This is a genomic window from Collimonas sp. GW821-FHT07E08 (genome assembly GCF_059418905.1).
This window is the reverse complement of record NZ_JBWKQR010000016.1, coordinates 1-56,464: the sequence shown is the minus strand read 5'-3', so window position 1 is coordinate 56,464 and position 56,464 is coordinate 1. Positions and strand designations below refer to the sequence as shown.

The window sequence follows — 56,464 nt, the reverse complement described above, 5'->3', positions numbered from 1 at the left end:
GTCACCCCCATCAGGGCTTCCGCGGTCGTCATCCTGAACAAGGTGCAAGACATGTTCAGCATGAGCAGCAAGGAAGTGCTGGGTGAAGTACCCGGATTGCTGTCGGTGGAAACCGCCACCGGAATCCGGTAGCGCCGCAGCAGTTCCAGCGGCGGCTGTTTTGTTTCGCGGATGAAGTAATAGGCGCCGGGCAGCAGCACGGCGACCGTTCCGCTTTCCTGCATCGCCGCCACATCCGCTTCGCTCAGGTGCTCCAGATGGTCAACCGACAGCGCCTTGTAACGTGTCGCCAGCTGGGTGGCGCCGATATTCGACAGCTGGTCGGCGTGCATCTTCACCGGCAGGCCAAGCTTGCCGGCTGCGATAAACACCTGTTCGCTCTGCGCTACGGAAAAGCCGATGTTCTCGCAAAACACATCGACCGCGTCGACCAGTCCTTCCGCATGCAAGGCCGGCAGCATCTGGTCGCAGACCAGCCTGATGTACGCGTCGGCGCGGTCCTTGTATTCGGGCGGCAAGGCGTGGGCGCCAAGAAACGTGGTGTAGACGGTGACCGGATAAGACTCGCCCAGGCGCCGCGCCACCCGCAGCATCTTGCGTTCGGTCTGCAGGTCGAGGCCGTAGCCGGATTTGATTTCAATCGTGGTCACGCCTTCCGCCAGCAAGGCTTCCAGGCGCCGCGCCGATTGCCGGAACAGGCTGTCTTCACTGGCTGCGCGGGTCGCGCGCACGGTCGATACAATGCCGCCGCCGCTCCTGGCGATTTCTTCATAACTGGCGCCGGCCAGGCGCATGGCGAATTCGTCGGCGCGGTTGCCGCCGTATACCAGGTGGGTGTGGCAGTCGATCAGGCCGGGCGTGATCCAGCGCTTGCCCACATCGTGCTGCGCCAGGCCCGCTTGCCTGAATTCTGCAGGCAGTTCAGCCTCGCTGCCGATCCAGGCGACCAGGCCGTCGCGCACCACCATGGCGCCATCCAGGATGACTTGGCCGGGGTTGCCGGACGGCGCAATCCTGGCCTGGCGCCAGACGCCGTCGGCCAACCGGGCTGCTTCAACTTGACTCTGCGGCATGCTGGTTTTCCTATAGCAGGTTGATGCTGACACTGATAACGATACTGCCGGCCTGCAGCGAACGCAACGCCAGCCGTCCTGGCTGTTCGTCAAAGACCAGGGCCTGGCGCGGCTCCAGCGTTGCCTGTTCGCCATTATCGGTCAGCACGTCCCAGCGGCCTTGCACGCAAAACAGCAGGCTGGCGTCCTGCGCCAGGTCCTGGTCGGCATGCCAGACATCGACTGTGCCGCTAGCCGCCCCGCGCCGCAGCATCAGGTTGAAATCCTGGCAGGCACCGCCTGCCAGCTGTGCGTCGACCTGCTCTTCGCCGCGGAAACGGTGCGGTTGCAAAGGCGTCAACAAGGCCGCCCCACCGCCGGCCGAGCGCAGCTGCATGCCGTCCCCCTCCAGCAACATGATCACCCGGTCGACTCCCGGGAAACTGGAAAAGGCGTCGGACTGGCTGACATCGGCAATGCTCACCCGCCACAAAAATGCATCGAACGAGGCTCCTGCCGGATAACCGTACAGCTCGCGCGTGACGCCGCCGCCGTTTTTCCAGGGCGTAGCCTGCAGCTCTTCGAACTTGAGCAAACGCATGTTACTGGCCGTACAGGCCGGCAAACAAGGCATGGCAGCTGCCGCTGACCGCGCCTTGCAGCACCAGCTGCTTGGCGGCTTCGATATCCGGCGCGAAGAAACGGTCCTTATCGTAGAACGCCACCTGCTTGCGCAAACGCTGCTGCACTTCATCCAGCAGCGGCGAGGTGGTCAGGGGCAGGTGGCAATCGACGCCCTGCGCCGCCGCCAGCAATTCGATCGCGACGATGGTGGCGGTGTTGTGCGCCATCTCGTGCAGGCGGCGGCCGGCGAAAGTCGCCATGCTGACGTGGTCTTCCTGGTTGGCCGAAGTCGGCAGGCTGTCGACGCTGGCCGGATGCGCCAGCGACTTGTTCTCGGACGCCAGCGCTGCAGCGGTGACGTGGGCGATCATGAAACCGGAATTGAGGCCGGACGACTGCACCAGGAACGGCGGCAAACCGGACAGGGAAGAATCGATCAGCAGCGCGATGCGGCGCTCCGACAAGGCGCCTATTTCGGCAATCGCCAGGGCCAGCGTGTCGGCTGCGAAAGCCACCGGCTCGGCGTGGAAATTGCCGCCGGATATCACCTCGTCATGCTCGGCGTAAATCAGCGGATTGTCGGTCACGGCATTGGCTTCGATCAGCAAGGTGCGCGCCGCATTGCCGATCAGGTCGACGCAGGCGCCCATCACCTGCGGCTGGCAACGCAAGCTGTAGGGATCCTGCACCCGTTCGTCGTTGACCAGGTGCGATTGGCGGATCGCGCTGCCGTTCAGCAGTTGGCGGTAAATCTTGGCGGTGGCGATCTGCCCCGGCTGGCCGCGCACTTCATGCACGCGCGGGTCGAACGGCGCATCGCTGCCGCGGGCGGCGTCGACCGCCAATGCTCCGGTTACCGTGGCGGCTTCCAGCACGCGTTCCGCCAGGAACAGGCCGTTCAAGGTCAAGGCGGTAGACACCTGGGTGCCGTTGATCAGCGCCAGTCCTTCCTTGGCCGCCAGCACGATAGGCGCGATGCCGGCCCGCGCCAGCGCTTCCTTGGCCTCGACCAGCTTGCCGTCGACCCGCACCTGGCCTTCACCGAGTATCGCCAGGGTCATGTGCGACAAGGGCGCCAGGTCGCCCGAGGCGCCGACCGAACCTTTGACCGGGATACAAGGCATGATGCCGGCGTTGTAGATCGCCAGCAGGGTATCGATCACCTGCGCCCGGATGCCGGAATAGCCGCGCGCCAGGCTGCCGATCTTCATGGCCAGGATCAGGCGCACCGCGGCATCGTCGATCAGGTCGCCGGTGCCGACCGAGTGCGACAGGATCAGGTTGCGCTGCAGCAGTTCCAGCTGTTCGTCCGGGATGCGGGTCTTGGCCAGCTTGCCGAAGCCGGTATTGATGCCGTAGGCGGCATCGCCGCGTTCGACGATCCTGGCGACGGTGGCGGCGGAAGCATTGATGGCGTCATAAGCGGCAGGCGGCAATGCCAGCGGCACGGCTTCGGCCCAGATGCGGCGGATCTCTGCCAAAGACATTTTTCCTGGTTGCAGAGTCAACGGTGTTTTCATGGTCATTTCTTTCAAATTAGCCTAGGGCCTGTTAACGGTTGATCATCGGCAGGTTCAGGTTATGGCGCTTGGCGCACTCGATCGCCGCTTCGTAGCCGGCGTCGGCATGGCGCATCACGCCGGAGGCGCAATCGTTGACCAGCACCCGCGCCAGGCGCTTGGCGGCGGCTTCGGTGCCGTCGGCGACGATCACCATGCCGGCATGCTGCGAGTAGCCCATGCCTACCCCGCCGCCGTGATGCAGCGAAACCCAGGTAGCGCCGCCGGACGTGTTCAGCAAGGCGTTCAGCAAGGGCCAGTCGGAAACCGCATCGGTGCCGTCTTTCATGCTTTCGGTTTCACGGTTCGGGCTGGCGACCGAACCGGTATCGAGGTGGTCGCGGCCGATCACGATCGGCGCCTTCAGTTCGCCGGTGCGCACCATTTCGTTGAAGGCAAGGCCTGCGATATGGCGCTCTCCCAAGCCGAGCCAGCAGATCCGCGCCGGCAAGCCCTGGAACGCAATGCGCTCGCGCGCCATGTCCAGCCAGCGGTGCACATGCTTGTTTTGCGGGAACAGCTCCTTGATCTTGGCGTCGGTCTTGTAGATATCTTCCGGGTCGCCGGACAGGGCGACCCAGCGGAACGGCCCCTTGCCTTCGCAAAACAGCGGCCGGATATAGGCCGGCACGAAGCCGGGAAAATCGAAGGCGTTCTTGACGCCCTGGTCGAACGCTACCTGGCGGATGTTGTTGCCGTAGTCGACGGTCTTGATGCCCATCCCATGGAAATCCAGCATGGCTTGCACGTGCTGCGCGCATGACTTTGCGGCATCGGCGGTCAGCCGCGCTTGCTGCGACGGATCGTGCTGCGCTGCCACCCACTGCTCGACGCTCCAGCCTGTCGGCAGGTAACCGTTGATCAGGTCATGCGCGGAAGTCTGGTCGGTCACCAGGTCAGGCTTGATGCCGCCGGCCTTGGCGCGCCTGACCAGCTCAGGCAGGACTTCCGCGGCGTTGCCGAGCAGCCCGATGGAAATCGCTTCCTTGCGTCCGGTATGGTATTTGATCAGTTCCAGCGCATCGTCCAGGTCCTTGGCCTGCTTGTCGAGATAACGCGTGCGCAGGCGGAAATCGATGCTGGACTGCTTGCATTCGATGGTCAGCGAGGCGGCGCCGGCCAGGGTTGCCGCCAGCGGCTGCGCGCCGCCCATGCCGCCCAGGCCGGCGGTCAGGATCCAGCGCCCGGACAGGTCGCCGCCGAAATGCTGGCGCCCTGCTTCGGCAAAGGTTTCAAACGTGCCTTGCACGATGCCCTGGCTGCCGATGTAGATCCAGCTGCCGGCGGTCATCTGGCCGTACATGAACAGGCCCTTGCGGTCGAGTTCGTTGAAGTGTTCCCAGTTGGCCCATTTCGGCACCAGGTTGGAATTGGCCAGCAGCACCCGCGGCGCATCGGCATGGGTCTGGAATACGCCGACCGGCTTGCCGGACTGGATCAGCAGGGTCTGGTCGTCTTCCAGCTTGGTGAGCGCCTCGACGATCTTGTCGAAACAGGCCCAGTCGCGCGCGGCGCGGCCGATGCCGCCGTAGACCACCAGGTCGTTCGGCCGTTCGGCCACTTCCGGGTCGAGATTGTTCATCAGCATGCGCAGCGGCGCTTCGGTCAGCCAGCTCTTGGCGGTCAGGGTTGTGCCGCGCGGGGCGCGGATGGTGCGGCTGGGGTCGCGCCGTGGGTCGGCGTTTGTGCTCATTGTGCTCATGTTGACTCATCTCCTTAAAGTGGCGGCGCCGATCTTTATCATTAAGATCGCTGAAAAACAAAACAGCAAGTTGTATAGTCCAGTAAAATATAATGCCTATACAACTTAGTCAACCGAATTTATGCAAGCGAGTAAAAATTTTTGTTGACTTCAAGGCCACTTGAACTTGCATACTTGGCAAAGAACTCACTTTCCCCCATATCCGTGAGTGCGAACGCGGCTATTTGGGAAGTAGTGCAAGGCGCGTCGCGCAGCCAAGGGTGGTTCCCTTGGCAAGCGGCGCAACGCAGCAATACGCCCAAATAGTCCGTTCGCACTCACGGATATGGGGGAAATGAGTTCTGTTAGCAACTGATGTAGTATCCGTGATGAATTTCTTGAGTAGGAGCCTGCACATGCATGGCGCATCAAACAACAAAGCAGTCCCCGCATTTCAACAGGTCAAGGACCACGTCTTGCAGCAGATCCGCAGCGGCGAATGGAAGCCGGGCGACCTGATCCCTTCCGAGCGCGAACTGATGCTGCAATTCAGCCTGTCGCGCATGACGGTCAACCGCGCCCTGCGTGAACTGACCGACAACCAGCTGCTGGTGCGGATCCAGGGTTCGGGCACTTACGTCGCGCCTGACAAATACCAGTCGACCCTGGTGGAGATACACAGCATCGACGATGAACTGGTGGCACGCGGCCACCGCTACCGCAGCCAGGTGCTGACGCTGGAAGCCAGCAATGCGCCGGTGGCATTGAAGGCGCTGGGACTGGAAAGCGGCCCGGCGTTTCATTCGGTGATCGTGCATTTTGCCGACGACATCCCGATCCAGCTGGAGGACCGCTACACCAATCCGCTGCTGTTCCCTGACTACCTGCAGCAGGATTTCCACCGCATCACGCCGAACCACTACATGGTGCAGATCGCGCCGCTCGACAAAGCCGAATACAGCATCGAATCCAAGATACCGGAAACCGCGGTGCGCAAGCTGCTGCAGATGGAAGCCGGCGAACCATGCCTGCTGCTGTCGCGCCGTACCTGGGTGCGGCAAGCGGTAGCGACTTCCGTTACCTTGTGGCACCCAGGCTCACGATATCAATTTACCGGCGGATTCTGATCCCCGCAGTAAAATTCCCATTAGCACGCAGCACACAGGACATACCGATTCATGTCAGTTACCTCTACTTTGCCTGACGCCCCCTCTGCCAGCTGGGCAGACCTGCTGTCAGGGCGCAACGCCTTACGCTCCGTCACGCTGGCCGGCGGCATCGGCATGCATGCCACCAATGTCTATATCGTCACCACCATCCTGCCGTCGGTAGTCAAGGATATCGGCGGCCTGGAATACTATGCCTGGGCCACTTCTTTGTTCGTGGTAGCGTCGATCATCGCCGCCGGCCTGGCTTCGCGGCTGGTCGAATGGATCGGCTACCGTCCCGCCTGCCTGCTGGCGCTGCTGGTGTTTTCGCTGGGTTCCGCCGGCTGCGCGCTGGCGCCGCACATGGTGTGGCTGCTGCTGGCGCGCACCGTGCAGGGATTCGGCGGCGGCGTGCTGGTGGCGCTGTCTTACGCCATGATCCGGGTGGTGTTTGCGCCGCCCTTGTGGTCGCGCGCCATGGCATTGATGTCAGGCATGTGGGGCATTTCGACCCTGTCGGGCCCCGCCATCGGCGGCATGTTTGCACAGGCCGGCAGCTGGCGCGGCGCGTTCTGGTCGCTGTTGCCAGCAGCGGCCATACTCGCGCTGCTGGTGCAGTTCACGCTGACAGTCCCGGCGCAAACGGCGCCGGAAGAAAAAACGAACAGCACCCCGCTCGCCAAGATATTGCTGCTGGCGGCGGCGGTGCTGTCGGTGTCGGCGGCCAGCCTGTTCAGCAGCGCCGTATTGAATATCGGCGGCATCCTGCTCGGCATTGCCCTGGTCGGACTGATCGCCTGGCTGGAACGGCGCGGCGGCACACGTTTGCTGCCGACCGGCGCATTTTCCTTGCGCAGCCGCATCGGCGCCCTGTACGCCACCATGATCCTGATGATCCTGGGACTGACCACTGAAATCTACGTGCCGTATTTCCTGCAGGTGATACAGGGCCATTCGCCGCTGCTGGCCGGCTACCTGACCGGCATCATGTCTTGCGGCTGGACCCTGGCGGCCTTGCTGTTCTCCAGCTATAGCGGCGCGCGCGCGAAATTTGTCATGAAAGCCGGACCGCTGGTGGTGATCGCGGCATTGCTGGCGCTGTCGTTCATGCTGCCGTCGGCCGCCGCGCTGGACGACTATGGCCTGCTGCCCTTGTGCATCGCGCTGGTGCTGGTCGGTTTCGGCATAGGCATGGGCATGCCGCACCTGATGGCAAAGATATTGAGCAGCGCGCCATCGGATGAAGGCAACCTGGCGGCCTATTCGCTGACCACCGTGCAGCTGTTTGCCACCGCCATCGGCGCCGCCCTGGCCGGCATGGTGACCTCGCTGGCGGGACTGGCCGACCCGGGCGGTTTGCCCGGCGCCGCAAATGCGGCACAATGGCTGTTCATCTGTTTCGCAGCGGCGCCGCTGCTGGCCTTCTTCACCGTGCGCCAGGCCTTGCGCCTGAACCCGCCCGCCGCCTCTGGCGCGGTGCGCGGCGGCGGACAACTACAGGAACCCCTGCCATGAGCAGCACGCCACCGAAAACCCCGGTTTCCCAGCTCAAAGCCAGCACCGAGACCGTCACCAGCGTGCATTACTGGACCGAAAAGCTGCTGTCGTTCCGCACCACGCGCCCGGCCGGCTACCGGTTCACGCCGGGACAGTTTGCCCGGCTGGGCGTGACCGCCGGCGCAGAAACGCTGTGGCGCGCCTACTCGGTGACTTCGGCGGCCACCGAAGACGAACTGGAATATTTCCTGGTGCAAGTCCCCGGCGGCTTGTTTACCGAACAGTTGAAAGGGCTGAAGCCGGGTTATCCGATCCTGGTGGAAAAATTCAGCTATGGCTTCATGACCGTGGACCGTTTTGTGGATGGCGAGGATTTATGGATGCTGGCCACCGGCACCGGCCTCGGCCCATTCATCTCGATCCTGCAGGATCCCGCGGTATGGAAGAAATTCCGCAACCTGGTCCTGGTGCATTGCGTAAGAAACACCGAGGAACTGGCGTACCAGGAACTGCTGTCGGCCCTGCCGCAACGGCCGGAACTGGCTGCCGGCGGCGCCAGGCTGCAACTGCTACGCTCGACCACGCGCGACCAGCAAACAGCCACTCCCGGCAACCTCCAGGGCCGCATTACCGCCCTGCTCACCAGCGGCGAGCTGGAAGCGGCGGCCGGCCTGGACATCACGGTAGAAAAATCGCGCATCATGATGTGCGGCAATCCGGAAATGATCACGGCAACCCGCGACATGCTCTACCAGCGCGGTTTGCGTCCGTGCAGGCGCGCGGTGCCGGGACAATTCGTGACCGAAGACTACTGGTAACTTAAACTTCCAGCCATTTCTGCCGCACCTCAGGATTGGCGCGCAATTCATCCGGCGTGCCGGCAAATACAATCCGTCCATGCCCCATCACCAGCACACGGTCGGATATGTCCAGTGCGATGCCAAGCTTCTGCTCGACCAGCAACACACCCAGCCCTTGCGCCCGCAACGCCAGCAGATGCTGCGCCACCGATTGCACCATGTGCGGCGCCAGGCCCTCGGTCGGCTCGTCCACCATGACCAGCCGCGGCTTGCCCATCAGGCTGCGGCACAGGCTGAGCATCTGCTGTTCGCCGCCGGACAGCAAACCCGCGGCGACATGCTTGCGCGCCACCAGCTGCGGCATCAGCCGCCACATGTCGTCCATCGCTACCCGCTCGCGCTGCTGGCCCAGGAGCAGGTTCTGCGCCACCGTCAGCGTCGGAAACACGGCACGTTCTTCCGGCACGTAAGCCAGGCCCTGGCGGGCAATCTGGAAAGTTTTCAAGCCGTTCAGCTCGATCCCGTTGAAGCGCACCGAGCCGCTGCTGCGCAGCATGCCCATGACCGCTTTCAGGGTTGAAGAACGGCCGGCGCCGTTGCGGCCCAGCAGGCTGACGATCTCGCCTGGCCCGACATCCAGGTCGACGCCGTGCAAGACATGGCTTTGACCGTAGAAAGCGTGCAAGCCGCGCACTTCAAGCCGGGCCGTCATGGCGCCGCCTCCGCATGCCCCAGGTAAGCGGCCTGCACCGCGCGGTTGCCGCGGATGGCCGCCGGCGTATCGCAGGCGATAATCCGCCCCTCGACCAGCACCGCGATCCGGTCCACCAGCCCGAACACCACATCCATGTCGTGCTCGATCATCAGCAAGGTCTTGCCGGCGCTGACGCTGCGGATCAGCTCGGCGGCGGCGGCCGATTCGTCTCGGCTCATGCCGGCGGTGGGTTCGTCCAGCAGGATCAGGCCGGCATCGCCGGCAATCGTGATGCCGATTTCCAGCGCGCGCTGGGCGGCATAGCTGAGGTCGCCGCCGAGGGTGTCGCACTCGGCTTGCAAGCCGCATTGCCGCAGCACTTCTTCGGTACGCCGGCTGACCGCGCGCAGGGCCGACAAGCGGCGCCAGAAGACATGACGGTAGCCATGCGCCGACAGCACCGCGGCGCGCAGGTTTTCACGGACGCTCAGCCGCGGAAATATATTGGTGATCTGGAAACTGCGCGCCAGGCCAAGCCGGTTGACCTGGAACGGACTGAGGCCGCTTATGTCCCGTCCGTGCAGCAGGATCTCGCCGCTGCTGGCGGCGGTACGGCCCGAGACCAGGTTGAACAGGGTCGATTTTCCGGCGCCGTTGGGGCCGATCAGCGCCAGCCGTTCACCCTGCCTCAGCTGCAGGTCCGCGCCGCGGATGATCTGCGCATTGCCAAATTGTTTGTGCAGCTTGCGCAGCTCCAGGATGACCGGCATCTCATTCACTCTCATAGGCCGCCCGCCCGTCGGTACAGCATTTCAATCAAGAGCACTGAGCCGGCTGCCAGCAGCAGCCAGCCGGCCGAACGCAGCAGGAACGGCAGCGCCGGCCGCCGCCGCAGCGACAGCGTTTTCGCCAGGACGCCGGCGATGCCGCCGGGCGCAAACAGCACGACGATCACAAACAGCAGGCCAAGATACAGCTGCCAGCCTCGCGTGTAGGCCGACAAGGCAGAGAACAGCACGCCGGCCAGCGCGCCTAACATCGGCCCGAAGAAATAGCCGATGCCGCCGATAAAGGTAAACAACAGGATTTGCGCCGAACGCAGCAAACCCAGGTTTTCGGCGCTGGCGATTTCAAAATTGATGGCCGTCAGCGCACCGCCGATGCCGGCGAAAAACGCCGACAGCATGAACATCAGGTAACGCACGCGGCGCGGATCGTGGCCGATGAATGCCGCCCGTTCGGGATTGTCGCGCACGGCGTTGGCGATGCGGCCCAGCGGCGTGCGCGTCAGCCCGTACATGGCGGCGGCGGATACGAACAGCCAGAAAGCGATCAGGTAATACACCTGCAGCTGCGAAGCAAAGTCGATGCCCAGCAGCGGCGCGCCGAGCACGCGATCGGTGCTGATCCCGCTCTCGCCGCCGAACCATCCCGGCAGCATCAAGGCGCCGGCCGCTACCAGTTCAGCCAGCGCCAGGCTGATCATGGACAAGGCCGTGCCTGCCTTACGGGTAGTGACAAAACCGAAGACAGCGCCGCACAGCAAACCGGCGCAGCCGCCGGCCAGCGGCACCAGCACCAGCGCGGCAGGACTGCCGCCAGCCCATCGGTTCATCACGTGCACGGCGGCAAAAGCGGCCAGGCCTGAATACATGGCGTGTCCGAACGACAGCATGCCGGCCTGCCCGAGCAGCATGTTGTAGGAAAGCGCCAGGATCATCATGCTGCCGCATTGCGACAGCAGCGACAGCGCGGCGCTTTGCCGGAACACCCAGGGCGCGGCCAGCAGCGCCAGTGCAAACGCCATCCAGGCCCATTTTCGTGCCAAGCGCGTGTCCATCAGTCGCGCACCCCGGACAAGCCGCGCGGGCGCAGCAGCATGACCAGCACCAGCAGCAGGTACGGCAACACCGGCGCCAGCTGGGCCAGCGTCAGTTGCAGCAGCGGATAGGCCGCGGCGCCGGGATCGAGCGCCAGGCCCCAATGCACCAGGGCGCTGGCCAGGGACACATCCAGCGCCACCGCGTACGTCTGCAGGATCCCGATCAGCAGCGAGGCCATGAACGCCCCGCGCAGCGAACCGAGGCCGCCGACCACCACCACCACGAAAATGATGCTGCCGACCCCGGCCGCCATGCCCGGCTCGGTGACAAAGGCATTGCCGCCGACCACGCCCGCCAATCCAGCCAGGCCGCAGCCGGCTGCAAACACCAGCGTGAAAATGCGCGGCACGTTATGCCCGAGCGCTTCCACCATCTGCGGATGCGTCAGCGCCGCCTGGACCAGCAGGCCGATGCGCGAACGCTTCAGCAGCCAGGCCGCTGCCAGCAGCACCAGCAACGCCAGCAGCATCATGAAGCCGCGGTAGATGGGAAACGTGGTGGAATAAAACGTAAACAACGGACCATCCAGCTGCGCCGGAATCGCATACGGCAGCGCCGCTTTACCCCAGGCCAGCTGCACCAGTTCGACGACCAGGTAGGACAGGCCGAAAGTAAATAGCAGCTCCGCCACCTGTCCATGGCGCCGCACATGGCGCAGTCCGAAGCGCTCGACCAGCGCCCCCAGCAGGCCGGTCAGCAGCGGCGCCAGCAGCAGCGCCGGCCAGAAGCCCAGCTTGACGCTGATCCCATAGGCGAAATACGCGCCCAGCATGTAAAAACTCGCATGGGCGAAATTCAGCACGCCCAGCATGCTGAAAATCAGCGTCAGCCCCGACGACAGCAGGAACAGCAGCAAGCCGTAGCTGAGGCCGTTGAGCAAAGTAATGAGGGTAAATTCCATTGCGCAGGATGGTGAGAGACGGTAATGACAGGCAGTCCGGCATTCTACCGGTTTGCCAGCCATGGTTAATGTCGGCTGAATATTTTTACCAAGGTAATATTGACCTCCCAATTAAACCTGGGTAATATTCGCTCACCTAAACAGATCACGAGAATCCGATGAACCAGATTACCCCGCACCAGGTTATCGCCTTTGCCGGCGCCAACCGCATCGCTTCCGGCCAGCTGGAGCTGGTGGCGCTGAAAGTAAAAGAACTGATCGACCGGAACGACTCGGCAAGTGTCTTGATCTTCGACGGCGTCACCAGCGAACAGGTCGAAATCGATTTCCGCGGCAGCGCCGAGCAGGTATTGCAGCGCCTGTCCGCGACGGAAGCCGTCGCCGCGGCAGCAGAAACAAGCGCCGACGCGCAGGAAACGGCGCGCGGCCCGGGACGTCCGAAACTGGGCGTCGTCGGCCGCGAGGTCACCCTGCTGCCGCGTCACTGGGCCTGGCTCAACCAGCAGCCGGGCGGCGCTTCGGTGGCGCTGCGCAAGCTGGTCGAGGACGCGAAACGCCGCGGCGAAGAACGCGACCAAGTACGCAAGGCGCAAGAATCCGCCTACCGTTTCATGTCAGCCATGGCCGGCAACCAGGCCAATTTTGAAGAAGCGACGCGCGCCTTTTTTGCCGGCGACCAGCTGCGTTTCGAGGAATTGAGCGAGCCGTGGCAAATCGACATCCGCGATCATGCCAGGACCTTGGCAGCCAAAGCCTTCACTTCGGCCGAATAAAAACGACAGGCGGCCGCCGTGAGATACTTGGAGTTTCCCTTCTTGCCATCAGGATCAATGCAGTCATGAACAACCGCCTGGCTTTCCCCGAAGCGACCGGATTCGAGCATCTACGCTTCGCCAACGCATTTGCCAGCCTGCCCGCTGCCTTTTACACACGGCTTGCGCCGACGCCGCTGCCCGCGCCCTACCTGGTCGCCGCCAGCGAACAAGCCGCGCAGCTGATCGGACTGGCGCCGCCGGAATGCGCCAGCGAGGACTTCATCCAGACGTTCTCCGGCAACCGTGCCGCCGCCGATTCGCAGTCGTTGGCGGCGGTGTATTCCGGCCACCAGTTCGGCGTCTGGGCCGGGCAATTGGGAGACGGCCGCGCCATCCTGCTGGGCGACGTCGCCGCCAGCGACGGCGGGCGGCTGGAGCTGCAGCTCAAAGGATCCGGCGCAACGCCCTATTCGCGCATGGGCGACGGCCGCGCCGTGCTGCGCTCGTCGATCCGCGAATACCTGTGCTCGGAAGCCATGGCGGCGCTGGGCATCCCTACTTCGCGCGCCTTGTCGGTGATCGGTTCCGACCAGCTGGCGATGCGGGAACGGCCCGAAACCACCGCCGTCGTGACGCGCATGGCGCCCAGCTTCGTGCGCTTCGGTTCGTTCGAGCACTGGTATTACAACAACCGCCGCGAGGAACTGAAAACCCTGGCCGACTATGTGATCGCCGGTTTTTACCCGGAATTGCAGGCGGCAAGCAATCCATACCAGGCGTTGCTGGCCGAAGTGACACGCCGCACCGCGCAGCTGATGGCGCAATGGCAGGCAGTCGGCTTCATGCACGGCGTGATGAATACCGACAACATGTCGATCCTCGGCCTGACCCTGGATTACGGCCCGTTCGGCTTCATGGAAGCCTACGACCCTCGCCATATCTGCAACCATACCGACCAGCAAGGCCGCTACGCCTATGACAAGCAGCCGCAGATCGGCCACTGGAACTGCTTTGCGCTGGGCCAGGCGCTGTTGCCGCTGATCGGCAGCGTCGAGGAAACCGAAGCTGCGCTGGGCGACTACCAGGCGATATACGGCGCCAAGCTGGATGAATTGCTGCATGCCAAGCTGGGCCTGGCGTCGCGCCAGCCTGACGACGATAAATTGCTGGACGCCATGTTTGCCCTGATGCAGGGCAGCCACGTCGATTTCACCCTGTTTTTCCGCCGGCTCGGCAATCTGCGCCTGGACGGCAGCGACGGCGATGCAGCCCTGCGCGACCTGTTTATCGACCGTGCGGCATTTGACGCCTGGGCGTTACAATACCGGGCGCGCCTGAAACTGGAAAACAGCCAGGACCGGAGCCGCAAGCTTGCCATGGATGCAAGCAACCCCAAATATGTATTACGAAACTATTTGGCGCAAACCGCTATCGAACGAGCGCAGGAGAAAGACTTCTCGGAAGTCAGGAAACTGCAGCAGATTCTTGAAAACCCGTTTGACGAACAGCCGCAACATGCCCGGTACGCCGAATTGCCTCCTGACTGGGCGCGCGGGCTGGAAGTCAGTTGTTCGTCCTAGATTGGATTAAAACGCTATGAGCAGCAAAGTCATCAAAACCGACGCCGAATGGCGCGCCGCGCTGGAACCGATGGAATACGAGGTAACCCGCCACGCCGCCACCGAACGGGCGTTCACCGGCAAGTTCTGGGATCATCACGAGCATGGCGTCTATACCTGCGTGTGCTGCAATACGCCCCTGTTCGAATCGGACGCCAAGTTCGATTCCGGCTGCGGCTGGCCGAGCTATTTCAAGGCGATCGATCCCGACAACGTCGAAGAGCGCATCGACCGCAGCCATGGCATGATGCGCACTGAAATTTTATGCAAGGTGTGCGACGCCCATCTCGGCCACGTATTTCCCGACGGCCCGCCGCCAACCGGCCTGCGCTACTGCATCAATTCGGCGTCGCTGCGTTTTGATCCCGCCGGCTGATGCGCGCGCTGACCACCATTTATCCTGACTGAAAGCAAAAACACACATGAAGTTCCTGTTCGACCTGTTCCCGGTAATTCTTTTTTTCGGCATCTTCAAATGGAGCGAAGGCAACGCCGATGCTGCCCAGGCGCTGGCCAGCCAGTACCTGTCGGGTTTTGTGTCCGGCGGCGTGGTCACCGCCACGCAAGCGCCGGTGCTGCTGGCTACCGCGGTGGCGATCGTCGCCACGATTGCGCAAATCGGCTACCTGCTGCTGCGCCGGAAAAAAGTCGATGCGATGCTGTGGGTATCCCTGGTCATCATCTGCGTCTTCGGCGGCGCCACCATCTACTTCCATAACGAAACCTTCATCAAATGGAAGCCGACCGTCCTGTACTGGGCATTCGCGGCGGCATTGCTGATCAGCCAAGTGCTGCTCAAGAAGAACCTGATCCGCACCATGATGGAAAAGCAGATCGCCCTGCCCGACCCGATCTGGCCGCGGGTCGGCTTTGCCTGGATCGCCTTCTTCATCGCCATGGGCTGCCTGAACCTGTACATCGCCTTCAATTTCCCGACCGCCACCTGGGTCAACTTCAAGCTGTTCGGCGGCATGGGACTGATGTTTGCCTTCGTGATCGGCCAAAGCATCCTGCTCTCCAAATACATCAAGGACCCAGATGAACCCAAGACTTGATACCATTCGTAACAAATTGACAGCGGCACTTGCACCGTCGGAATGTATAGTGGAGGACGAATCGGCGCTGCATGTGGGACACGCCGGTGCTGCATCAGGCGGCGGACACTATAAAGTACGGATAGTTTGCGCAGTTTTTGAAGGACAAAACCGCTTAAATCGGCATAGGCTGGTGTATGATTGCTTGGCTGATATGATGCAAACTGAAATCCATGCATTGGCTATCACTGCACTAGCTCCATCTGAAACCAAAGCTGCGTAAAACATAAGTGATCTTAAAGAATAATTGCCCTTCAAACACACTTCAGTTATTCTGCCCTTGCCTCGCATTGATTTATTAACAACCTCCCCAATTTAGGATTTGATAATGACATTTAAACCTTCACGTTTACTGGTGGTACTTTTTGCAGCAGCGACTTTGCCTGTTATGGCCCAAAACCTTGCAGTCGTGAATGGTAAGGCAATCCCTTCGTCGCGCGCCGACATGATGGTCAAGCAATTGTCCGCGCAAGGCGGCCAGGCCGACACCCCGGAACTGCGCAGCATGGTCAAGGACGAACTGATCAACCGCGAAGTGCTGATCCAGGAAGCCGACAAGCTGGGCTTGGGCAATAACGCCGACGTCAAGGCGCAAGCCGACATCGCCCGCCAATCGATCCTGATCCGCGCCCTGGTTGCCGACTTCGTCAAGAAGAACCCGATCAAGGATGCCGACATCCAGGCTGAATACGACAAGTTCAAGGCGCAAGCCGGCGACAAGGAATATCACGCTCGCCATATCCTGGTTGAAAACGAAGCCGATGCAAAATCCATCATCACCAAGCTGAAAGCCGGCGGCAAGTTTGAAGACCTGGCCAAGCAATCGAAAGATCCAGGTTCGGCAGCCAACGGCGGCGACCTGGGCTGGGCCACTCCAGCTTCTTTCGTGAAGCCTTTCTCCGATGCGCTGGTGGCCTTGAAGCCTGGCCAATTGACCGAAACGCCGATCAAGACCCAGTTCGGCTACCACGTGATCAAGCTGGAAGAAGTACGCGCAGCCAAGATCCCTACCCTGGCTGAAGTCAAACCGCAAATCACTGAAGCGCTGCAACAGAAAAAGCTGCAAGCTTACCAAGCTGATCTGCGCGCCAAAGCCAAGGTGCAATAAGACCCCGGCAACAGCAAAACCGCAGTAAATGAAAAAGCGCTCCTCGGAGCGCTTTTTTTATGCCCCGGCCATGCCGGCAACGGCATGGCCGGGTGGCCAGGCGATTATCCCACCCACTTGCGCGCATTGCGGAACATGCGCATCCATGGCGAATCCTCGCCCCACGAATCAGGGTGCCACGATTGCTGCACCGTGCGGAACACCCGCTCGGCGTGCGGCATGCAAACCGTGAAGCGGCCGTCCGGCGTAGTCACCGCGGTGATGCCTTGCGGCGAACCGTTCGGGTTGTACGGATAAGCTTCGCTCACCTGCCCCTTGTTGTCGACAAAGCGCATGGCGACCAGCGCTTCCTTGATATCGCCGGTTTGCGAGAAATCGGCAAAACCTTCGCCGTGCGCGATGGCGATGGCGCTTTGGGTGCCGGCCATGTCTTGCAGGAAAATCGATGGCGACGATTCCACTTGCACCATCGAGAAGCGCGCCTCGAATTTTTCCGACTTGTTGCGGGTGAACTTCGGCCATGCCTGGGCGCCGGGGATGATCGCCTTCAGGTTGCTCATCATCTGGCAGCCGTTGCAGACGCCCAGCGCAAAGGTGTCGCCGCGCTGGAAGAACAGCGAGAACTGCTCCGCCAGCTTGGCGTTGAACAGGATCGTCTTGGCCCAGCCCTCGCCGGCGCCCAGCACGTCGCCGTACGAAAAACCGCCGACCGCGATGAAACCCTTGAAATCGTCCAGCCGCGCACGGCCGGCGATCAGGTCGCTCATGTGGACGTCAACCGCCGAGAAACCGGCCTGGTGCATGACATAAGCAGTCTCTACATGCGAGTTGACGCCCTGCTCGCGCAAGATCGCCACGCGCGGCTTGGCTGCCAGGTTGAGGAAAGGCGCGGCGATATTGTCTTGCAGGTCGAACGGCACGACCGGCGTGATGCCAGGATCGGCGGCATCCAGGATGCGGTCGTATTCGGCATCGGCGCTGGCTGGATTGTCGCGCAGGCGGGCGATGCGCCAGCTGGTTTCGCTCCACAGGCGCTGCAGCGCTATGCGAGTCTGGCTGTAGATGGTCTTGGCGTCGCGGCTGAACTCGATGACGTCGCGCGTGTTCGGCTTGCCGATGATGTGGCTGCACGCGCCGAGGTTGAAGCTGCGCAGCACGTTCATGACTTCCGACTTCTGTTCGGCGCGCACTTGCAGCACCGCGCCCAGCTCTTCGCTGAACAGCGTGCGCAGGGTCAGTTCATTGCGGCGCTCGGCCACCTGGCCGGTCCAGTTCTTGGAATCGCCCCAGTCGGCCGCGTGCTCGCTTTCCATGGTCAGGATATCGAGATTGATCGACAAGCCGCTGTGGCCGGCGAACGCCATCTCGCACAAGGAAGTGAACAGGCCGCCGTCGGAACGGTCATGGTAAGCCAGCAGTTTCTGTTCGCTGTTCAATTGCTGGATCGCGGCGAAGAAAGCCTTGAGGTCTTCCGCGCTGTCGACGTCCGGCGTTTCATTGCCGATCTGCTGCATCACCTGGGTCAGCGCCGAAGCGCCCATGCGGTTCTTGCCGCGGCCGAGGTCGACCAGGATGATGGCGGTATCGCCGAGATCGGTGCGCAGCTGCGGCGTCAACGAACGGCGCACATCGGTCACCGGCGCGAATGCGGAAACGATCAGCGACACCGGCGAAGTCACCGCCTTGGCCTGGCCGTCGTCATTCCAGGTAGTGCGCATCGACAGCGAATCCTTGCCGACCGGGATGCTGATGCCCAGCGCCGGGCACAGCTCCATGCCGATCGCCTTGACGGTATCGAACAAGGCTGCGTCCTGGCCTGGCTGGCCGCAGGCAGCCATCCAGTTGGCGGACAGCTTGACGTCGGAAATATCGGCAATCGCCGCGGCAGCGATGTTGGTCAAGGCTTCGCCGACCGCCATGCGGCCCGATGCGGCGGCGTTGATGACCGCCAGCGGCGTACGTTCGCCCATCGCCATCGCTTCGCCCAGGCAGCCCTCGAAACTCATGCTGGTGACCGCACAGTCGGCGACCGGGACCTGCCACGGGCCGACCATCTGGTCGCGCACCGAAGTCGCGCCGACGGTGCGGTCGCCGATGGTGATCAGGAAGGATTTGTCGGCCACCGCCGGCAGCTTCAGCACGCGCTGCGACACTTCCAGCAGGTCCATGCCGGTCAGGTCGACCGCCGGCAGCACCGGATTGAGATGCTTCACATCGCGCTGCATCTTCGGCGGCTTGCCGAGCAGGACATCCATCGGCATGTCGACCGGATTGTTGTCGTGTTGCGGATCGACCACCTTCAGCTGGCGCTCTTCGGTAGCCGTGCCGACCACCGCGAACAGGCAGCGCTCGCGCTGGCAGAAATATTCGAACAGCGGCAGGCTTTCCGGCGCGATCGCCAGCACATAGCGTTCCTGCGATTCATTGCTCCAGATTTCCTTGGGCGCCATGCCGCTTTCTTCCAGCGGCACTTTGCGCAAATCGAAGATCGCGCCGCGCTTGGCGTCGTTGGTGATCTCCGGGAAAGCGTTGGACAGGCCGCCGGCGCCGACGTCATGGATCGACAGGATAGGATTCTTGTCGTCCATGGCCCAGCAGGCGTTGATCACTTCCTGCGCGCGCCGTTCCATTTCAGGATTGCCGCGCTGGACCGAATCGAAATCGAGGTCGGCGGTATTCGAACCGGTCGCCATCGACGATGCCGCGCTGCCGCCCATGCCGATGCGCATGCCGGGGCCGCCCAGCTGGATCAGCAGGCTGCCGACCGGCAGTTCGTTCTTCTTGGTGTGCTTGTCCGAAATGCTGCCGATGCCGCCGGCGATCATGATCGGCTTGTGGTAACCCTGCACATTGCCGCCGACGTTCTGTTCGTAGGTGCGGAAATAACCGCCCAGGTTAGGACGGCCGAATTCATTGTTGAACGCAGCGCCGCCGAGCGGACCGTCGATCATGATCTGCAAGGCCGAAGCGATGCGCTCCGGCTTGCCATACTGGCTTGCATCCGCCTGGCCGGCAGCGGTGACGTCAGCCGCATTCTCCCAGGCTTGACGTGCATCCGGCAGCTGCAGGTTGGATACGGTGAAACCGGTCAGGCCAGCCTTCGGCTTGGCGCCGCGGCCGGTTGCGCCCTCGTCGCGGATCTCGCCGCCGGCGCCGGTGGAGGCGCCGGGAAACGGCGAAATCGCGGTCGGATGGTTATGCGTCTCGACCTTCATCAGGATGTGCGTCAGCTCATCCGAAGCACGGTAGGTATTGCCTTCCGCCGCGCCGCGCGCGTAGAAGCGCGACACGGTGGCGCCTTCGATGATCGAGGAATTGTCGCTATAGGCGACGATCGTGCCTTTCGGCTGCAGCAGGTGGGTATTCTTGATCATCGCGAACAATGACTTGTCTTGCGCTTCGCCGTCGATAACCCAGTCGGCGTTGAAAATCTTGTGGCGGCAATGTTCGCTGTTGGCTTGCGCGAACATCATCAGTTCGACGTCGGTCGGATTGCGCTTGGCGCTGGTGAACGCAGCCAGCAGGTAGTCGATTTCATCGTCCGACAGCGCCAGGCCCAGCTCGCTGTTGGCTTGCTCCAGGGCGCCTTTGCCGCCCGCCAGCAAGTCCACGAACGCCAGAGGCTTGGCATCCAGTTCGCTGAACAGGCCGGCCGCCTGCTCGGCGCTGCGCAAGACGGTTTCCGTCATGCGGTCATGCAGCACGTCTGCGATGGCGCGCACGCTGTCATCGCCGAGTTTCTTGGCGCCGCCCAGCAAGCCGCTCTTCAGTTTCACCTGGTAGGCGATGCCACGTTCAATGCGCTTGATATGCGCCATGCCGCAGTTATGGGCGATGTCGGTGGCCTTGCTGGCCCATGGCGAGATGGTGCCGAAGCGCGGAATCACGATGAATTCTTCGCCGCCTTCGCCGGCAGTGAACGGATCGCCATAGGTCAGCAAGGCGTTCAGGCGGCCGATATCGTCCTGGCTGAGCGCGGTCGAGGCATCGACAAAATGGTCGAAACGCCCGGTCACTTCGACGACATTGCTGTCGATCGCTTGTAACTGGGCTAGAAGACGTTGGGAACGGAAGGCAGGCAGAGCGTTGGAACCGGGCAAAATCAACATGGCGAGGAGGGAGTTGATGCAGCGTTGCTGCGGGTTAAATCAGAAGCCGCCATTATACAGTGCTGCCTCGTCCGCCGCCCCTTGAACTGATGACAAAATCGCCTTGCCGCACCGTGCAAAAGGCAAGGCGGCCCGAGGGAAGGAAGTCAGGCCCGAAGGCGACAAAACCTGCACCAAACCCATAACCCTTTGTTTTAATTGAAAATTACTTCATAAACACCGAAAGAAAATCATCGAACAAGCGCAATAAGCGGAAACGCTAAAAATCAGGCATGAGGAAAGCAGGTTTCCCATCCACATTAATTTTCTGATAATCTTTTGCTAATGACAATAGAATCACATGGGATTCCGGACGATGCATCACCGCTCACCTGCTTACGTTCCTGCAATCGACGGCTTGCGCGCCATCGCCGTCCTTTCCGTCATCGTCTTCCACGTCGACATCCTCGGCATTCTTCCTGGCGGATTCACCGGGGTCGACATGTTTTTCGTGATATCCGGTTACGTGATCAGCCAATCGCTTTCTGAACGTTTCCAGCGGGGCGACTTGGGTTTTGTCGATTATCTGAAGGATTTTTATCGCAGGCGCTTCCTGCGCATCCTGCCTGCCCTCCTGGTTGTCCTGTTTATCAGCTTCCTGGCATCGGCGATGTTCATGCCGCAATTCTGGCTTAGCGAATTAATGAATCGCACGGGGCTTGCGGCCTTCTTTGGATTCAGCAATTTCGTGCTGGCCTGGAACACGGACACCTATTTTTCACCGAGCGCCGAGCTCAACCCCTACCTGCATACCTGGTCGCTGGGCGTGGAGGAGCAGTTCTATGTCATCTTCCCCGCGATTTATTTCGTGTGGCTTCGATATAGGAAACAGACCACGATGGCGTGGGCCGTCCTGCCGCTCCTGGCCCTGGCCTCGCTGGCGATCAGCGCCTTCCAGACACGTACCGAACCGCTCTCAGCCTTTTACCTGCTGCCAAGCCGGTTCTGGGAATTGGCGGCAGGCGCCATGCTCTTCCAAATCATTGGCGCAAGGCGCTTTTCACCGCAGTCCCGGTGGCTCGCGCAGGTCCTGCTGCCGGCCGGTCTTGCGCTCGTCATGGCCGGGTTTCTTTTCGCCGGGCGCAATCAATTTCCTTTCCCTTGGGCGCTGGCAACGGTGTCGGGTTCGATGCTGATGATCGCGGCGGTGGCATTGCAGGCCGAAGGCCCCGTCCCTCTGCTGCAGCGCCTGCTGCAATCGCCCTTGGCGACCTATATCGGCCGATTGTCCTATTCGCTCTATCTCTGGCATTGGCCGGTCGCCGTGTTCTTGCGCTGGACAACGGGCCTGGAGCACCTCGCCGTCCAGCTCCTCTATCCCGTGATCGTCGTTGCGCTCGCCGCTGCCTCCTATCACTGGATCGAGACGCCGATCCGCAACGGCAAGTCGCTTTTGCAGCGCCGCGCGTGGGTCGCTTTCGCGTCAAGCTTCATGGCGCTCGGCCTGTTCTCATGGACCGCGCTGTGGATCTCGGACAACCCTGACCACCTGTCGCTCAGCCAGACACGCGACACCTACACCTGGTATGCGTACAGGCATTTTCCTCGGGAGGAAATCAGCAAGATCGATGATCCACAGGTGGCGGGGCGCCAGCTGTTTGTCATCGGCGACTCGCATACCGCCGCCTATCGCACCATGTTGAAGATCGTATCCCTGAAACTCGGCATCAAGGTGGTCGAATACGAACAGGGCGGTTGCGGCGTCGTCACGCTGGTCGGCCCCGATCCGGCCAAGTGCGCCCAGCCCCGGGAAGCTGACCTGAAAGATATTGAGGCCAGGGCCAAACCAGGCGACATCGTCTTCCTTGCCTCTCTCAGGATGCCTGAACTGGCCGGCCGCGAGTGGCAACGCGGTGAGGATGTAGTCGTCAATGAAGCGCTGGCCGAGCTGACACCTTCGATGAACGAAGGCGCCCGAACCTCCGCTGCAGCCATCCTCGCGCGGCTAGAAGCGGCACAAGTGCAGGTCCTGATCGACGCACCCAAACCCTTGTTCAAGGCGCCGCCCAACCGCTGCTCGGACTGGTTCAACAAGATGAATCCTGTCTGCGCGCCCGGCCTGACGATGGAACGCGCCCAGCTCGAACGCCTGCGTGCCCCGCAGATGAAACTCCTGGACTTGCTGCAACGGGAACATCCCGGCCTGACCGTCTGGGACCCGTTGCCGCTGCTCTGCCCCGGCCTTACCTGCTCGGCCTACGATCGCGGCAAACCGCTCTATTTCGATTCAAACCATCTCAGCGGCCACGGCAATCGTGTGCTTGCATCCTCGTTCACGGAAAACCTGCTGTCGATCTGGAGGAACCTCGCGCTCAAGAAAAATCCTTGAGCACGATCTTGCCGATCACACGCCCGCCTTCCAGCGTGGCATGGGCCTGGCGCAGGTTGGCCGCATTAATCGGCGACAAAACCTGGTTCACGGTGGTGACAATCACCTGGTTGTCGATCAGGCGCGCCACCTGGTCCAGCAGATTGCCTTGCTGCTGCATGTCGGCGGTCTGGAACATCGAGCGGGTGAACATGAATTCCCAGATGAAACCGGCGCTCTTGGCTTTCAGCAGGCTGACGTCGAGCGGCGCAGCGTTTTCGACGATGGTGCAGATCATCCCCTGCGGCGCTACCGCTGCTGCCGCTGCCGGGAAATGGCGGTCGGTGTCGTTCAGGATCAGCACATAGTCGACGTTGTCGAAGCCTTCCTGCTTGAGCTGCGCCGGCAGGTCGCCGAAATGGTTGATGACATGCTGCGCGCCCAGCTCGCGCACCCATTTTTCCGACTCAGGCCGCGATGCCGTGGCGATCACCTTCAAGCCGGCGACCTTGACCGCCAGCTGGATCGCAATCGAACCGACGCCGCCGGCGCCGCCGATGATCAGGATCGATTTGGCCGACGCCGTCGCTGCAGGCGGCACATGCAGGCGCTCGAACAATGCTTCCCAGGCAGTGATCGTGGTCAGCGGCAAGGCGGCGGCCTGCTCGAATGACAGCGATTGCGGCATATGGCCGACGATGCGCTCGTCGACCAGCTGGAATTCGCTGTTGCTGCCAGGGCGGGTGATGTCGCCCGCATAAAACACCCTGTCGCCAGCCTTGAAACCGCTGACCTCGGGTCCGACCGCCTGCACCACGCCGGCGGCATCCCAGCCCAGCACGCGCGGCGCTTTTTCGATAGTGGCCTTGGGCGCCCGCACTTTGACGTCGACCGGGTTGACGCCGATGGCCTTGACCTCGACCAGGATGTCGCGGCCTTGCGGCGACGGCTTGTCGAGCTGGACGTCGACCAGCGATTCGGGGTTCTCGATGGGCAGGTATCGGGTTAAGGCGATGGCTTTCATTTGCGGGCTCCTGAAGATAAACACAGATTCACGATCAATCCGATCGAATGACAGCCATTATGATAATGTTGAATTATTTTATAAACCGCCTTAGATTTGATTCACTTTCAATCCATATTTGATAATGTATTCGACCACCGACCTCCAGCTTTTCATTTACACCGCCGATCTCGGCAGCCTGTCGAACGCGGCGCGCCAGCTCGACCTGCTGCCGGCCACCGCCAGCGCCAGCCTGAAGCGGCTGGAGCTGCAGCTCAACACCAGGCTGTTCGTGCGCTCGACGCGCAGCATGCGGCTGACGCCGGAAGGGACCCTGTTCCTGGAGTACAGCCGGCAGGCGCTGGCGCTGCTGCAGGAAGGCCAGGCCCTGCTCACTGCCGGCGGCCCGGTCAGCGGCCATTTGCGGCTGTCGATGCCGTCCGATGTCGGGCGCAATGTGCTGCTGCCCTGGCTGGACGCCTTCCAGGAAAACCATCCGCAGGTCACCCTGTCGCTGCAATTTTCCGACCGCGTGGTGGACCTGTTCCGCGATCCGGTGGATGTGGCTTTTCGCTACGGCCCGCTGGACGACTCGACCCTGGTGTCGCAGATCCTCGCGCCCAGCCGCCGGGTGGCGGTGGCGGCGCCCTCCTACCTGGCAAAGCATGGCCGGCCCAGCGTGCCGAAGGACCTGGCCAGCCATAATTGCCTGCTGTACTACCTGCAGCACGGCTTGTTCAACAACTGGCGCTTCTACACCGGCAAGACCGCAGTCGACGTCAAGGTGCGCGGCGACCGCATGACCGACGACGCCGCCATCGCCAGGACCTGGGCCGTCGCAGGCGTAGGCATCGCCTACAAGTCCTGGCTGGACGTACGGCAGGATGTGGCCGACGGCCGCCTGGAAATCATCCTGGAACAGTTCACCGGCGAAGAAACCCCGCTCAGCATGGTGTATCCGCATCGCAGCAGCATGTCGCCGTCGCTGCGCGCCCTGCTGGCATTCTTGCGCGCGCAGTTTGCCGCGCTAGGGGCCGTTAGGGCATAAGTTGGATATTTGGGCGGTCGTAGCTGGATGCGAAGCAAGGCAGACGACGCGCCGGCTACGGCCAGCACAAATGTTCAACTTATGCCCTAACGGTCCTTTAATCCGGCGCCGTGAACGATCCGGCGTCCCGGCCGAAATGTTCGACCACGAATTCGATGAACGACGTCAGCTTAGGCGTCATCTTGCGGTTCGAAGCGACCACGATGTGCATGGCGCGGTGCTCCAGTTCATAGCCGGCCAGCAGGCGCCGCAGCCGCCCCGCGGCAATTTCCCCGCACAGCAAGGCTTCCGGCTGCATGATGATGCCGATGCCGTTGAGGGCGGCGGTGCGTAGCGCCAAACCGTTGTTGGCGCGGAAATTGCCGTGCACTTCCACCTCCTGCTCTACGCCATCCTTGGAAAAGCGCCAGCGGTTGTAATGGTTGCCGTGCACGAAGCTCATGCAATTGTGATCGCGCAATTGCTGCGGAGTCTGCGGCGTGCCGCAGCGAGCGAGGTATTCCGGCGCCGCGCAAACCAGCGCCCGGTATGGCTGCAAGGGCCGCGCGACCAGGGTCGAATCGGGCAGCGCGCCGATCCGGATCGCTACCTCGAAACCCTCTTCCACCAGGTCGACCACGCGGTCGTTCAGTGACAGGTCGAGCTCGACATCCGGATAACGCTCCAGGTAGGCGCGCACCACGGCGGCCAGCATCTGGCCGCCGAAAGTGGCCGGCGCTGTCACCCGCAGCACACCGCGCGGCAGCAGCTGCATCTGCTTGACCGAAGCGTCGGCCGCCTCGATTTCCAGCAAGGCCTGCTTGCAGCGCTCAAAGTACAACTGGCCGATTTCAGTCAGGCTTTGACGGCGCGTGGTGCGGTTCAACAGGCGCACGCCGAGCTGCTCCTCCAGCTGGCGCACGTGCTTGCCCACCATGGTGGGTGAAATCCGCGCTTCTTCCGCTGCCGCCGAAAACCCGCCTTTTTCAACCACGCGGACGAAAATCTGCATGCTGGTCAGTCTGTCCATAAGTCTAATTACGCACTATTGGTTTCAAGTAATAGGAATATTACGCTGTTTATCCACCATAAAGAAGTAATCATAATGAAGGCCGGATCTATCTCCTTTACTTATTTTTTACGGAGCACACCATGAAAATCGCGGTTATCGGCGCTACAGGCACCATCGGCAAGGCAGTCGTCAAACAACTGGCCGGCCGCCATGAAATCATCCAGGTCGGCAACAGCAGCGGCCAGTTCCAGGTCGACATCACCGACATCCGCAGCGTCGAAGGCTTGTTCGCGCAGATCGGCAAGATCGATGCGATCGTCTCTACCGCCGGCAAACTGCATTTCGGCCCGCTGCAAGAGCTGACGCCCGAGAAATTCGAGATCGGCCTGCGCGACAAGCTGATGGGCCAGATCAACCTGGCGCTGGTGGCGCAGCACCACCTGAACGACGGCGGTTCGATCACGCTCACCAGCGGCATTCTGAGCGACGAGCCTATCCTGCAAGGCGTCAACGCCAGCACGGTCAATGCGGCGCTGGACGGTTTTGTGCGCGCCGCCGCGATCGAACTCAAGCGCGGCATCCGCATCAATGTCGTCAATCCGACAGTGCTGGAAGAATCGCTGCCTGTCTACGGCCCGTTCTTCTATGGTTTCGAGCCGGCCCCGGCAAGCCGCGTGGCCCAGGCATACAGCCGCAGCGTCGAAGGCGCACAGACCGGGCGCGTGTACCGGGTCTGGTAAACAAGGACAGCCCTTGAGGAAGCCGCATCGTCGTTGTCAGCATTTTGTCAAGATGATGCAGTAAGATTGGCACTGCTCCAAAGCAACCGATCCCATCCTCAAGAGGCATGCCATGGTGAATGTAGTAAAGCGCATCCAGGAATACAACGCAGGCCGCGATCCGCAGCGGCTGCAGCTGAAATACAAGAATATCCGCAACGATCCCTTCACTTTCCTGCGCGGGACCTGCCACCTGTTCTATGAACGCCTGCCGCAAAGCGGCGTGATGCGCTCTGCGCCGCTGGCCTGGATCTGCGGCGACCTGCACCTGGAAAATTTCGGCAGCTACAAGGGCGACAACCGCCTGGCTTACTTCGACCTCAACGATTTCGACGAGGCCGCGCTGGCGCCGCTCAGCTGGGAACTGGTGCGGCTGCTGACCAGCGTACTGATTGCCGCCGATGCCGCACCCAACGGCGCCGTCGATAGCCGGATCCTGTGCCGCAGCTTCATCGACGCCTACGGCGCCGCCCTGACGCTGGGCAAACCGCGCTGGGTCGAGCGCGATACCGCGCAAGGCATGGTCGGCGACTTGCTGAACAGCTTGCGCGGCCGGCAGCGCGCCGATTACCTGAATGCCCGCACGGTACGCAAAGGCAAGCTGCGCGTACTGAACACGGATGGCAAGAAAGCGCTGCCGGCCTCCGACAAGCAACGCGCCAAAGTCACTGCATTCATGAAGCGCTTCGCCGCCGAACAGCCCAATCCGGATTTCTACAAGGTACTGGATGTGGCGCGCCGCATCGCCGGCACCGGCAGCCTGGGCGTCGACCGCTACACCATCCTGGTGCAGGGCAAGGGTTCGCCGGACGGCAACTACCTGCTTGATTTGAAGCAGGCGCTGCCGTCGTCGCTGGCGCCTTACCTGAAGGTGGCCCAACCCAAATGGAAGAACCAGGCGCAGCGCGTGGTGTCGCTGCAGCGGCGCTGCCAAGCGGTGTCGATGGCGTTCCTGCAGCCGGTCATGCTGGGCAAGACTGCTTACGTGCTGCGCGGGCTGCAACCCAGCGAAGACCGGGTCGCGCTCAAGCAGCCGCGCCATACGCTGGCCGAAATCCAGCAAGTCATGACGGTCATGGGCAATATTGTCGCCTGGGCGCAATTGCGCAGCTCCGGCCGCCAGGGATCGGCGATTGCCGATGAACTGATCGCTTTCGGAGAAGGCAAGAAATGGAAAAAGCAGTTGCTGGATGCAGCCCAGGATTGCGCGGCGCAAGTACGCAAGGATTGGCAGACCTACAGCAAGGCATATGACGCCGGCGCATTTGAGTTGTAGCAACATTGGGCAGCCCCTGGCTCAAGTGCACATTCGAACAAACTTGGGGCGCCATGCCCCGCCCCCGCCTGAGTTAACCAAACCGCCGGCGACGAGGTAATTGTGCATTCTGCTGTCCTATCATCAAGTAATTCAAGGTATGATTCTGGTCGGCTGCAACGCGTCGTGCCGCGCAGAACCCCTTGAGAACAATAGTGATACAGCAGCAGACACAGAAACAAATCGTGGTTATCGGCGGCGGCGTGATGGGAGTCTGCAGCGCTTATTTTCTGGCCGAAGCCGGGCACCAGGTTGCCGTAGTCGAACAACGCGGCAACGTCGCGGAGCAGTCGACGCTGGGCAATTCCGGCATCTTGTCGGCCGGCGCCGCGCTACCGTGGGCAGTGCCGGGCATGCGCCGCAAGATCCTCTCCGGCATGTTCAACCAGGAAGCGCCGAACGTGCTCAACGCCCGCTTCAGCCCTGCGCTGTGGCGCTGGATGCGGCGCTGGATGGCGGAATCGGAGATCCAGCGGTTTCGCTCCCACGCCCGCCAGATGCAAAGACTGGCTTCCTACAGCCAGGATCTGCTGGAGCAGATACAACAGCATTTCCAGCTCGACTTTGAACAGAGCCCGGGCTTGCTGCGCCTGTTCCGCAGTGAAGCCGAACTGGCGGCGCTGGCTCCCGCCCGCGAGCTGCTGGCTGAGTGCGGCGTAGCGCACCAGCTGCTCGACGAGGCTGCCGTGCGGCTGCAGGAGCCGGCCCTGGCCAGCGCCGGCAAGCTGGCCGGCGGCTTGTATTTCCCCGATCTCGGCGCCGGCAATTGCACCCTGTTTACCAAGCAGCTGAAAGCCATCCTGCAAGGACTGGGCGTGCAGTTTCATTTCGACAGCAAAGTCTCCGCCGTCGCGCCGCAAGGCGCGCAAGTCGCTTTACATATCGACGGCAACGTGCTGCTGGCCGATGCCGTGGTGTGCGCCGCCGGCGGCGCCAGCGCGGAGCTGCTGAAGCCGCTGGGCCTGCGCCTGCCGCTGCACGCGATCAAGACTTACACCGCCACCGCTACCGTAAAGAATTACGAAGTCGCGCCGCAGACGGCAGTGCTGGACGGCAGTTACCAGGTCACCATGGCGCGCATCGGCGACCGCATCCGGCTGGCAGGGATTGCCGAGTTCGGCGCCCAGGACATGTCGTTCGACGACAAGGCCATGCGTACGCTGCTGAAAGTGGCGCAGGACTGGTTCCCCGATGCCGCCAATTTCAACAGCGCCAGTTTCTGGTGCGGCCATACGCCGATGCTGGCTGACGAGGTGCCGCTCATCGGCCACACCGGCGCCAGCAACGTGTTTGTCAATATCGGGCACGGCGGTTCGGGCTGGAGCATGGCGCTAGGCGCCGCCAAGGTGCTGGCCGACCAGATCAGCGGCCTGGCGCCCGAGGTTGACCTGGATGGATTGACAGTCGCGCGCTATCGCTGACAAAACGGTCCGCCGAAGGCGGCGTTTCTTTTGCTATATGCTGGAAGCTCCAGGCAGCCCTGGCTCCTGCTAACGGACAACACACCATGAGCGCCATCTATCCCGTCGCCGACATCCGCAAAATCGAACAGTCCGCCTTGCGCGCGCTGCCGCCGTACAGCCTGATGCAACGCGCCGGCCAGGCGGCGGCGCAAGCAGCCTTGCGCATGCTCGCGGGCCCGCCCCACGCATCCGCGATCCTGGTCCTGGCAGGCCCCGGCAACAACGGCGGCGACGCCCTGGAAGCTGGCGCCGTCCTGTCCAAGGCCGGCGCCGAAGTGGTGGTGCTGCTCAAAGCCGCGCCGTCGCAACTGCCGGCTGACGCCTCCCAGGCGCTGGTCCGCGCCCAGCGGCACGGCGTGCACCTGATGCCGCCGGAGCAGTTTGCCGAGATCGACAGCAACCCATGGTCGCTGGTGATCGACGGCCTGTTCGGCATCGGCCTGAGCCGGGCGCTGGACGGCGACTGGCGCAGCCTGGTGCGGGCCGTCAACGCCATGGCCTGTCCGGTGCTGGCGCTGGACGTGCCGAGCGGCCTGGATGCCGATACCGGCACCGTGGTGGGCGGCACGGCCGGCATCGCTGTCAAGGCCAGCCACACCGTCACGTTCATCGCCGACAAAGCCGGCCTGCACACCGGCGACGGCCCCGATTACGCTGGCCAGGTCGAAGTAGCGGCGCTGGACATTGCGGACAGCCATTTCCCTGCGCCGCACATGTGGCTGAGCCAGCCGAGCCTGTTCAGCGAATACCTGCGGCCGCGCCGGCGCAATTCGCACAAAGGCAGCTTTGGCGATGTCGCCGTGATAGGCGGCGCCGCGGGAATGGCCGGCGCGCCGATCCTGGCGGCGCGCGCCGCCGCCAAGTGCGGCGCCGGACGGGTGTTTGTCGGCTACCCTGAAAACCCGCCGGCCTACGACAGCGCACAGCCGGAGCTCATGTGCCGTCTCGCTGCCGACCTCGATTTCTCATCGGCAGTGCTGGTGGTCGGCCCCGGCCTCGGTATGGCCGATACCGCGCTGGCCTTGCTCGGCCGTGCGCTCGATGCGCTCAGCTGGCTGGTGCTGGATGCCGACGCCTTGAACCTGCTGGCGCGCCAGCCGCAACTGCAAACCCAGGCAGCGCAACGCCAGCACGCCGTGCTGATGACCCCGCATCCGCTGGAAGCCGCGCGCCTGCTGGGCGTCAGCACCAGCGACGTCCAGGCCGACCGTATCGCCGCCGCCCGCACCCTGGCAAGCCGCTTCAATGCGGTAGTCGTGCTGAAAGGCGCCGGCAGCGTCATCGCCCGCGCCGATGGCGCAGTGGTGGTCAACTCGACCGGCAATCCCGCCCTGGCCACCGCCGGCAGCGGCGACGTCTTGTCGGGCATTTGCGGCGCTTTGCTGGCGCAAGGCTGGCCGCAATGGGAAGCGGCGCTGGCGGCCGTGTGGCTGCACGGCCGCGCCGCCGATCAGCTGGTAGCGCAAGGCATCGGGCCAATCGGCTTGAGCGCCAGCGAACTGATCCCGGAAGCCAGGCTGGTGCTGAACCAGCTGCTGCAAGAGCGCTGGCCGGCCTGATACGCCGTCATGCTCCCCAGGGAACCACCGCCACGCCCATCAGCTGGCGATGGAACGTCATCACCAGCAAAGCCAGCAGCAAGCCTGCGATACAGGCAATCACGTCGAATTTCAGCGCCGGTGTAAACGGCTTGTAGCTCTGGCGGCGGATCACGGAAAACAGATCGACCACGGCGTAAGCCAGGAACGCGGAAAACAGCAGCGTGGCTTTGGCATGCCCGTTCGCCAGCAAATGCACCAGGGCCCAGATCGCCAGGCCGAGCAGCATCGGGTGCTTGACCCAGGCCCGGATATGGCTTTTCATGTTGGCCGCGGCAAACAGGATGAAACTGACGGCCATCGCCAACGGTGCGGCATGGATCGCGCCGACAGAAGATGCGAACAGTTGCGGCCCGGCCGGCGCCCTGGCGTATCCGGCCACGACCAGGACCAGCCCCAGCGCGGCCAGCAAGGCGAACAGGCCTTTGTAGCGGTTTTCACCGAAGACGCCGACCAGCTGCGCTTTCAGGGGCGGGACAACGGGAATCAGATGGATGCCGATAAAGAGCAGCAGCCCCAGGCTAAGCATTTCCAAAATCATTCTCCTTCCATGACGATCACGCGGCCGGCATCGCCGCCGGACAGATGTAAGACAGATGTAATGCAAAATCCCTCTCGGCGTCGCCGCCGGCGAGGGATTCATTATAGATACAAACTCACCGCTCCTGGCGCAGTTCCGCCAGGCCAGCGCGATTTCAATGCGCCTGGATTTCCTTGACCAGGTCGGCGCCGCCATAGACCTTGCCCAGCGTTTCCAGGATGGCGCCGCTATGTACGGCGATCGCGCGGTTGTCGCGCGGATCGAACCAGAATGCGCCGCCCAGCGAGTGGATGTTGCCATCGAAAATCAGGCCGACGATTTCACCGTTGCGATTGATCATCGGGCTGCCGGAATTGCCGCCGATGATGTCGTTGGTGGTGGCAAGGTTGTAGCGTTGGGCCAGGTTCAGCTTGCCCTTGGCGGCGTGCCATGAAGCCGGCAAGGCGAATGGGTCGGCGCCGGTGTCGCGCTCGAAGGCGCCGCCGATCGTGGTGAACGGCGGGATCTTCTTGTCGCCTTCCTGCCATCCTTTGACTTCGCCATATGACAGGCGCAGGGTGAAGGTGGCGTCCGGATAAGCGCTGGTGCCTTGCTGGGCAAAACGCGCCTGCGCGATCAGCTCGGAATTCTTCTGCTGCACGGAATCGACTTCTTTTTCGTAGCGTGCGCGGATGGCGCGCGCAGCCGGATCGAGCGCCAGTTCCTGCTTGATGAACGGATCGTCGGATTTCAGGATCGCTTCCTTGCCGCCCTGCCACAGCGCCTTGCGCACCGCCGGGTCGCCCAGCCTGGTGTGGTCGATCAAGGCGGCGCTGAGCTGTTCAGGCGACTGCTTGCCGAGCACCTGCTTGACAAACGGATCGTCGGTGCCGAGCATCTCGCGCAGCTTGGTGAGCGAAAGCGACAGCATCACCTTTTCGTATTCCGGATATACCGGGGCGCTGGAAAACAGCTCTTGTTCCAGCTCCGGCAGCTTGGCGTCGGCATATTCCGGCAAGCGCTCGCCGTTCGGCTTGGCGCGCTCTTCCGCGCCGCGCACCAGGGCCCGCGCATAACCGGAGTACTTGCTGGAGAAACCGCGGCCGCCTTCGATCAGGCCGTAAGGCGCTTCGATCTGGCGATACGCTTGCTGCGCCGCCGCTATGGCGTCCCAGGCGCCGCCGACCTTGGCTTGCAGCGCCGGCTGCGTGGCCACGAACTGGCGCAAGGCTGTTTCCTCATCCTGCTTCTGCTTCATCAGCGCAGGATCCTGCAAGGCGCTCAGGCGTCCGCGAAACGCCTTGTAGGCATTCTCCACGCCGAACAAGGTCTGCTCGGCGTTACGCGCCGCTTCCGGACTGTTCTTGCTGTATTGTTCCAGCACGCCGCGCATTTCCGCCAGCCGGATCAGGTTGTTGACCAGCGTCAGGTCACGCAAGGTAGTCAGCTGCGACACTGTCAGCTGGCGTTGCGTCGAACCTGGCTGGCCGGTCACGAATACCATCTCGCCTTCTTGCGCGCCGCTTTTGCTGAACGGGAAATAGTTCTCGATCTTGGCCGGCTTGCCGCCTTCGTAGGCGCGCAGCAGGGTGATGTCGAGGTCATAGCGCGGGAAGTTGAAGTTATCCGGGTCGCCGCCGAAGAAAGCCGCAGCTTTTTCCGGCGCCCACACCAGGCGCGTATCCTGGAAGCGGTGGTATTTGTAAACCTGGTACAGGCCGCCGTGATACAGGTCGACGACGTCGCAGCGCACGGTTTCCTTGTCGTTGCCGACACAGGCTGAAGTCAGCTTGGCCTTGATCGCATTTTGCGCATTCTTGAATGCCGCGCCGTCCAGGCCCGCGGTGGCATTCTTGACTTCGGCCGTGACGTCAGTGATTTGCTCCAGCCGGTTCAATTCGATTTCCGGGCAGCTCAGTTCCTGCTCGCGGCCCTTGGCCAGGAAGCCATCCTTGATCAGGTTCTTTTTCGCTGTCGATAATTGCTCCAGGCATTCGGACGCGCAATGGTGATTGGTCATCACCAGCCCGTCTTTCGAGACAAAGGATGCCGAGCAGCCGCCGGCAATCCGTGCCGAACCCAGCATGGTGCGCTTGATCCAGCCCTCGCTCGGGGTGAATCCGTATTCGGCCTGCATCTTCGCCTTCGGCAAATTGTCCAACGTCCACATCCCCTCCGCTGCCATCGCCATCCCTGGAACCAGCAGCGCCGCAAAAAGCCAATGAATTCGCATCGTCTTCCTTATCAGTAATGAATTTTTAGGAGTGAAACATTACCACATCGAAACACGGTGCGTCATCATCGGCTGGCGCCGCATTGCCTATTGCAAGTGCTGCAGCAGCGACGGGCCGAACACTTCCTGCCGGATCTGGTGCGCGGCCACGCCGCGCACCAGCAAGGCTTCACGCTGGACCTGCATGAATGGCGCTGGTCCGCACAAGAAGTAGGAACCGTCATGCGGCAGCAAGGCGTCCGGCAGTTGCGCCAGCTGCAGATAACCCTGCTGCTGGTAATCCTTTTGCGGCAGATCGTCGGCACCCGGTTTTTCGTAGGCGATGTGCGAACGTATCTGGCCATGGCGTCGGCGCAAGCTGTTCAATTCGCCCTTGAGCGGATGATGGCGCCCGTTCAGCGCCGCATACAGGAAATTCACCGGCCGCTGCGGACTCTGCTGCAGGCTGCCGTGCAGCATGCTCATCATCGGCGTGACGCCGACGCCGGCGCTGATCAGCACCAGCGGCCTGCGGTCTTCTTGCGCCAGGACAAAATCGCCGCATGGCGGGCTGACCTGCAGTACATCGCCCTCATGGCATGCATCGTGCAGCAGGTTCGACACCAGGCCGGCCGGATAAGGACCGTCTGCAGCGATGTTCTCCGTCTCGCGCTTGACGCTGATGCGCCAGTGGCCACGGTCCGGCGCATCGGACAAGCTGTACTGGCGCAACTGGCGCAGGGCTAGCTGTTCGATATCCACCGCGACGCTGATGTACTGGCCTGGCTGGAAGGCCGGCAGCACGCTGCCGTCGGTGGCGCGCAGATAAAAAGAGGTCACACTGTCGCTCTCCTTTTGTTTGCGGGCCACGGTGACCGAGAGATATTCGCCAGGCGCGATGCCATGTGCCTGGTACTGCTTGCGCTCTTCCGAAACCAGGGCCGCAGCCAGCAAGCCATAGGCTTCGGCCCAGGCCGCCAGCAGTTCCGGCGTGGCCGCCGCGCCAAGGATTTCTGCAATCGCATCCAGCAAGTGTTTGCCGACGATCGGATAGTGCGCTTCGCTTATCCCCAGGCTTACATGCTTTTGCACGATACGGCTGATCACCGGCGCCAGCGCTTCGGGATTATCGATGTTGGCGGCGTAGGCGAAAATGGCGGCTGCTAGCGCCTGCTGCTGCGTGCCGGCCTGCTGGTTAGGCATGTTGAACATATTCTTGAGCTCGGGATGAGCGGCAAACAGGCGCTGGTAGAAGCAACGGCTGATGGCGACGCCGTGCTCGCGCAAGACGGGAACGGAAGCAGCGATATAAGGACGGGAAATGGCGGAAATCATATAAACACTCATATTGTTACATTTAAAATACTACAATTAATCCAAAAAAAATGCGCCCTGCCTTGGCAGGCGCGCGGTTATCGCATCAGTGCACCGGCATCGGCTGGAACTGCATGCGTGCAATCGTGTTTGAAGTCGGCGGCATGACCAGCTCCGCCAGGTTGTGCCGGTTCATGCCGGCATAAAATTCCTGCTGGCCGATATCCAGCACCCGTTTCAGGTGGCAGCTGCCGCGCAAGACGCAAGGCGGCTTGTCGCAATCGACCAGGCCGCCGTCTCCTTCCAGCGCGCTGAGAATATCGCCCAGCTGCAGGCTTGCCGGCGCTTGCGCCAGCCGCAGTCCGCCGTTGCGGCCCGGCGTAGCGCTGATCCAGCCCAGCTTGACCAGGCGGTTGACCACCTTGTTCAGGTGGTTCTTCGGCACGTCAAAATAATTCGCCAGCTCGCCGACGGTAATCACGCCTTGTTCCGGCGTCGCTGCCAGGTACATCAGGACGCGCAAGCCGAAGTCGGTGAATTTGGTGAATTGCATGGTTATCTTTCCTGCTGAAGATCGATTGCGATGCCATCATCATATTATTGTTGCATTTAAAAAGCAACAATAAGACAAGAAACAAAAATACATTTGTTGACAGCAATACCTCTTCCAAAAAAACCTGATGAATATTGATGTTTTTCACAAAAAACAAAATGTCTTGACGTACTTCTCCCATGACGCCAATATGAACAAAAGAAAATATTTCCCAAAGGAAAATATTGAGAGCGAGGATGCCGTATTGAATGAATGTCCAGTCGACTGCCTGGGCTTTCGCAACACAATAAGATGTCAATCGGGAGATTTGTCATGAAAAGGCTTGTCCGGAACGGTATTTTGATTATCGCATCGACAACTGTCTGTAGCGGCGCCTCGGCGGCCACCGCCACTGCTACCATGACCAATACGGTCACCATCAGCAATAATTGCAGTATCTCCACCCTTGGTTTCACGACGACTTACGACCCTATCGTCGCCAACGCCACCACCAACCAGGACGTGACAGCCAGCGTCACCACCACCTGCACCATCGGCGCTTCTCCCGTGATTACCCTGGGACAAGGCGCAAACGCCAACACCGGCTCGACTGACGCCGTACCGCTGCGTCGCCTGAGCAGCGGCGGCGGCACTCCGGTCTTCCTCAACTACAGTTTGTTCTCTGACTCCGGCCGCACTGTCACCTGGGGCAACACGGCAGCCACCGCGCCTGCGGCAGTCACCGCTACCGGCAGCGCCACGCCAATCACCATTTACGCCCGGGTGCCGTCCGGCCAATCGGTCAAAGCAGCGACTTACATAGATACCGTAGTTGCTACCGTCACCTTTTAAGGCAGCCGATGATGCCCATGCTAAAGCAATGGCCGGCTGTTGCTTTTGTCTTGTGCCTGGTTTGTGCACAAGATATAAACGCAGCCTCGTTTAACGTCAATCCGATCGGTTTCGACCTGAGCGTGGAACGCGCCTCCGGCGTGCTGCAAATCAAGAACACCGGCAATGAGCCGGTGCGGATACAGGTCGGCGCCGTCGACTGGAGCAGCGATGGCCGCCAGGAAGTGCTGGCGGATACCGACGCTTTGCTGCTGAACCCGCCGATCTTTGCGTTGGAGCCTGGGCAAATCCAGTACTTGCGCTTCGGCGTGCGCCAACCGGTCAGTTCGGCAACCGAAAAGAGCTACCGGCTGCTGATCGATGAAGTGCCGCCCAGCGGGCCGCAGGCGCCGGGCTTGAAGACTTTGCTGAGGGTCAGCATTCCGGTGTTTATCGCGCCGCAAAAGAAACTGGAAAAAATCTCCTGGCAATTAAAGCGCGGCAACAACGGCCTGCTGCTGGTGGCCGCTAACGACGGCAATGTCCATGCCAAGATCATCCGCGTCCAGATCAGCAACGGCGATGGCAAGGACGGCCTGCAAATCGGCACACCTGCCTACGTATTGCCGGGCCAGCACAAGCAATGGTCTTTGGCGAACGGGAAGATCCACGCCGGACCGGTCCGGCTGCAAATTCAAACAGACAAGGGCGAGCTTGAAGAACATCTCATGCTGGAGGCTGACCAAGTATCTAGCCGCTAGCCTGATCGCTTGTCACATCCCGGCTCTGGCGGCAGCAGACAAGTCAGTGACAGAACAGGAATTCATATTGGCGGTGACCGTCAATGACAGGAAATTGACGGACGCAACGCTGATCGTGCGTACCGCGGCCGACGGCATTATCGTGCCGGCACAGCTATTGACCGACGCTCGCCTGCGCTTGCCGGACGTCGCCGCCATCAGCAGCCACCAGCAGCGCTATTATCCGTTGGCGGCATTGCCTGGCGTGCGTGCCGAAATCGAGGCCGGCACGCAGACGCTGAACATCCATGCGCCGCCAAGCGCGTTCATCGATTCGGCATTCAACCTTGGCGCTCACCAGCCCTTGCTGCTGCAGGCCGCGGAAACCGGCGCTTTCCTGAACTATGATGTCAACTACGCCAAGGGCCAGAACCAGGCCAATCTTTCGGGCCTGGCGGAGGTCGGCATATTCAGCGGCGGCGGGATCTACACCAGCCGTTTCGTCGGCCAGGACATGACTGGCCAGCGTTCGCTGTTTCGGCTCGACAGCCAGTACACGCGGGATTTCCCGCAGCAGCAGGCGACCATGGTGGTCGGCGACAGCGTCACCGGCGGCAGCGCCCTGTCGCGCCAGGTATATTTCGGAGGCCTTCAGTGGCGCACCAAATTCTCGACCATCCCGGGCTACCAGGCGATACCGCTGCCGGCGTTCAGCGGCACCGCGGCGGCGCCGTCCGTGGTCGACATCTACGTGGATAACATCCTGCGCCTGAAACAGCCGGTCGACACCGGCCCGTTCACCATCAACAACCTGCCCGTGTATGCCGGCCAGGGCAATGTGCAGATGGTGGTGCACGATGTGCTGGGGCGCCAGCAGGTCTACACCCAGGGCTACATCACCAGCGCCCAGCTGCTGCGGCAAGGCAGCAAGGATGTCTCTTACGAAGCCGGCGCGCTGCGCAACAATTTCGGCAGCAAGGACAGCGACTACGGCCGGGCGTTCAGCTCCGCCACCGTGCGTTACGGCGTCAGCGACAGCAGCACCGTCGAGGGCCACGGCGAGATCATGCGCGGCCGCCAGTCGCTGGCTTTCGGCGCCGCCGTCGCCGTCAGCGATATCGGTTTGCTGAGCGGCGGCCTGGCTGCCAGCAATTCGGAGCGCGGCAACGATACCCAGCAATACCTGCAGTTCGACCGCCAGGGCAGCCGCTATGCCCTGACCCTGCGCGCGCAGACGGCCGGCCCGCGCTTCTGGCAGCTGGGCCTGCCCGACGACATCCTGGCGCCGGCGCAACAAATCCAGGCGCAAGCCAATGTCTCGCTGGGAGAACGCGCCAATGCGGCGATCGGCTACCTGAGCCAGGCCAACCGTGGCCAGGACAATGTGCGCGCAATCAATGCCGGCCTTAATTTCAACTTGCGCCAGAACGGCAGCATCAGCATCGGCTTGCTGAAATCGCTGACGCAGGATCGCCAGCTGTCCGCCAACCTGGTCTGGGTCTTGCCGCTGGAACACCAGAGTTTCCTGCAGGTGGTGGCCAGCGGCCAGCAAGGCAGCAAATACTTCAGCACCGAGTACCAGCAAACCGCGCCGCAGGAAGGCGGCTGGGGCTATCGCGCGCGCAAGGCCTTGTTCGACAACGGCGGCGAAGACATCGGCGCCAACTACATCGGCACCAGCGGCGAATACATGCTCAACGCCAATCACGTGGACGGACAAAACAACCTGCAGCTGGAAGCGCGCGGCGGCATCGCCCTGCTCGGCGGCCATGTCCGCGCTACGCGCTGGCTGGACCAAAGTTTCGCCATGGTGGAAGTGCCGGTCGCGCAGCCTATCGATATCTACGCCAACAATATCAAGGTCGGCCAGACCGACAAATACGGCGTCGGCTTCGTTCCGCGCCTGGTTCCCTACGAGTCCAACACGGTCTCGCTGGACGATGCCGGGCTGCCGCTGTCGATGACGCTGGACCTGGCGCATAAATCGGTCACGCCCGGCTACCGCACCGGCAGCCTGCTGAAATTCAGCGCGCAGCAGAACCGCAGCGCGACCTTGGTCCTGGTCGACGAGAACAACAAGGCGCTGGCCACCGGCACCCGGGTGTATGTCAATCGGAGCCCGTCGGCAGCAGAAGTTGCCTTGCGCGGGCAAGTCTTCGTGGAGTCGATCGACTACCCGGCCGAGGTCGTGGTGCGCGACAACGGCTCCGGCATACGCTGCCGCTTCAGGATCGATGCATCGCCGCAGGCCGGCGCCTTCCCGCTGCTGGGGCCTTATGTCTGCGCTCAGGAGGCGAAATGAAACCTGCTCTGAAATGGCTGGCTGCCGCCTGGCTGCTGGCGCTGCCTCTCAGCGCGCATGCGCTGCTCGCCACCTGCACCGTCGCCACGACCGGCATCGTATTTCCCGCCTATGCGTCGCCCGGCAGCACTGACGCAGACAGTACCGGCGACGTTGCGGTCACCTGCTCCGCGGTGGTGGCCGGGCTTGGCAGCTATACCATTTCGATCAGCACCGGGGCCGGCACCTATGCCAACCGCAAGCTGTCCTCGGGGGCCAATTTCCTCAACTACAACATGTTCACCGACACAGGGCGGACGATAGTCTGGGGGGACGGCACCGCAAGCACCCAGACGGTAAGCGACAACTATCTGATCCTGGTCACGCCGACCGTCCGCCATTACACAGCGTATGGGCGGGTGCCGGCAAGCCAGAACAAGCCAGCCGGAACCTATACCGATACAGTGACCGTCACCGTCACTTATTGACATTGAACGCCCGCATCGTCAACCGGCCGAGGCGAAAAAAAAGCCGATCTTCCGATCGGCTTTTTTGCCAGGCAGGCTACTTTGCCGCCGGCGGACTGCGGATTTAGATTTCTTCGTACAGCGGCAAAGTCAGGAACTCGGCAAACGAAGCCGAGGTCGACATTTCCTTGAAGATCTCGGCAGCGCGGTCGTAGGTCGCGCCATCGCCAACCAGCGCCTTGACCTTGGCCAGCTCTTCCGGAATCATCGCGACCACCATCTCGGCGGTCACCTTCTTGCCGTCGTCGAGCACGCCCTTGGTCGAGCGGATCCATTGCCATACTTGCGCACGGCTGATTTCCGCCGTGGCGGCATCTTCCATCAGGTTATGGATCGGCACGCAACCGTTGCCGGCCAGCCAGGCGCCCAGGTAATGGATGCCGACGTTGATGTTGTAGCGCAGGCCGGCTTCGGTGATCGGCGCTTCCGGCTTGAAGTCGAGCAGGTCGGCGGCGCTGACGTTGACGTCTTCGCGCTGCTTGCCGATCTGGTTCGGCTTGTCGCCCAGCACCTTCTTGAATTCGGTCATGGCCAGCTCGACCAGGCCCGGGTGGGCAACCCAGCCGCCGTCGTAGCCGTCGGTGGCGTCGCGCGCCTTGTCGACGCGCACGCCGCCCATGGCGATGTCGTTCTTCTCGGGATCGTTCTTGATCGGGATCAGCGCCGCCATGCCGCCGATCGCCGGCGCATTGCGCTTGTGGCAGGTTTTCAGCAGCAGCAAGGCGTACGAGCGCATGAACGGCGCGGTCATGGTGACCTTGGCGCGATCGGCCAGGCAGAAATCCTTGTCCAGCTTGAATTTCTTGATGCACGAGAAAATGTAGTCCCAGCGGCCGGCGTTCAGGCCGGAGCTGTGCTCGCGCAGTTCGTACAGGATTTCATCCATTTCGAAAGCTGCCAGGATGGTTTCGATCAGGACCGTTGCCTTGATCGTGCCTTGCGGCAGGCCGAGTTCGTTTTGCGTCATCACGAAGATGTCGTTCCACAGCCGCGCTTCCAGGTGCGATTCCAGCTTCGGCAGGTAGAAATACGGACCGGCGCCGCGCGCCAGCTGTTCCTTGGCGTTGTGGAACATGAACAGCGCAAAATCGAAAATGCCGCCGGAGACGCGCTTGCCGTCGATCAGCACGTGCTTTTCATCCAGGTGCCAGCCGCGCGGACGGACCACCAGCGTCGCCACCTTGTCGTTCAGTTTGTAGGACTTGCCGTTCTGTTCCAGCGAAATCGTCTTGCGGATAGCGTCGCGCAGGTTGATCTGGCCGGTGATCTGGTTATCCCATACCGGCGAGTTCGAATCTTCGAAGTCGGTCATGTAGCTGTCGGCGCCGGAATTGAAGGCGTTGATCACCATCTTGCGCTCGACCGGGCCGGTAATTTCGACGCGGCGGCATTCCAGCGCGGCCGGGATCGGCGCGATCTTCCAGTCGCCGTTGCGGATGTGCGCGGTTTCAGGCAGGAAGTCCGGACGCTCGCCGGCGTCCAGGCGCTTGGCGCGCTCGACCCGCACAGCCAGCAATTCCTGACGGCGCGTTTCGAATGCGCGGCTCAGCTTGGCGACCAGCGCCAGCGCTTCGGGGGTCAGAATCTCTGCGTATCCGGCGCCGATTGCGCCCTTGATTTCCATGCCGGCGGGCAGTGTCAGTTGCGTCATGCTTTACTCCTGTTGGTTCTATGAATTGATTGGTGTCTTGGGCCAGTTCGCTGCACCAGCCATTGTGCAGCGCTACATTCTGTTTTTTACCATGCCGGATATGCTAAATCCTGAATGGCATTATCTAATTTTTACGCTATATAGTATATTTAAACCAAATCATCATAGGTGGAACGATTTATCATTTGATCTATGCGTTTTAGTCACAAGTGGGCGTATTATAGCGTCAGCCATAGCTCCGGCCTTCAACAAACCAGTAAACCAGTTCGGCGACATGGATCAATTCAAGCAGATTTCCACTTTTGTCGAGGTAGCCGCCAAGGGCAGCCTGTCCGCGGCGGCGCGCGCCGAAGGGATCGCCCCTGCCATGATCGGCCGGCGCCTGGATGCGTTAGAGGAACGCCTCGGCGTGAAGCTTTTGCAACGCACCACCCGCAAAATCGCCCTGACCAACGAAGGCGAAGCCTTCCTCGAAGACTGCCAGCGCATCCTGTCCGACCTGGAAAACGCCGAATCGGCGGTCTCGGAACGCAGCGCCCATGCCAGCGGCCACCTGCTGATTTCGGCGCCGGCCGGTTTCGGCCGCCAGCACGTGGCGCCGCTGATGCCCTCTTTCCTCACCGAACACCGCGACGTCACCCTTACGCTCAACCTGAACGACCGCGTGGTCGACCTGATCGGCGAAGGGATAGACGTCGCCATCCGCATCGCCTCGCTGTCGGATTCGTCGCTGGTCGGCGCCAAGCTGGCGGACAACAAGCGTATCGTGGTGGCCTCTCCTGCCTATATCAAGCGCCATGGCAGGCCGCTCACGGTCGACGACCTGCAAAAGCACAATTGCCTGGCGATCAGCAGCGAAGGCAGCCAGCGCGGCTGGAGCTTCCGCCAGAACGGCAAGACCGTTACCGTCCGGGTGGCCGGCAACATGGTCTGCAACGATGGCCAGGTACTGCATGACTGGGCGCTGGCCGGCAAGGGACTGGCCTGGCGCTCGATGTGGGAAGTCGGCAGCGAGATCGAATCCGGCAAGCTGGTCACGGTGCTGGACGAATTTGCCGCGCCCGGCAACGATATCTACGCGGTGTTCGCGCAGCGCCGCCACCTGCCCTTGCGCATCCGGGTGTTTGTCGACTTCCTGCGGCGCGCCTATGCCCAGCCCGACTACTGGCGCCACGGCTGATTCCTTGCTTTTGGAAACTGGTATATAATCACGCCCAGTCGCACGGCAACGCGCGTGCGACGCCCTCTCAAAGGGGAGTAGCTCCTGAATGTTGCATGACACGTAGGTTTACGGGTCGCCCAATGTTTTGCAAGGTAGTCGTCATCACGGAACAGGCACAACGCCTGCACCCGGTTACCTTGGCAGCATCGCTGTTGAGCAAGACCTTTGTCAGCATGGATTCCATGCAGGCAATGTGTCGCCCAATTTTCCAGATTGGCTCCTCACCACTCCTGTTGTCGTCCATGCCTGAGGTTAATCGTTAACCCTGTTGGAGACTTTATGGATTTTTCTGGTTTACTTTCAATGCTGGGCATGGCCGACTGGAATGCCGGCGCCTTCTTCGCGGCGCTGCTGGCGATCGTCGTCATCGACCTCGTGCTGGCCGGCGACAACGCCATCGTGATTGCGATGGCGGCCCGCAACCTGCCTGACAACCTGCGCCGCAAAGCCATCATCTGGGGCACCATGGGCGCGGTCGTGACCCGGGTGCTGATGACGATCGGCGTGGTGTGGCTGCTCAAGATCCCAGGCTTGCTGCTGGTTGGCGGCGTCGCCCTGCTGTGGATCGCCTACCGCTTGCTGACCCAGTCGGACGACGGCGAAGCGCATGGCGCGCAAGCCACCACCATGGCCGCCGCGCTGAAAACCATCATCATCGCCGACACCGTCATGGGCATCGACAACGTGCTGGGAGTGGCCGGCGCCGCCAAGGGCAGCATGGCGCTGGTGATTATCGGCCTGCTGATTTCGGTGCCTATCATGGTCTGGGGCTCGACCCTGGCGCTGAAGCTGATAGAACGCTTCCCGGTCACGATCTTTATCGGCGCGGCAATCCTGGTGTATACAGCGATGCACATGATCGTCACCGAGCCAATCGCGCAGCCGCTGTGGAACAGCGTTCCGGGATTGAACTATGCCGCTTACGTGATTGGTTTCGTCGTGGTGCTGGGCGGAGGCTGGCTGGTTTCCAGGCGGCGCGACGGCGCCAGGGCCGCCGAATAAGATCGGAAATGACAATGTAAAAGCCCCGCCAAGCCAGGCGGGGCTTTTTTTCGGCTCAGGATGCCGTGCCCAGTATCCGCTGGTGGAACGCCAGGTGATCTTCGATCAAGGTCGAAATAAAATAATAGCCATGGTCATAAGCCGCGTGGCGGCGCAGCGTCAGCTTTTGCCCGGCCTGCGCGCAAGCAGCTTCAAACCGTTCCGGCAATAACTGCTCGGCCAGGAATTTATCGCCCAGGCCCTGGTCGATCAAGATCTCTTGCGGAAACGGCTGCGGCAAGTTCAGCATCAGTTGCGTGGCGTCGTAATCCTGCCATGCCGCCTGGTCTGCCCCCAGGTAATTGCCGAACGCTTTCTGCCCCCATGGGCAGTGGCTGGGTGCGGCAATCGGTGCAAACGCCGATACCGAACGAAACACATCCGGATTGCGCAAGGCCAGCACCAGCGCCCCATGGCCGCCCATCGAATGGCCGAAGACGCCGATGTTGCCGGCCTGCGCCGGAAACTTTTGCACGATGGTTTGCCGCAACTCATGCAATATATAAGAGTACATCCGGAAATGCGCTGCCCATGGCGCTTGCGTCGCATCCAGGTAAAAGCCGGCGCCGTGGCCGAAATCCCAGCTGGCGTCGGCTCCTGCGATGCCGGTATCGCGCGGGCTGGTGTCGGGCGCCACCAGCATGATGCCGTGCTGCGCCGCATAGCGTTGCGCGCCGGCCTTGATCATGAAAGTCTCTTCGGTGGATGTCAGCCCGGCCAGGTAAAACAGGACCGGCACCGGCGCCGATTTGGCTTGCGGCGGCTGGAACACCGAAAAACGCATCGGCAGGCCGATTTCGGCCGAGGCATGGCGGTAAAACCCTTGCGTGCCGCCGAAACAGGCGTGTTCGCTGATCAGCTCCATCAGTAGATCACCACCGAACGTATCGATTCGCCGCTCTTCATCAGGTCGAAGCCTTCATTGATACGCTCCAGCGGCAGGCGGTGCGTGATCAAATCATCGATGTTCAGCTTGCCATCCATATACCAGTCGACGATCTTGGGCACGTCGGTGCGGCCGCGGGCGCCGCCGAAAGCCGAGCCCTTCCAGACGCGCCCGGTCACCAGCTGGAACGGCCGGGTGCTGATTTCCTGGCCGGCGGCAGCGACACCGATCACGATCGACTGGCCCCAGCCCTTGTGGCAGCATTCCAGCGCCTGGCGCATGGTGGTGGTGTTGCCTATGCATTCAAAGCTGTAGTCGGCGCCGCCGTCGGTCAGGCCGACGATGGCGTCGACCACGTTCTCGACTTCATTGGCGTTGATGAAATGGGTCATGCCGAACTTGCGCGCCATCGCTTCGCGCGCCGGGTTGATGTCGACGCCGATGATCTTGTCGGCGCCGACCATGCGCGCCGCCTGGATCACGTTCAGGCCGATGCCGCCGAGGCCGAACACCACCACGTTGGCGCCTGCTTCCACCTTGGCGGTGAACAGCACCGCGCCGACGCCGGTAGTGACGCCGCAGCCGATGTAGCAAACCTTGTCGAACGGCGCATCCTCGCGAATCTTGGCCAGGGCGATTTCCGGCACCACGATGTAGTTGGAAAAAGTCGAAGTGCCCATGTAGTGGAAAATCGGCTTGCCGTCGATCGAAAAGCGGCTGGTGGCGTCCGGCATCAGGCCGCGGCCCTGGGTCGAACGGATCGACTGGCACAGGTTGGTTTTCTGCGACAGGCAGAATTTGCACTGGCGGCACTCCGGCGTGTACAGCGGAATCACGTGGTCGTCCTTTTTCAGGCTCTTGACGTCAGGCCCGACATCGACCACCACGCCGGCGCCTTCATGGCCCAGGATGGAAGGGAAAATACCTTCAGGATCGGCGCCGGACAACGTGTAATAGTCGGTATGGCAGATGCCGGTCGCCTTGATCTCGACCAGCACCTCGCCGGCGCGCGGGCCGCCCAGTTCGACTTCTTCGATAGTCAGCGGCTGACCGGCTTTCCATGCAATGGCTGCTTTGGTTTTCATATGGGTGACCTTTACCAGAATGTATTTGGGAACACAGGATTATTCGATATTCACGGCAATCCTGCCATTTACTCAGCGTCGCGTATCTTGCTCAAAGCGTCATCGATACGTTCGACGCCGATCACTTTCAAACCTTCGATCTCTTGTTTGGGCATGTTTGCCTTGGGAATCATGGCGATGGAAAATCCCAGCTTGGCGGCTTCGCGCAGGCGCTCCTGGCCGCGCGGCGCCGGCCGGATTTCGCCCGCCAGGCCAACTTCGCCGAACACCACCAGGCCGCGCGGCAGCGGCCGGTTGCGCATCGATGAGTTGATCGCCAGCAGCACCGCCAGGTCGGCTGCCGGTTCGGTGATCTTGACGCCGCCGACGGCATTGATGAACACGTCCTGGTCGAAAGCGGCAATGCCGGCATGGCGATGCAGCACCGCCAGCAGCATGGCCAATCGGTTCTGCTCCAACCCCACCGACAGGCGGCGTGCGTTCGGCACGTGCGAGGCGTCGACCAGCGCCTGTATTTCCACCAGCAGCGGCCGGGTGCCTTCCTGCGTCACCATCACGCAGGAGCCGGGCACCTGGTTGTCATGCTGCGACAGGAACAGCGCCGACGGATTGGACACGCCCTTCAAGCCCTTTTCAGTCATGGCAAACACGCCAAGCTCGTTGACCGCGCCGAAACGGTTCTTGAACGCACGCACCAGGCGGAAACTGGAATGGGTATCGCCCTCGAAGTACAACACCGTGTCGACGATATGCTCAAGCACGCGCGGCCCCGCCAAAGCGCCTTCCTTGGTCACGTGGCCGACCATGATGATGGTGATGCCGGACTGCTTGGCAACCCGCGTCAGCTGCGCCGCGCATTCTCGCACCTGGGCCACCGACCCGGGAGCCGAACTGAGCGCATCCGAGTAGACGGTCTGGATCGAATCGATAACCGCCACTTCAGGCTTGTGCTCTACCAGGGTATTGAGGATTTTTTCCAGCTGGATTTCAGCCTGCAGCTTCAGATCCTTGGCGTCCACCGCCAGCCGTTTGGCGCGCAGCGCGATTTGCGCGCCGGATTCCTCGCCGCTCACATACAGCACTTTTTTCAGTTTCGACAGGTTCGCCAGCGCTTGCAGCAGCAAGGTCGACTTGCCGATGCCCGGATCGCCGCCGATCAGCACCACGCCGCCGGCTACCAGGCCGCCGCCCAGCACGCGGTCGAATTCCTCGATCCCGGTGCCGAAACGCGGCACGTCGATCGCTTCGATGTCGGCCAGGGTCATCACCGGCGCTGTCTGCGCCAGGCCCTGGTGCTGGTTGGAGAAACGGTTGCCGACCGCCTCCACGATGGTTTCCACCAGCGTGTTCCATTGCCCGCAAGAGGGGCACTGGCCGGTCCATTTATTGGCGACGCCGCCGCATTCGGTACAGGTGTAATTGGTTTTAGCTTTGGCCATGCGGTTCTGCAATCAAGTTGGTGGTGGACTTACTATCCCTGGCGGCGGGCGGACCTGCAATGACGATTACAAGTCCATCACTTTAACCCGTGGAGCCAAAGCGCACAGCAGTTCATATCCGATGGTGCCGGCCGCATGCGCGACCTCGTCGACCGGCAGGCCGTCGCCCCACAAGGTTACCGTGCTGCCGATCCCGGCCCCTGGCACAGCGGTGAGGTCAACCGAGAACATGTCCATCGATACCCGGCCGACGGTGGCGGTGCGCACGCCATTGACCAATACCGGCGTACCGTTCGGCGCATGGCGCGGATAGCCGTCGGCGTAGCCGCAGGCGACCGCGCCGATGAGCATCGGCGCCGAGGCGACGAAGCGGCTGCCGTAGCCGATCGCCTCGCCGGCGCCGATGCGCTGCACGCCGATGATCTTGCTGCTGAGCGTCATCGCCGGTTTCAGGCCGAACTGTGCGGCGCTGGCGCCGCCGGGCGTGGCGCCGTACAGCATGATGCCCGGCCGCACCCAATCCGACTTCAGCTCCGGATGCATCAGGTCGGCGGCGGAATTGGCGATGCTGCGTTCGCCGCTCAGGCCCGAGACGCCCTGCTCGAACTGCTGCACCTGCTGCTGCAGCGGCAAACCAGGATTGAGCGGATCGTCGGCATTGGCAAAATGGGTCATGAGCGTGATCTTGCGCACGGCGGGAATCGCCTGCAAGCGCTGGTAGGCAGCGCGATAAGCCTCCGGCTTGAAGCCGAGCCGGTTCATGCCGCTGTTCATCTTCAGGTGGATGTCCAGCGGCCCCTTCAGCGCGGCCTGCTCCAGCCAGATGATCTGCTCGTTGCAATGCACGGCAAAATCGAGCCTGGCCCGCACTACGGTTTCAAGGTCGACGGCGTCGAAAATGCCTTCCAGCAGCAAGATCGGTTTTTGCCAGCCCAGCTCGCGCAGGCGCAGCGCGTTTTCCGGTTCGATCAGCGCCAGTCCGTCCGCTTCCGCAAAACCGCGTACGCCGCGCTCCAGGCCATGCCCGTAGGCATTGGCCTTGACCACCGCCCAGATTTTCGCGCCGGGCGCATGCGATTTGGCAATACGCAGGTTGTGATGCAATGCAGAAATGTCTATGGTGGCGACTAGGGGTCTGGGCATGAATGTGCGGAATTTGTGAAGATTCGTAGAGCGTTCTATTTTACCGGATGCACCGCCGGCGATGGATCGGCAATCCCCATAATTCGACGGAACGTTTTCTCTTTTGCATCTCTCATAATCACGAATCGGTCATATTTTCATGGTATAAAGCAGGCCGGGGACACATTGTTACATTCTGGGATGCGGATGAATCGCGGTTTTTACACCATCATGGCAGCGCAGTTTTTTTCTTCGCTGGCCGACAACGCACTGCTCATAGCGGCAATCGCCTTACTGGCTGAAATGTCCTCGCCCGGCTGGATGACGCCGCTGCTGAAACTGTTTTTTGTCCTGTCTTACGTGCTGTTAGCTGCTTTTGTCGGCGCTTTTGCCGATTCGCTGCCCAAAGGCCGGGTGATGTTCATCACCAACATGATCAAGATCGCCGGCTGCCTGATGATGTTTGCCGATGTCCATCCCCTGATCGCGTATGGCGTGGTCGGCTTCGGCGCAGCGGCATATTCGCCTGCCAAATATGGCATCCTCACTGAATTGTTGCCGGCGGAAAAACTGGTGGCCGCCAACGGCTGGATCGAAGGCTTGACCATGGCTTCGATCATCCTCGGCACGGTCCTCGGCGGCGCCCTGGTCAGTCCCCATGTCGTTTCCATCTTGCTGCAATGGCACATCCCCATCATCAACTGGCACCTGAACACGCCGACCCATGCGGCGCTGATGGTGATCGGCATGCTGTACCTGATCGCTACCGTCTTCAACCTGAAAATCCCCGACACCGGCGCCCGCTATCCGCACCAGCAGCGCAGGCCGAGCAAGCTGATCGTCGATTTCGCCAATTGCAACGCGATCCTGTGGAAAGACAAGCTGGGGCAGATTTCGCTGGCCGTGACCACCCTGTTCTGGGGCGCCGGCGCAACCTTGCAGTTCATCGTATTGAAATGGGCCGAGAAGTCGCTCGGCATGCCGCTCGACAAGGCTGCCATCCTGCAAGGCGTGGTGGCGTTTGGCGTGGCGATCGGCGCCGGCGCCGCAGCGCGCATGATCCCGCTGAAAAAATCGCTGACCGTCATGCCGATGGGCATCGTGATGGGCCTGGTGGTGATGGCCATGACCGTGGTGCATTCGGTATGGGTCGCTTACCCGCTGCTGATCATTATCGGCGCCTTGTCGGGTTATTTCGTGGTGCCGATGAATGCGCTGCTGCAGCATCGCGGCCATGTGCTGATGAGCGCCGGCCATTCGATCGCGGTGCAGAACTTCAATGAAAACCTGTCGGTGCTGACCATGCTGGTGCTGTATGCGCTGATGATCAAGATCGACCTGGATGTCAATATCGTCATCCTCCTGTTTGGCTCGTTTGTCGCCTGCATCATGTTTCTCATCATGCGCAAGCATGCGGCCAACCAGCGCGAACATGATTCGCTGGCCTTGATTGGCGAAACCAAGCACTAACACCGGCAGAAAAATCCAGGCAGCGATCAGCCTTGGTCGCCCATCCTTGCATGACGCTGGGCCGCCGCCCGCTCCGCCCAGTCGTCCGGCACCACAAAACCTCGGTCGATTTCCAGCCCATGCCCATCCTCGGCGCGCAAGGTCGCCAGCAGCACCGGTGCGGCATCGCCGGCAAAATGCTGCGACAAGGCCTGTTGCGCGTCTGCCGCGCTGAGCGCGTGTCCAAGCGCGACTTTTGCCGGCGCCAGCCAGCGCTGGCGCGGCAATGCCAGGTACAAGGCTGACTGGTCCAGCCGCAACGCAGAGAGCTTGCGCCAATAACCGCGGCAAGCCCCTGCGGATACCCCGAGCGCCGCCGGCGGCAGCAAATCTTCATCCTGATAAAACAGCCAGCCCTTGACCAGTGCCTGGGCCGAAGCGACCGGCTCGCTCAGGTGTATCTGCGATGCCGGATGCTGCGACAGCACCAGCTGGCGTTGCAGGATCTTTTGCATTTTGGCGCCCAGCGAATCGGCCAGGTTGGGGCCAAGGAAATCGTCCGGCTGCAAGCTGCCGCCGCCAGTCTCCAGCAGATAGAACTTGGTCGCGAACTCCCAGTGGACCAGGTCGCCGTTCAGCCGCAGCAGGAAATCGAATTCGCCTATGGTGTCGTTTTTGCTGGCCCTGACCTGCACGCTGTGCGCCACCAGCATCTGCCGCTGCGCAAAATAAAACGCCATCAGTTTTTCCGCATACAGGCCCAGGCGCGTCGACGGCAAACTGCCGATATGGCGGTGCAACGCCTGCAATTTTTCCGGCGCCTGCTCCAGCGTGCTCAGCCATGCAGCCAGGTCGGCGTCAGCGTAGCTGGCGATTTTTCCTTGCCACTGCGCGGCCAGGGGATCAAGCAGGTCGGGCGCATCCAGCAGCCAAGCCAGCGCCCTGACGTGCGGATCGGACAGATGGTTCCAGCGCTGGTGAAATTGTTGCTGGCAAGCGCCGGCGCGCGCCGCGGAAGAATCATTCGCCGGCGTTGGCATACGTGCTCATGGCCAGGCACAGGTCGCTCCAGACCTTGCCTTTGTCGCCCAGCTGGCGCAGCAGATAAGCCGGGTGATAGGTCACCACCAGAGGACGGTCGGCGTAGCGATGCACGGAGCCGCGCAGTTTGGAAACCGGGGTGGCGGGATCCAGTCCCAGCAGGGACAAGGCGGCGGTCTTGCCCAGCGCGACCAGGATGGTTGGCTGGATCAACTCGATCTGGCGCTGCAGATACGGCAGGCAGGCCGCCACTTCGTCCGCCGCCGGCGGCCGGTCGCGGCCGGTGCCGTCGGTCGGGCGGCACTTGACGATATTGGCGATGTACGCGTTTTCGCCACGCTTCAAGCCCATCGCCAGCAGGATATTGTCGAGCAGTTTACCGGCCGGACCGACGAACGGCTCGCCCTGGATATCCTCGTTGCGTCCGGGACCTTCGCCGATGAACAGCCATTTGGCCTTGCTGTCGCCGACACCGAACACGGTATTCTTGCGTCCTTGGCAAAGACCGCAAGCGGTGCAGCCTGCCACTGCCTTCTGCAACTGTCCCCAATCCATCGCGCCGGTGGGAATTCCTGCCTGGACAGCTGCCTGCGGCACGGATATCGGTTCGGCATCGGCCCAGGCTGAAACCGCAGCATTATCCGGCACGCGACTCGCCATCGGCTCGACCTGCTGCACCGGCGCGGCAGGAATTTCCTGCGCCGGCGCCACATCCGCTTCGATCAGTTCTGCGCCTGCCAAGCCGGCGCCGCCATCGCGCCGCAGCCACAGCGGGCCGAGGCCTATCTCGTCGAGGAAAACGCTGCGCCTGCTCATCTCGCTCATAACGGCAGCCTCATGACGATGGCTTCTTCACGCTTGTCTCCGGCGGCAGGATAATAATCGCGGCGGCGGCCGATCTCGACAAAACCGTAGCGCTGGTAGATCGCAATCGCGCGCGTATTCGACGGCCGCACTTCCAGCAACACCGACTGCATCTGCTGCTGATGCGCCAGGAGGCATACCTTATCGAGCAGCATCTTGCCGATGCCGCGCCGCTGCATGTCGCCATGCACGCTGATATTGAGCAGATGCGCCTCGTCCAGCGCCTGCATCATGAAAAAATAGCCGAGCAAGGCATGCCCGGCATCGCGCAATACCCAGCATTGATAACCGCTCTGGATCGAATCGACAAAATTGCCATGGGTCCAGGGATGCGAATACACCGCCTTTTCGATCGCCAGCACCTCATCCAGGTCTTCGATACGCATGGCGGCAAACGCCAGCGGCCGCAACAGGCCGGCCGCTGGCCGTGCATTGGCGTTCATGGGTTCACCTTGGCGGCGCGCTCGGCGGTGGTGAGCGCTACCTTGTTACGCAAATACAATGGCTGGGCCTGCACCGCGCTCAAGCCCCCGCCCTGGGCCAGCGCAACGCTGCCCAATTGGGCGATCTGGCGCGCGTTCGGCATCACCGCCGGCAAGCCGCCGGCCGCGAACGGCGCCGCGGAAAACGCTTCCGGATATGCCGCCAGGCCATTGCCGCAGGCTTGCAGCACGCCGCTTTGCACCGGCAGGGGCAATACCTGCGACGGCGCCGACAAAGCCGGCTCCACAATCGCCTGCCAGCCACCGCCGGTAAAGCGATATTGGGCCCAGTAGACTTCGCCCATGCGCGCATCCAGCACCGCCAGCACTTCACCGGCGCCATTGAGGTCGCGGCAGGCCTGCGCCATGGCAGCCAGCGTCACTACCGGCAACACCGGCAGGTCGGCGCCGAACGCCAGTCCTTGCACGATGCCGCAGGCGGTGCGCACCCCCGTGAAGGAGCCGGGACCGACCCCGAACGCCAGCGCGTCGCACTGGGCCAGGCTGATCCCGGCCGCGGCCAGCAAGTCTTGCACCATCGGCAGGATGGCAAGGGAATGGGTCTGGACGCCCGCCGATTCGCGGGTAGTCACCTGGCCGTCGCGCAACAAGGCGGCGGAGGCCAGTTCGGTAGATGTTTCAATGGCAAGAATGGTCTGCATGGGCCGTATTTTACCGCGCTCGACGCCGCTTCGGCTGCACTCTGCGCGATTGGCCGGGCTAATCCTGCGGCAAAGGTCCCGGGAACCGGCAAACCGAGGGTATTCATGCAAGATCCAGCACACTCGCTGTAAAATGTCGCGAATGCTGATCCTCACTCTCGATAACGACAATCACCAAGAACTTGCCGCCACCCTGGCCGAGGGTGGCTGGGTGGCAGCTTGCCTGTGCGCTGCCTGGTGCGGCAGCTGCCGGGAATATTTCGCGAACTTCACGGCGCTGGCGCAACGCCATCCGCATGTGCAATTCGTCTGGATCGATATCGAAGACCAGGCAGAACTGATCGGCGACCTTGACGTCGACAATTTCCCTACCCTGCTGATCCAGCGCGGCGACGTCGTGGCGTTCCTGGGGCCGGTGGAAATGGACTTGCGACTGGCCGAAAGAATCCTGCTGGCGCAAATGGAAAAGAGCACCCCTGAGCTGCAGGCCGAAGCCCAGAGCAGCACGGAACGCCGTCATTGGCAGCTGGAAGCCAATCTGTTGCGGCGCCTGGCAGATATCTAAGGCCTGTTCAGCACACGTTCTGGTTTGAACGCATCTCCCAAATTGAATGTCAACAGGCCCTAGGACGCCAGCCAGGGGTCGCAATCCGGATGCGGAAACTGCGCCATCATGAAATCGACAAAACTGCGCACCTTGGCCGACAGCAGGCGCCGGCTGGGATAGACCAGGCGTACGGCCACCTTGTTGATCTGGTAATCGGGCAGCACCCGCACCACGCGTCCCGCCACCATATCGTCGCCCAGCGTGTACGAAGTGCGCATGGCGATTCCCATCCCTGCCAGCAAGCACTGGCGCAGCAAATCGGTATTGTTCGACATCACCTTGCTGGTGATCGGGATGACCGAGGCGCCTTGCTCCGACTGGAAGGTCCAGTGGTGGCGCAGATGTTCCATGGAAAAATTGAGGCATGAATGCTGCGCCAGTTCCTCCGGCGTCTGCGGCACGCCATGTTCGGCAATATAAGCCGGCGAGGCGCACAGCAGCACTTCCGCGATGCCCAGCTGGCGCGCCACCATGCCGGCGTCGAATTTCTGGTTGACCGAAAAAATGCCGACGTCAAAACCTTCCTCGATCAGGTCGACGGTACGGTCCGACAAGGTCACATCCAGCCGCACATCGGGATACTGCTTCGAGTATAGCGGCAGCAGGCGCGCCAGCTGGGTCTGGCCAAAACCGATCTGCGAATAGATGTGCAAGGTGCCGGCTGGCTTGGTCGACAGCACGGAAGCAGCAGCTTCCGCTTCATCGATTTCATCCAGGATCTGCTGCACCCGCTCCAGGTAAGCCTGGCCCGGTTCGGTCAGCGCCATGCGGCGCGTCGAGCGGTGCAGCAGGCGGATCCCGAGATGGTTTTCCAGGTCGGCCACCAGGCGCGTGACCACCGCATTCGACATGTCCAGCACCTGGGCGGCGGCGACAAAGCTGCCCTGCTCCACTACCTTCGCAAAAACCCGCATTGACTGCAAGCGATCCATATTCTTTCGTCCTGTCTTATTCTCGGCCGGTCATGTACTCAGCAAAGCCGTGAAGGCGACCACCAGGGCCAGCGCGCTGAGGCTCAGCGCCAGTCCGCACAGCACGCTGGCGCGCTTCGATTTTGCGTCGGCTTGCAGCGCCTCTTGCCGCATTTCCTGCTCAAGCAATGGCAGCGCGGTCTTGAATTGCTCGGCAAGCGCCTTGATGTCGCCGACATTTTGCAGCGACGCTGCCTGCAGTTCGCTTACCTGCTGCTGCAAGATCTGCAGCCGGCTCTCTTCCGTATTGCCTTTGCGCCGGGTGAACACCGGCGCCGCCACGGAAATGATGTCGCTGATATACGGAAGCACAGCCTTTGTTACTGAAAGCCAAGCCGACATGCACTACCCTCCACTTTCTTCGCTTATTGAAATATCTGCGCATCGGCAGCGCTGGTATCGCCCGGGCGCAGCAGGCGGCCGGCGGCAATCGTGATGGTCTGGCGGCACTGCATGGCGATCGAGGTATCGTGCGTCACCAGCACCAGCGTTGAGCCGCGTTCCTGGTTCAGGTCGAACATCAGCTGGATCACCGCATCGCCGGTAGCCGCGTCGAGGCTGCCGGTAGGCTCGTCGGCGAACAAGAGCGGCGGCTCGGTGACGAAAGCACGCGCCAGCGCCACCCGCTGCTGTTCACCGCCCGACAGGTATTTCGGATAGTGCTGCAGGCGCGACCCCAGGCCGACCCGTTCCAGCTTGGCCTGCGCCTTCCCTTTGGCATCCCTGTCGCCGCGCAGTTCGAGCGGCAGCATGACATTTTCCAGCGCGCTCAAATGGCTCAGCAACTGGAAAGACTGGAAAACGAAGCCCAGCTTTTCCTTGCGCAAGCCGGCGCGGCCATCCTCGTCCAGGGCAAAGATATCGCTGCCGTCGATGTGCACCGTGCCCGACGATGGCGTGTCCAGCCCGGCCAGCAAGCCCAGCAAGGTCGATTTGCCGGAACCGGAAGCGCCGACTATCGCCAGCGTTGTACCGCCCTGGACGTTAAAATTGATATCATCGAGAATTACCAGCTCGCCGCTGGCGTCGGCAACACGCTTGGTCAAGCGCTGGACGTCTATGGCTGGGGCCATTGCAGGATTAACAGAAGAGGACTGATGCATGCAGATTATCGACTCCGGGTTGGGGAATGGTTTTCAGGACCTGGCCGAGGGCTGGCGCCGCAAATTCGGCGTTGGCTTGCGGCTTGCCGCCTTGCTGCTTGGCCTGCTCGGCCTAGTATGGACGAACAATGCCTATTCTGCATCAAAATCGATACTGGTGTTAGGCGATAGCCTTTCCGCGGAATACGGACTGGCGCGCGGCAGCGGCTGGGTGTCCTTGCTGCAGCAGCGCCTGAAGACAGAAAACCTTGGCGGCAGCGTCGTCAACGCCAGCATCAGCGGCGAAACCAGCAGCGGCGGCAAAACGCGCTTGCCGGCGCTGCTCCTGCAACGGCCGGACATTGTCATCATCGAGCTGGGCGCTAACGATGCCCTGCGCGGCCTGCAACTGAACGCCACAGAAAGCAACCTGCGCGCGATGATCAGCGCCGCGCAGCAAGCGAAAGCAAAAGTGCTGCTGGTGGGCATGCGGATTCCGCCCAACTATGGCCGCGACTACACCGAAAAATTCTTTGCCCTTTATCCGATGCTGGCCAAACAGGCCAAGGTGCCGCTGGTTCCGTTCCTGCTCGACGGCGTCGCCGACAAACCGGACATGTTCCAGGCCGACCGCATGCATCCTGTAGCGCAGGCGCATCCGATCATATTGAACAATGTCTGGCCGGAATTGAAACCGCTGCTGGCGAAATAACATCCAGCAATAAAAAAGCCACTTTCCAGTGGCTTTTCTATTCTCTATGACCCGTCCTGAATTAGGTTGACACTTTTTCGATGAAGAGAAGGAGTGTCAGATGGAGCAAGCGATACGGCGTAG

General features: G+C 61.9%; 51 protein-coding genes (1 of these 51 cut by a window edge). 24 read left to right on the top strand and 27 right to left on the bottom strand.

Annotated elements, in window-relative coordinates:
- The 4 genes in view from hutI to hutU are tightly spaced (at most 25 nt apart) and all read right to left on the bottom strand, a layout consistent with a single transcriptional unit that may run on beyond the window.
- Positions 1-1,073, bottom strand: the 5' portion of a protein-coding gene (gene hutI, locus AC07RZ_RS19655; protein WP_494669217.1) for an imidazolonepropionase. Its footprint begins 190 nt before the window's first position; the window shows 1,073 of its 1,263 coding nt (coding positions 1-1,073); its start codon is at positions 1,071-1,073; the stop codon falls past the left edge of the window.
- 10 nt (positions 1,074-1,083) lie between these two features.
- Positions 1,084-1,653 carry a HutD/Ves family protein gene (locus tag AC07RZ_RS19650; RefSeq protein WP_494669216.1) on the bottom strand — a complete coding sequence of 190 codons (570 nt, stop codon included), beginning with the start codon at positions 1,651-1,653 and terminating at the stop codon, positions 1,084-1,086.
- A 1-nt stretch (position 1,654) separates the two neighbouring features.
- Positions 1,655-3,202: a histidine ammonia-lyase gene (hutH, locus tag AC07RZ_RS19645; protein WP_494669215.1), complete on the bottom strand. Its 1,548-nt coding sequence runs from the start codon at positions 3,200-3,202 to the stop codon at positions 1,655-1,657.
- Positions 3,203-3,227: 25 nt separating this feature from the next.
- Complete coding sequence (hutU, locus tag AC07RZ_RS19640; protein WP_494669267.1) at positions 3,228-4,928, bottom strand: urocanate hydratase; 1,701 nt, start codon at positions 4,926-4,928, stop codon at positions 3,228-3,230.
- Between the two features lie 404 nt (positions 4,929-5,332).
- On the opposite strand from hutU, the gene hutC reads away from it, so the two are divergent.
- From hutC to AC07RZ_RS19625, 3 genes are read left to right on the top strand one after another with little or no spacing between them, the layout of a single operon-like run.
- Positions 5,333-6,043, top strand: coding sequence for a histidine utilization transcriptional repressor HutC (gene hutC, locus AC07RZ_RS19635; RefSeq protein ID WP_494669214.1), 711 nt, complete (start codon positions 5,333-5,335; stop codon positions 6,041-6,043).
- A 51-nt stretch (positions 6,044-6,094) separates the two neighbouring features.
- Positions 6,095-7,579, top strand: a complete 1,485-nt coding sequence (locus AC07RZ_RS19630) for an MFS transporter (protein WP_494669213.1) — start codon at positions 6,095-6,097, stop codon at positions 7,577-7,579.
- Positions 7,576-8,379 carry a ferredoxin--NADP reductase gene (locus AC07RZ_RS19625; RefSeq protein WP_494669212.1) on the top strand — a complete coding sequence of 268 codons (804 nt, stop codon included), beginning with the start codon at positions 7,576-7,578 and terminating at the stop codon, positions 8,377-8,379. Before AC07RZ_RS19630 ends, AC07RZ_RS19625 begins: the two co-directional genes overlap by 4 nt.
- A 1-nt stretch (position 8,380) precedes the next feature.
- Here AC07RZ_RS19625 and AC07RZ_RS19620 read toward each other — a convergent pair whose 3' ends face one another.
- Genes AC07RZ_RS19620 through AC07RZ_RS19605 form a run of 4 tightly spaced genes read right to left on the bottom strand, consistent with a single transcriptional unit; the run spans position 8,381 to position 11,839 of the window.
- A complete protein-coding gene (locus AC07RZ_RS19620) occupies positions 8,381-9,073 on the bottom strand; it encodes an ABC transporter ATP-binding protein (protein ID WP_494669211.1) in 693 nt (230 codons plus the stop codon).
- Entirely contained in the window at positions 9,070-9,840 is a 771-nt protein-coding gene (locus tag AC07RZ_RS19615) for an ABC transporter ATP-binding protein (protein WP_494669210.1), read from the bottom strand. The genes AC07RZ_RS19620 and AC07RZ_RS19615 overlap by 4 nt, the downstream gene beginning before the upstream one ends.
- A complete protein-coding gene (locus AC07RZ_RS19610; protein ID WP_494669209.1) occupies positions 9,837-10,883 on the bottom strand; it encodes a branched-chain amino acid ABC transporter permease in 1,047 nt (348 codons plus the stop codon). Before AC07RZ_RS19610 ends, AC07RZ_RS19615 begins: the two co-directional genes overlap by 4 nt.
- Before the next feature lie 11 nt (positions 10,884-10,894).
- The gene (locus tag AC07RZ_RS19605; protein ID WP_494669208.1) at positions 10,895-11,839 is read right to left on the bottom strand and encodes a branched-chain amino acid ABC transporter permease; all 945 of its coding nucleotides are present in this window, start codon (positions 11,837-11,839) and stop codon (positions 10,895-10,897) included.
- A 158-nt stretch (positions 11,840-11,997) separates the two neighbouring features.
- On the opposite strand from AC07RZ_RS19605, the gene AC07RZ_RS19600 reads away from it, so the two are divergent.
- From AC07RZ_RS19600 to AC07RZ_RS19575, 6 genes are all read left to right on the top strand, one after another.
- Positions 11,998-12,612, top strand: coding sequence for a DUF2239 family protein (locus AC07RZ_RS19600; RefSeq protein WP_494669207.1), 615 nt, complete (start codon positions 11,998-12,000; stop codon positions 12,610-12,612).
- Positions 12,613-12,677: 65 nt separating this feature from the next.
- A complete protein-coding gene (locus AC07RZ_RS19595; RefSeq protein ID WP_494669206.1) occupies positions 12,678-14,174 on the top strand; it encodes a protein adenylyltransferase SelO in 1,497 nt (498 codons plus the stop codon).
- A 16-nt stretch (positions 14,175-14,190) separates the two neighbouring features.
- Entirely contained in the window at positions 14,191-14,589 is a 399-nt protein-coding gene (gene msrB / locus AC07RZ_RS19590; protein ID WP_144736683.1) for a peptide-methionine (R)-S-oxide reductase MsrB, read from the top strand.
- 46 nt (positions 14,590-14,635) lie between these two features.
- Positions 14,636-15,268: a septation protein A gene (locus tag AC07RZ_RS19585; RefSeq protein ID WP_144736685.1), complete on the top strand. Its 633-nt coding sequence runs from the start codon at positions 14,636-14,638 to the stop codon at positions 15,266-15,268.
- Positions 15,252-15,530 (top strand): BolA family protein, encoded by a 279-nt coding sequence (locus AC07RZ_RS19580; protein WP_092393844.1) that lies wholly within the window; start codon positions 15,252-15,254, stop codon positions 15,528-15,530. The genes AC07RZ_RS19585 and AC07RZ_RS19580 overlap by 17 nt, the downstream gene beginning before the upstream one ends.
- Positions 15,531-15,635: 105 nt before the next feature.
- Positions 15,636-16,415 (top strand): peptidylprolyl isomerase, encoded by a 780-nt coding sequence (locus AC07RZ_RS19575; RefSeq protein WP_144736686.1) that lies wholly within the window; start codon positions 15,636-15,638, stop codon positions 16,413-16,415.
- Between the two features lie 104 nt (positions 16,416-16,519).
- On the opposite strand, the gene purL is transcribed toward AC07RZ_RS19575, so the two are convergent.
- On the bottom strand, positions 16,520-20,524 hold the full coding sequence (gene purL / locus AC07RZ_RS19570; protein ID WP_494669205.1) for a phosphoribosylformylglycinamidine synthase: 4,005 nt from the start codon (positions 20,522-20,524) through the stop codon (positions 16,520-16,522).
- A 355-nt stretch (positions 20,525-20,879) separates the two neighbouring features.
- Between purL and AC07RZ_RS19565 the strand changes: the two genes are divergently transcribed.
- Entirely contained in the window at positions 20,880-22,892 is a 2,013-nt protein-coding gene (locus AC07RZ_RS19565) for an acyltransferase family protein (protein WP_494669204.1), read from the top strand.
- Here the strand turns inward: AC07RZ_RS19565 and AC07RZ_RS19560 are convergent.
- Positions 22,876-23,895 carry a zinc-binding alcohol dehydrogenase family protein gene (locus AC07RZ_RS19560; RefSeq protein WP_494669203.1) on the bottom strand — a complete coding sequence of 340 codons (1,020 nt, stop codon included), beginning with the start codon at positions 23,893-23,895 and terminating at the stop codon, positions 22,876-22,878. The two genes, AC07RZ_RS19565 and AC07RZ_RS19560, sit on opposite strands and share 17 nt — an antisense overlap.
- A gap of 124 nt (positions 23,896-24,019) precedes the next feature.
- On the opposite strand from AC07RZ_RS19560, the gene AC07RZ_RS19555 reads away from it, so the two are divergent.
- Positions 24,020-24,922, top strand: a complete 903-nt coding sequence (locus AC07RZ_RS19555) for a LysR family transcriptional regulator (RefSeq protein WP_494669202.1) — start codon at positions 24,020-24,022, stop codon at positions 24,920-24,922.
- A 97-nt stretch (positions 24,923-25,019) separates the two neighbouring features.
- Here the strand turns inward: AC07RZ_RS19555 and AC07RZ_RS19550 are convergent, their stop codons facing one another.
- Positions 25,020-25,931 (bottom strand): LysR family transcriptional regulator, encoded by a 912-nt coding sequence (locus AC07RZ_RS19550; RefSeq protein WP_144736695.1) that lies wholly within the window; start codon positions 25,929-25,931, stop codon positions 25,020-25,022.
- Between the two features lie 122 nt (positions 25,932-26,053).
- Here AC07RZ_RS19550 and AC07RZ_RS19545 point away from each other — a divergent pair, with 122 nt between their 5' ends.
- From AC07RZ_RS19545 to AC07RZ_RS19530, 4 genes are all read left to right on the top strand, one after another.
- Complete coding sequence (locus tag AC07RZ_RS19545) at positions 26,054-26,653, top strand: short chain dehydrogenase (protein WP_144736697.1); 600 nt, start codon at positions 26,054-26,056, stop codon at positions 26,651-26,653.
- 112 nt (positions 26,654-26,765) lie between these two features.
- Complete coding sequence (locus tag AC07RZ_RS19540; protein ID WP_494669201.1) at positions 26,766-27,968, top strand: DUF2252 domain-containing protein; 1,203 nt, start codon at positions 26,766-26,768, stop codon at positions 27,966-27,968.
- Between the two features lie 182 nt (positions 27,969-28,150).
- A complete protein-coding gene (locus tag AC07RZ_RS19535; RefSeq protein ID WP_494669200.1) occupies positions 28,151-29,428 on the top strand; it encodes a D-amino acid dehydrogenase in 1,278 nt (425 codons plus the stop codon).
- Positions 29,429-29,514: 86 nt separating this feature from the next.
- Positions 29,515-31,029: an NAD(P)H-hydrate dehydratase gene (locus AC07RZ_RS19530; RefSeq protein ID WP_494669199.1), complete on the top strand. Its 1,515-nt coding sequence runs from the start codon at positions 29,515-29,517 to the stop codon at positions 31,027-31,029.
- Positions 31,030-31,036: 7 nt separating this feature from the next.
- Here AC07RZ_RS19530 and AC07RZ_RS19525 read toward each other — a convergent pair whose 3' ends face one another.
- The 4 genes from AC07RZ_RS19525 to AC07RZ_RS19510 all read right to left on the bottom strand — a co-directional run bounded on the left by AC07RZ_RS19525 (position 31,037) and on the right by AC07RZ_RS19510 (position 35,667).
- Positions 31,037-31,597, bottom strand: a complete 561-nt coding sequence (locus tag AC07RZ_RS19525) for an NnrU family protein (RefSeq protein WP_494669266.1) — start codon at positions 31,595-31,597, stop codon at positions 31,037-31,039.
- A gap of 166 nt (positions 31,598-31,763) precedes the next feature.
- A complete protein-coding gene (locus tag AC07RZ_RS19520) occupies positions 31,764-33,758 on the bottom strand; it encodes a S46 family peptidase (protein WP_494669198.1) in 1,995 nt (664 codons plus the stop codon).
- A gap of 150 nt (positions 33,759-33,908) precedes the next feature.
- Positions 33,909-35,135, bottom strand: a complete 1,227-nt coding sequence (gene hmpA / locus AC07RZ_RS19515) for an NO-inducible flavohemoprotein (RefSeq protein ID WP_494669197.1) — start codon at positions 35,133-35,135, stop codon at positions 33,909-33,911.
- An 85-nt stretch (positions 35,136-35,220) separates the two neighbouring features.
- On the bottom strand, positions 35,221-35,667 hold the full coding sequence (locus tag AC07RZ_RS19510; RefSeq protein ID WP_494669196.1) for an RrF2 family transcriptional regulator: 447 nt from the start codon (positions 35,665-35,667) through the stop codon (positions 35,221-35,223).
- A 399-nt stretch (positions 35,668-36,066) separates the two neighbouring features.
- On the opposite strand from AC07RZ_RS19510, the gene AC07RZ_RS19505 reads away from it, so the two are divergent.
- The 4 genes from AC07RZ_RS19505 to AC07RZ_RS19490 are packed head-to-tail and all read left to right on the top strand — an operon-like array spanning position 36,067 to position 39,986.
- Positions 36,067-36,498, top strand: a complete 432-nt coding sequence (locus tag AC07RZ_RS19505; RefSeq protein ID WP_494669195.1) for a spore coat protein U domain-containing protein — start codon at positions 36,067-36,069, stop codon at positions 36,496-36,498.
- A gap of 17 nt (positions 36,499-36,515) precedes the next feature.
- Positions 36,516-37,238, top strand: coding sequence for a fimbrial biogenesis chaperone (locus AC07RZ_RS19500; RefSeq protein ID WP_494669194.1), 723 nt, complete (start codon positions 36,516-36,518; stop codon positions 37,236-37,238).
- Between the two features lie 46 nt (positions 37,239-37,284).
- Positions 37,285-39,519, top strand: a complete 2,235-nt coding sequence (locus AC07RZ_RS19495; RefSeq protein WP_494669193.1) for a fimbria/pilus outer membrane usher protein — start codon at positions 37,285-37,287, stop codon at positions 39,517-39,519.
- On the top strand, positions 39,516-39,986 hold the full coding sequence (locus AC07RZ_RS19490) for a spore coat protein U domain-containing protein (RefSeq protein WP_494669192.1): 471 nt from the start codon (positions 39,516-39,518) through the stop codon (positions 39,984-39,986). Before AC07RZ_RS19495 ends, AC07RZ_RS19490 begins: the two co-directional genes overlap by 4 nt.
- 103 nt (positions 39,987-40,089) lie before the next feature.
- Here the strand turns inward: AC07RZ_RS19490 and aceB are convergent, their stop codons facing one another.
- On the bottom strand, positions 40,090-41,676 hold the full coding sequence (gene aceB / locus AC07RZ_RS19485) for a malate synthase A (protein WP_144736720.1): 1,587 nt from the start codon (positions 41,674-41,676) through the stop codon (positions 40,090-40,092).
- Between the two features lie 274 nt (positions 41,677-41,950).
- On the opposite strand from aceB, the gene AC07RZ_RS19480 reads away from it, so the two are divergent.
- Both AC07RZ_RS19480 and AC07RZ_RS19475 read left to right on the top strand, forming a co-directional pair.
- On the top strand, positions 41,951-42,856 hold the full coding sequence (locus AC07RZ_RS19480; protein ID WP_494669191.1) for a LysR family transcriptional regulator: 906 nt from the start codon (positions 41,951-41,953) through the stop codon (positions 42,854-42,856).
- Between the two features lie 321 nt (positions 42,857-43,177).
- Positions 43,178-43,900, top strand: a complete 723-nt coding sequence (locus tag AC07RZ_RS19475; RefSeq protein WP_425458230.1) for a TerC family protein — start codon at positions 43,178-43,180, stop codon at positions 43,898-43,900.
- Between the two features lie 55 nt (positions 43,901-43,955).
- Here the strand turns inward: AC07RZ_RS19475 and fghA are convergent, their stop codons facing one another.
- The 4 genes from fghA to alr form a co-directional block, all read right to left on the bottom strand.
- A complete protein-coding gene (fghA, locus tag AC07RZ_RS19470; RefSeq protein ID WP_494669190.1) occupies positions 43,956-44,804 on the bottom strand; it encodes an S-formylglutathione hydrolase in 849 nt (282 codons plus the stop codon).
- Positions 44,804-45,910 (bottom strand): S-(hydroxymethyl)glutathione dehydrogenase/class III alcohol dehydrogenase, encoded by a 1,107-nt coding sequence (locus AC07RZ_RS19465; RefSeq protein ID WP_494669189.1) that lies wholly within the window; start codon positions 45,908-45,910, stop codon positions 44,804-44,806. Before AC07RZ_RS19465 ends, fghA begins: the two co-directional genes overlap by 1 nt.
- Before the next feature lie 68 nt (positions 45,911-45,978).
- Positions 45,979-47,349, bottom strand: a complete 1,371-nt coding sequence (gene radA, locus AC07RZ_RS19460; RefSeq protein WP_092393914.1) for a DNA repair protein RadA — start codon at positions 47,347-47,349, stop codon at positions 45,979-45,981.
- 66 nt (positions 47,350-47,415) lie between these two features.
- Positions 47,416-48,492: an alanine racemase gene (alr, locus tag AC07RZ_RS19455; RefSeq protein ID WP_494669188.1), complete on the bottom strand. Its 1,077-nt coding sequence runs from the start codon at positions 48,490-48,492 to the stop codon at positions 47,416-47,418.
- Positions 48,493-48,678: 186 nt separating this feature from the next.
- On the opposite strand from alr, the gene lplT reads away from it, so the two are divergent.
- Positions 48,679-49,941 carry a lysophospholipid transporter LplT gene (lplT, locus tag AC07RZ_RS19450; protein WP_092393920.1) on the top strand — a complete coding sequence of 421 codons (1,263 nt, stop codon included), beginning with the start codon at positions 48,679-48,681 and terminating at the stop codon, positions 49,939-49,941.
- A 26-nt stretch (positions 49,942-49,967) separates the two neighbouring features.
- Here the strand turns inward: lplT and AC07RZ_RS19445 are convergent, their stop codons facing one another.
- Genes AC07RZ_RS19445 through tsaB form a run of 4 tightly spaced genes read right to left on the bottom strand, consistent with a single transcriptional unit; the run spans position 49,968 to position 52,969 of the window.
- The gene (locus AC07RZ_RS19445; RefSeq protein WP_494669187.1) at positions 49,968-50,960 is read right to left on the bottom strand and encodes a DUF1853 family protein; all 993 of its coding nucleotides are present in this window, start codon (positions 50,958-50,960) and stop codon (positions 49,968-49,970) included.
- Positions 50,941-51,786: a uracil-DNA glycosylase gene (locus AC07RZ_RS19440; protein WP_494669186.1), complete on the bottom strand. Its 846-nt coding sequence runs from the start codon at positions 51,784-51,786 to the stop codon at positions 50,941-50,943. Before AC07RZ_RS19440 ends, AC07RZ_RS19445 begins: the two co-directional genes overlap by 20 nt.
- Positions 51,783-52,268, bottom strand: coding sequence for a ribosomal protein S18-alanine N-acetyltransferase (gene rimI / locus AC07RZ_RS19435; protein WP_494669185.1), 486 nt, complete (start codon positions 52,266-52,268; stop codon positions 51,783-51,785). The genes AC07RZ_RS19440 and rimI overlap by 4 nt, the downstream gene beginning before the upstream one ends.
- A complete protein-coding gene (gene tsaB, locus AC07RZ_RS19430; RefSeq protein WP_494669184.1) occupies positions 52,265-52,969 on the bottom strand; it encodes a tRNA (adenosine(37)-N6)-threonylcarbamoyltransferase complex dimerization subunit type 1 TsaB in 705 nt (234 codons plus the stop codon). The genes rimI and tsaB overlap by 4 nt, the downstream gene beginning before the upstream one ends.
- A gap of 142 nt (positions 52,970-53,111) precedes the next feature.
- Here tsaB and AC07RZ_RS19425 point away from each other — a divergent pair, with 142 nt between their 5' ends.
- Positions 53,112-53,534: a thioredoxin family protein gene (locus AC07RZ_RS19425; RefSeq protein ID WP_494669183.1), complete on the top strand. Its 423-nt coding sequence runs from the start codon at positions 53,112-53,114 to the stop codon at positions 53,532-53,534.
- Positions 53,535-53,593: 59 nt separating this feature from the next.
- Here AC07RZ_RS19425 and AC07RZ_RS19420 read toward each other — a convergent pair whose 3' ends face one another.
- Genes AC07RZ_RS19420 through AC07RZ_RS19410 form a run of 3 tightly spaced genes read right to left on the bottom strand, consistent with a single transcriptional unit; the run spans position 53,594 to position 55,620 of the window.
- On the bottom strand, positions 53,594-54,508 hold the full coding sequence (locus AC07RZ_RS19420) for a LysR family transcriptional regulator (RefSeq protein ID WP_092393937.1): 915 nt from the start codon (positions 54,506-54,508) through the stop codon (positions 53,594-53,596).
- Positions 54,509-54,538: 30 nt separating this feature from the next.
- On the bottom strand, positions 54,539-54,859 hold the full coding sequence (locus tag AC07RZ_RS19415; protein ID WP_494669182.1) for a chemotaxis protein: 321 nt from the start codon (positions 54,857-54,859) through the stop codon (positions 54,539-54,541).
- Positions 54,860-54,912: 53 nt separating this feature from the next.
- On the bottom strand, positions 54,913-55,620 hold the full coding sequence (locus AC07RZ_RS19410; protein WP_494669181.1) for an ABC transporter ATP-binding protein: 708 nt from the start codon (positions 55,618-55,620) through the stop codon (positions 54,913-54,915).
- Between the two features lie 28 nt (positions 55,621-55,648).
- Between AC07RZ_RS19410 and AC07RZ_RS19405 the strand changes: the two genes are divergently transcribed.
- Positions 55,649-56,341: an arylesterase gene (locus AC07RZ_RS19405; protein WP_092393944.1), complete on the top strand. Its 693-nt coding sequence runs from the start codon at positions 55,649-55,651 to the stop codon at positions 56,339-56,341.
- Positions 56,342-56,464 lie beyond the last annotated feature (123 nt).

Excerpts from the sequence above, each read along its gene's own strand:
- AC07RZ_RS19600 (WP_494669207.1), top strand. The coding sequence starts at position 11,998 with ATGAACCAGATTACCCCGCACCAGGTTATCGCCTTTGCCGGCGCCAAC.
- AC07RZ_RS19410 (WP_494669181.1), bottom strand. The coding sequence starts at position 55,620 with ATGGCCCCAGCCATAGACGTCCAGCGCTTGACCAAGCGTGTTGCCGAC.
- msrB (WP_144736683.1), top strand. The coding sequence starts at position 14,191 with ATGAGCAGCAAAGTCATCAAAACCGACGCCGAATGGCGCGCCGCGCTG.
- tsaB (WP_494669184.1), bottom strand. The coding sequence starts at position 52,969 with ATGCAGACCATTCTTGCCATTGAAACATCTACCGAACTGGCCTCCGCC.
- AC07RZ_RS19425 (WP_494669183.1), top strand. The coding sequence starts at position 53,112 with ATGCTGATCCTCACTCTCGATAACGACAATCACCAAGAACTTGCCGCC.
- AC07RZ_RS19550 (WP_144736695.1), bottom strand. The coding sequence starts at position 25,931 with ATGGACAGACTGACCAGCATGCAGATTTTCGTCCGCGTGGTTGAAAAA.
- hutC (WP_494669214.1), top strand. The coding sequence starts at position 5,333 with ATGCATGGCGCATCAAACAACAAAGCAGTCCCCGCATTTCAACAGGTC.
- AC07RZ_RS19615 (WP_494669210.1), bottom strand. The coding sequence starts at position 9,840 with ATGAGAGTGAATGAGATGCCGGTCATCCTGGAGCTGCGCAAGCTGCAC.
- AC07RZ_RS19440 (WP_494669186.1), bottom strand. The coding sequence starts at position 51,786 with ATGAGCGAGATGAGCAGGCGCAGCGTTTTCCTCGACGAGATAGGCCTC.
- AC07RZ_RS19560 (WP_494669203.1), bottom strand. The coding sequence starts at position 23,895 with ATGAAAGCCATCGCCTTAACCCGATACCTGCCCATCGAGAACCCCGAA.
- AC07RZ_RS19650 (WP_494669216.1), bottom strand. The coding sequence starts at position 1,653 with ATGCGTTTGCTCAAGTTCGAAGAGCTGCAGGCTACGCCCTGGAAAAAC.
- AC07RZ_RS19605 (WP_494669208.1), bottom strand. The coding sequence starts at position 11,839 with ATGGAATTTACCCTCATTACTTTGCTCAACGGCCTCAGCTACGGCTTG.
- AC07RZ_RS19520 (WP_494669198.1), bottom strand. The coding sequence starts at position 33,758 with ATGTGGACGTTGGACAATTTGCCGAAGGCGAAGATGCAGGCCGAATAC.
- rimI (WP_494669185.1), bottom strand. The coding sequence starts at position 52,268 with ATGAACGCCAATGCACGGCCAGCGGCCGGCCTGTTGCGGCCGCTGGCG.
- hmpA (WP_494669197.1), bottom strand. The coding sequence starts at position 35,135 with ATGATTTCCGCCATTTCCCGTCCTTATATCGCTGCTTCCGTTCCCGTC.
- AC07RZ_RS19595 (WP_494669206.1), top strand. The coding sequence starts at position 12,678 with ATGAACAACCGCCTGGCTTTCCCCGAAGCGACCGGATTCGAGCATCTA.
- AC07RZ_RS19625 (WP_494669212.1), top strand. The coding sequence starts at position 7,576 with ATGAGCAGCACGCCACCGAAAACCCCGGTTTCCCAGCTCAAAGCCAGC.
- aceB (WP_144736720.1), bottom strand. The coding sequence starts at position 41,676 with ATGACGCAACTGACACTGCCCGCCGGCATGGAAATCAAGGGCGCAATC.
- AC07RZ_RS19545 (WP_144736697.1), top strand. The coding sequence starts at position 26,054 with ATGAAAATCGCGGTTATCGGCGCTACAGGCACCATCGGCAAGGCAGTC.
- AC07RZ_RS19630 (WP_494669213.1), top strand. The coding sequence starts at position 6,095 with ATGTCAGTTACCTCTACTTTGCCTGACGCCCCCTCTGCCAGCTGGGCA.
- AC07RZ_RS19405 (WP_092393944.1), top strand. The coding sequence starts at position 55,649 with ATGCAGATTATCGACTCCGGGTTGGGGAATGGTTTTCAGGACCTGGCC.
- AC07RZ_RS19585 (WP_144736685.1), top strand. The coding sequence starts at position 14,636 with ATGAAGTTCCTGTTCGACCTGTTCCCGGTAATTCTTTTTTTCGGCATC.
- AC07RZ_RS19510 (WP_494669196.1), bottom strand. The coding sequence starts at position 35,667 with ATGCAATTCACCAAATTCACCGACTTCGGCTTGCGCGTCCTGATGTAC.
- AC07RZ_RS19475 (WP_425458230.1), top strand. The coding sequence starts at position 43,178 with ATGGATTTTTCTGGTTTACTTTCAATGCTGGGCATGGCCGACTGGAAT.
- AC07RZ_RS19565 (WP_494669204.1), top strand. The coding sequence starts at position 20,880 with ATGCATCACCGCTCACCTGCTTACGTTCCTGCAATCGACGGCTTGCGC.
- AC07RZ_RS19580 (WP_092393844.1), top strand. The coding sequence starts at position 15,252 with ATGAACCCAAGACTTGATACCATTCGTAACAAATTGACAGCGGCACTT.
- AC07RZ_RS19525 (WP_494669266.1), bottom strand. The coding sequence starts at position 31,597 with ATGCTTAGCCTGGGGCTGCTGCTCTTTATCGGCATCCATCTGATTCCC.
- AC07RZ_RS19445 (WP_494669187.1), bottom strand. The coding sequence starts at position 50,960 with ATGCCAACGCCGGCGAATGATTCTTCCGCGGCGCGCGCCGGCGCTTGC.
- AC07RZ_RS19490 (WP_494669192.1), top strand. The coding sequence starts at position 39,516 with ATGAAACCTGCTCTGAAATGGCTGGCTGCCGCCTGGCTGCTGGCGCTG.
- AC07RZ_RS19575 (WP_144736686.1), top strand. The coding sequence starts at position 15,636 with ATGACATTTAAACCTTCACGTTTACTGGTGGTACTTTTTGCAGCAGCG.
- AC07RZ_RS19530 (WP_494669199.1), top strand. The coding sequence starts at position 29,515 with ATGAGCGCCATCTATCCCGTCGCCGACATCCGCAAAATCGAACAGTCC.
- AC07RZ_RS19480 (WP_494669191.1), top strand. The coding sequence starts at position 41,951 with ATGGATCAATTCAAGCAGATTTCCACTTTTGTCGAGGTAGCCGCCAAG.
- AC07RZ_RS19540 (WP_494669201.1), top strand. The coding sequence starts at position 26,766 with ATGGTGAATGTAGTAAAGCGCATCCAGGAATACAACGCAGGCCGCGAT.
- AC07RZ_RS19465 (WP_494669189.1), bottom strand. The coding sequence starts at position 45,910 with ATGAAAACCAAAGCAGCCATTGCATGGAAAGCCGGTCAGCCGCTGACT.
- hutU (WP_494669267.1), bottom strand. The coding sequence starts at position 4,928 with ATGAGCACAAACGCCGACCCACGGCGCGACCCCAGCCGCACCATCCGC.
- purL (WP_494669205.1), bottom strand. The coding sequence starts at position 20,524 with ATGTTGATTTTGCCCGGTTCCAACGCTCTGCCTGCCTTCCGTTCCCAA.
- AC07RZ_RS19555 (WP_494669202.1), top strand. The coding sequence starts at position 24,020 with ATGTATTCGACCACCGACCTCCAGCTTTTCATTTACACCGCCGATCTC.
- lplT (WP_092393920.1), top strand. The coding sequence starts at position 48,679 with ATGAATCGCGGTTTTTACACCATCATGGCAGCGCAGTTTTTTTCTTCG.
- hutH (WP_494669215.1), bottom strand. The coding sequence starts at position 3,202 with ATGACCATGAAAACACCGTTGACTCTGCAACCAGGAAAAATGTCTTTG.
- radA (WP_092393914.1), bottom strand. The coding sequence starts at position 47,349 with ATGGCCAAAGCTAAAACCAATTACACCTGTACCGAATGCGGCGGCGTC.
- fghA (WP_494669190.1), bottom strand. The coding sequence starts at position 44,804 with ATGGAGCTGATCAGCGAACACGCCTGTTTCGGCGGCACGCAAGGGTTT.
- AC07RZ_RS19420 (WP_092393937.1), bottom strand. The coding sequence starts at position 54,508 with ATGGATCGCTTGCAGTCAATGCGGGTTTTTGCGAAGGTAGTGGAGCAG.
- alr (WP_494669188.1), bottom strand. The coding sequence starts at position 48,492 with ATGCCCAGACCCCTAGTCGCCACCATAGACATTTCTGCATTGCATCAC.
- AC07RZ_RS19505 (WP_494669195.1), top strand. The coding sequence starts at position 36,067 with ATGACCAATACGGTCACCATCAGCAATAATTGCAGTATCTCCACCCTT.
- AC07RZ_RS19620 (WP_494669211.1), bottom strand. The coding sequence starts at position 9,073 with ATGACGGCCCGGCTTGAAGTGCGCGGCTTGCACGCTTTCTACGGTCAA.
- AC07RZ_RS19500 (WP_494669194.1), top strand. The coding sequence starts at position 36,516 with ATGCTAAAGCAATGGCCGGCTGTTGCTTTTGTCTTGTGCCTGGTTTGT.